Raw genomic sequence first — 57,671 nt, 5'->3', positions numbered from 1 at the left:
GCTGCTGGATCGGCTTGATCTTGAACCACTCTCGGCCGCTGCGACGCGCGAGGTCATCGAGAGCCAGCTGGACGGTCCGGTCGATGCGCGCAGTGCCGCCCGCTTCCAGAAGCTGACCGGCGGGAACGCCCTTTTCCTGCGGCAGCTGCTGGCCGATCAGGTGGCCGCCGGGCGGATGCGCAAGACCGCCGGGGTGTGGATGTGGGACGGCGATGTCGCGGTCTCGGCGAGCCTGTCCGACACGCTGGGACGCCAGATGGGCCGGCTGAGCCCGGGGATGGCGATGGTGGTCGACATGCTGTCGCAATGTGAGCCGCTGGCCGTGGGCGTGCTATGCGACTTGGTGGAACGCGGCGATGTGGCTGCCGCCGAGCGGATGGGCCTGGTGAACATCGAGCGCACCGCCGCCGGATTGACGGCCAGGCTCGCCCACCCGCTGTTCGGTGAGCTGCGCCGCGCGAGCGCCGGCGAGTTGTATCTCTCGGAAATCCGGGGCAGGTTGGCGACGCGGTTGGGTGACGACGGGGACGCCGACATGCAGGGCACCGTGCGCCGCGCGCTGCTGCGTCTGGAGTCGGATCTCGATCCCGACCCCGCGCTGTACCTGGAATCGGCGCGCCACGCCATGACGCTGCTCGATCTGGAATTGGCCGACCGGTTCGCCGCTGCCGCCACGCAAGCCGGCGCCCCCGGGGCCGCCGAGGTGCGGGCGATGAACCTGGTGTTGCTTGGGCGCGGCGAGCTCGCCGAGGTGGCGTTGCGTGAGATGGCCTGCGACGGACTGCCCGGCTGCCATCACTGGGCGACCGTGCGGGCGGCCAATCTGATCTGGTGGCTGTTCAGGCCGCACGACGCCGCTTCGATCCTGGATGGACTTGCGGCCGCGCCCGAGACGCCTGCGCAGCGGGCCGAGCGGTTGGCGGTGCAGGCGTGTCTGGACGCGGTGTCGGCGCGCTGCCAGGTCGCGGCCGAAAATGCCCGGATCGCATTGGATTTCCCGGAGCTACCGGGCTTTCACGCGATGATGGCCTCGCTGGCGTTGATCATGGCGATGGGGGCGTTGGGTCAGGTCGACGAGCTCTCGAGCATCGCAGAGCAGGCGCTGCGGCGCGCGACGACGTCATTTCAGGCATCCCATATGCGGTACTGGTTCGCCGCCGTCTACGGCCGCGCCTGTCGGCTGGTAGGACGGATCGGCGAATTCGTCGACACGGCACGGCAACTGGCCGAGTCGGCTCGCGAGATTCCCGGCCTGGCGTATGCGAACCTCTCCTTCCTGTTGGGCAACGCCGAGCTGGCCCGCGGCGCCGTCGCTGAATCGGCCCGGTTGGTGCACGAAGCGGTTGCCGGGGTGCAAATACACGCCGTCACAACGGGATTGCGGCCGGCGACTTACTTCGCCCTCGCGGAGGCACACGCGAAGCTCGGACAGGCCGTCGAAGCGAATGATGCTGTCACCGCCGCACGGTCGTGCGTGCCGCCGGACTTTCTGTTCATGCACACCGCATTGGCGCTGGCCGACGGCTGGGCGATGGCCGCAAACGGCCACCTGACCGAGGCCGTGGCAACCGCACGGGAGGCGGCACGCCTGGCACGCGATCGCGGCCAGCCGACTCATGAACTCGCCTGCATTCAGGCCGCGGCGCAATGGGGCGATGCCTCGCAGGCGGCACGGGCGCGCGAGCTGGCCGGTACGTTGTCGCTGCCGCTGGCCGACGCTATCGCGTCACACGCGGCGGCCCTGCTCGCCGGCGACGGCGAGGGCCTGCTGGCGGCCTCGGCGGCGTACCGGGAGATCGGTGATCGGGCCACCGCCGCCGACGCGGCGGCGCAGGCGTCCGTTGCGTTCGACGAATGTCAGCACCACCGGCGCGGGATGTATGCCGCGGCGCTGGCGAGGGAATTAGCCGATGAATGCGGCGGGTTGCACACGCCCGCGCTGCGGACTCCGACCGGCATAAAGCTATCCGGCCGCCAGCGCGATGTCGTCGAACTCGTCGTGGCGGGGCTGTCCAACCGCGACATCGCCGAGCAGCTGGTGATGTCGGTGCGAACCGTCGAGGGACACGTGTACCGGGCCTGCCAGCGGGTAGGGGCCCAGTCGCGCGAGGAACTGGCGTCGATCATCCGATCGGGACCCTGCGGCGGACGAAGCTGACGCGGCGCGTCCGTGCGGCAAGTGGAGTAGTCGGCTACGCATGTGCGCGAGCACAACGCGGCCATACCGTGCCTTCAGCACACGAAGGAGTGCGGCATGGTCGAGATCCTGGAGACACCCGCCGTCGAGGCGTTGGACCTGGCGCCGAAGAATCCGCTCCCGTACTGGCGGCAACTCAAGGCGGTACGGTCCTACGTCGACGGGCTGCAAGCATTGCTGGACGCCGGGGGCCGGGTCACCCGGCTGAGGCTCGCCCCGGCGTGGCTGTTGCCGGATGTGGTGGTGATCGCGACGCCGCAGGGCGCCCGAGACCTGTTGGGCCGCAACGACGAGATCTCGGACCGCGGCCGCGTCCGCTCGATGGCCGAGATGCGCGCGCTGATGGGCGGCAACTTGCTCAACCTCCCGCACGAACGCTGGCTACCGCGGCGGCGCGCGCTGCAACCGATGTTCACCAAGCGGCAGGTGTCCGGCTATGCCGGGCACATGGGCGCGGCCGCCCAGGGGATCGTCGACGGATGGCGGGCGGGCGACATTGTGGACCTGGACCGCGAATGCCGGCTGCTCACCCTGCGGGCACTTGGGCGTTCGGTGCTCGGCGTGGATCTCGACGAGCGGGCCGAGCAGGTCGGGCATGCGTTGCGGGCCTCGTTGTCATGGGTGGCGGACCGCGCGGCGCGGCCGGTGAATCCGCCGCGATGGCTGCCCACCCGAGGTCAGCGCGCGGCTCGCCGGGCCAACGACATCCTGCACGGGCTGGCCGCCGAAATTCTGCATGCGGTGCGCGCCGATCCCGACCGGGACGCGCCGCTGGTGCGGGCACTGATCGAGGCGATCGATCCGGAGACCGGTCTGCCCTTGACCGACGACGAGATCTGCGCCGAGTTGGTGCTTTTCATGCTCGCGGGCCACGACACCACGTCGACCACGCTGACCTATGCGTTGTGGGCGTTGGGACATCATCCCGGCATTCAGGACCGGGTGCGAGCAGAGGTCGCGACGCTGGGCGACCGACCGCTCACCCCGGACGACGTGACCCAACTCGGTTTGACCGTGCGGGTGCTGCACGAGGCGCTGCGGTTGTGTCCACCCGCGTCGGGGACGGCCCGAACGCCCACCCGCGACATCGTGGTGGACGGCTACCGCGTCCCTGCCAAAACCATTGCGCTGGTGAGCTTCTACGCACTGCACCGCGACCCCGATCTGTGGGAGGATCCGCTGCGTTTCGATCCGGACCGCTTCCTGCCGGAACGGTCGAAGGGCCGCAGCCGTTGGCAGTATCTGCCGTTCGGCGGCGGGCCGCGCTCGTGTATCGGCGACCACTTCGCGATGCTGGAGGCCACCATCGCGCTGGCCACGATCATCCGCACCGCTGAGATCGCTTCCCTCGACGACGATTTCCCGCTGGCCACACCGTTCACGGTCGTCGCCGCGAAGCCCATTCACGCGCACATTTACCTGCGGGCGAAGACGGCGGCCTTCGTCTGACTACAGGCCCAGCAGCCGCGCCGACCCCCACAGTGCGACGACCGCCACCACCAGGGCCGGGGGCACGGTGCACAGCCCCAGGCGCGTGTACTCGCCGACGCCCGCCTCGACGTCGTGCTGGCGAAGTACGCGTCGCCACAACAGGTTTGACAGCGAACCGACGTAGGTCAGGTTGGGTCCGATGTTGACCCCGATCAGCACCGCCAGGATCGCGACCGGCCCGTAGGGCGCGACAAGTGGCAACAGCACCAGGGTGGCCGGCAGATTGTTCACGACATTGGCCAGCAGGGCGGCCACCCCGGCAATGGCAAGCAACGCCGGCAGCCCCGACCCGTGCGGCAGCACCGCGGACATCGCGCGGTCCATTCCGCTGCGCGTGACCGCTTGCACGACGACGCCCAGCGCCAGCACGAACACCAGAAACGAAACCTGGGCCGAGCGCAGGATTTCCACCACGGTGGTGTGCCGGCGGCGCAGGCTGCGTACCGCCAGCACCGAGGCGCCGGCCAGCGCCACCCACGCCGGCGCTACTCCCAGCGGTTCGCAGAACGCGAACCCGGCCAGCGTCAGCGCCACGAGCACCAACACGAACACCGGAGGCCGCGGCGCGGGCCCGAGTTCTGCCGGGTTGGGCTCGACCCGCAGATCGCGGGCGAAAAAGCCGCGGAAAACCAGGTACAGCGTGGTGACCGTGGCCAGCCACGGCAAGGCCATGACCAAAGTGAACTGGGTGAAGGAGACGTTCGCGACGTGAAATGCGAGCAGGTTGGTCAGGTTGGACACGGGGAGCAGCAGCGAGGCGCCGTTGGCGAGGTGGGCCGTGGCATAGGCATAGGGGCGCACGGGTGTTCGCAGTCGGCGCACCGCGGCCAGCACCACCGGCGTCAGCAACACGACCGTGGCGTCCAGGCTCAATACGGCGGTGATGGTGGCGGCTATGACGAACACGTGGCGCAGCAGCGAATGCGAGCCGCGCGGTGTCCGGGCGATCGCCGCTCCGGCGGCCTCGAACAGGCCTTCGTCGTCGCACAGCTTGGCCAGCACCAGCACCGCGCCCAGGAACGCGACCACCCCGGACAAGTCGGCGACCTGGCGGGCCGCCTGGTGAACCGAGATCGCGCCGATTGCCACCACGACGAGCGCAGCCGGAACCGCGGCCAGCGCCTCCGGCCAGCCCCGCGGGCGCGCGACAGCGAAACCCAGGACCACGGCAAGCAGCAGCAGCGAAACGGTCAAGGCCAAGGTCTAGACCATCCAAGGGTTTTCCCGACGCCACACCGTCGGCATGTGCAGCGCGACACCGTCACGCGCGGCCAGCTCGTCAAGCACCCGGACGGACACGTCCAGGTCATCGCCCGCATACGGCAAGGCCCGCAACGGCTTTGACAATGGGCGGAAGAAGTCGTCCCAGTGGATCAGGATCACCCGGCGCGCGCCCACCGCTCGCACGGTCTCGGTCCAGTAGTCGAGCAGGTAGGAGCGCGGCTGCAAACCTAGTTGACCGACCGACAGGTAGACCGCGTCGGCGCGCCGCCCGGCCAGCGCGCCCTTGACGAAGCCGGCGCTGCCCTGAATCAGCAACCGCCGATCCGACGGCAGGTGGTGAATCAGCGTCGACCACGACTCGCCGCAGCGATAGGCCGACGCCTTCACCGGCGGCACCAGTGGTGCGTCGATCACGCCGGGGAACCGGTCGGGCGGACAGTGGTGCGATTCCACCAGCGTTACGTCGAAGGCGCCCAACCGAATTGGTTCGCCCGGAACCGCGACGGTCAGGAGGTTCTCCGGCAAGCCGTATCCGCGCCCGACGTTGGCGGCCGACTCGCCCCCGACCAGTTGGGCGCCGGTGCGGTCGGCGACCAGTGCGGAATCCATCGCGTGGTCGACGTGGGTGTGCACCGGGATGACCGCCGCCAGCCGCGACACCTTGGCCCGGGCCAGGCAGCCGTCCACGCGCGCCTCCGACGGCGACAGCTTGCCCGCGGCGATTCTCGCCAGACTGGGGCGGGAGAAATAGCCATCGGTCATCAGTGCCGACGAGCCGTCGTCGATCAGCACGGTCGCTACACCCATCCAGGTCGCCGAGAGCCCGCCGGGTTCGGCGGCGGGAGCGTCGAACCGATCCGCATACCGCGCGATATCGGGGCGCCCGAGTTTCAGCCGCATCAGCAGAACGCCCTGATCTCGATACCCGCGGCCTCGAGCTGATCACGCACCGCGCTGGCGATCTGTACCGCACCCGGCGAATCACCGTGTACACAAACAGATTCCACGCTCACTGCGATCTGGGTGCCGTCGACCGCGGCGACCTGTCCCGAGGTCGCCAGCCTCACCACGCGCCGGGCGATCTCCGCCGGGTCGTGCAGCACCGCGTTCGGTTCGCGGCGTGAGACCAGCTGGCCGTCGGGCCGGTAGGCGCGATCGGCGAAAGCCTCTGCGACGGTGTGTAATCCGACATGCGCAGCCTCGTCGAAGAAGGCCGAACCCGCCATGCCGAGCACCGGCAGCGAGGCGTCGGCCAGCTGTACCGCCGCCGCCACCGCCGCGGCCTGTTCATGATTGGTGACGATCGTGTTGTAGAGCGCGCCATGGGGTTTGACGTAGGTGACGGCCGAGCCCGCCGCGTGCGCGATCGCCTGCAGTGCGCCGATCTGATACACCACGTCGGCGACCAGATCGTCGACGGCGACATCGATGAAGCGCCGGCCAAATCCGGCCAGGTCGCGATAGCTGACTTGAGCTCCGATGCGCACGCCACGCTCGGCGGCCAACCGGCACACCCGCAACAGGCCGGCCGGATCACCCGCGTGGAACCCGCACGCCACGTTCGCGCTCGTGACGATTCCGAGCATGGCGTCGTCGTCGCCCAGGCTCCAGACGCCGAAGCCTTCGCCCAAGTCGGCGTTCAGGTCGATACCGGCCACCTGCCTAGCTTATTGCGCAATCTTGGCAATGATCTGGTCGAGGAGGTTGTTGGCCGCCGGATCGGGGTCCTTGTTGAGCAGGCAGACCCTGCCCTCGACGACGACGAAGTCCCGCACGGCCATCGCGTGCGAGCAGCCCCAGCGGGGATCTTCCTCCTGGCGCATCGACAACTCTATGCGCGAGCCGGTCACTCGCAAGTCGAGGGTCGAGAAGTAGCTGTGATTGCCGTTCGAGGAGTGAAATCCGTAACGTCGCCGGGCGCATCGTTGCCAGTCCTGTTGCGCGCGTTGCAATAACGCCTGGGCGTCGCCTCCGGTGGTGAACGACGTCACGAGCTGGGTGACATCGGCTTGGACGGCGTTGGGCGTGCTGAATTGGTTGCCCCGCATCGCGACATATCCGCTGTCGGCGTAGACCGTCACGTCGCCCACTGAGGCGAGTCCCAGGCAGGTGCGATCGTCGATGATCTGCGAGGAATCCGAGGTGCCGTTGGCGGTGCCGACCAGCGCCATGTTCGTTCCCCCGGCAAGGGCGACAAGCTGGTCCTGACTCAGCAGCAGGCCCTCCAGGGTGGTGGTCGGCATTGCGCGCGGGGCGGGGCTGGCCGATGAGCTGGTGGTGGGGCGGCTACCGGGTTCGGCGGCCACCGCGGTTCCGTCGACCGCCCTGGTGCAGCCCGCCGTCAACGCGCAAGCGGCGAGTAAGGCGATCGTCCATCGAAGTACCCGATACATCGCTTACTGATTAGCCACCTTCGCCGCGAGCTGGAACGCCCGACAAGCTTAAGTGCTGGCCTCCCGCCGCCGTCCCAGCAGCCAGCAAGATAGATAGATCAGAAACGAGATCGTTGCAACGAACACCGACACCGGGACACCGGGCGCCAGCGACAGCACGATCCCGCCCACCGCGGCGACCTCGGCGAAGATCACCGAGGCCGCGATGGCCGCCGCGGGCGTGGCGACCACCCGCGCGGCCGCGGCCGCCGGAGTGATCAGCAGCGACATCACCAGCAGGGCGCCGACGATCTGTACGGCCTGAGCGGCCACCACGCCGACCAGCGCCGCGAACACGATGCCCAATGCCTTGACCGGAACGCCACGGGCCGCCGCGACATCGGGATCGACGGTGGCAAACAGCAACGGTCGGTAGCACAGCGCCAGCACGCCGAGGACCAGCAGGCACACCAGTGCCAGCATCGCCAGTCCGGTGTAGCCCACGCCGACGATCTGGCCGGTGAGCAACGCGAAGCTCGTCGTGGTGCGTCCGGGGTAGAGGTAGATGAACAGCACCGCCAGACCCAGCCCGAACGCCAGCACCACCCCGGTCACCGAATCGCGCTCCCGGGCGCGCTGACCGAGCAGGCCGAACAGCGCGGCCGCCACCGCGCTGCCGATCAGGGCGCCCAGGCCCACCTGGAATCCGACCAGCAACGCGAATGCCGCTCCGGTCAAGGACAATTCGCTGGATCCGTGCACGGCGAACGACATCTGGCGCATCACGATGAACGGGCCGATCAGCCCGGCCACCAGCCCCAGCAGAGCGGCCGCCAGCAGTGCCTGCTGGACGAAGTCGTGGTTCAGCAGGGCGGCGGTGATGTCGAACGAGAGCAGATGATCCAGCACGTCGGCGAGCTGGCTGTTCATAGCGCGTGTCCGCTGTCTTCGCCGATCACCACGTAGCGGTCGTTGACCTGCACCACCTGAATGTCGGCCCGGTACAACGTGGACAGCGTCTCGGTGTTCATCACCTGCTCGACCGTGCCGATGCGGAAGCGGCCGTCGACCAGATACAGCACCCGGTCGACATACGGCAGGATCGTGTTGATCTCGTGGGTCACCACCATGACCGTGGTGTTGGCTTCGCGGCGGCGGCGGTCGATCAGCGCCGCGACCAGTTTGGCGTTGGCCGGGTCCAGCGCCAGTAGCGGTTCGTCGCACAGCAGCAGCATCGGATCGCTGGCCAACGCCTGCGCGATGCGCACGCGCTGCAACTCCCCACCCGACATCAGCCCGACCCGGACATCGGCCAGCTGGTCGCCGTTGACCTGTGCCAGCGCCTGCCGCACGGCCAGTCGGCGGCGGCTGCGTTCGGCGGCGCGCAACGGCAGGAAGCCCCAGCGGTGTCCGTCGATGCCGAGGGCGACCAGGTCGCGGCCGAGCAGCATCACGTCCCGGTCGATCGGGCGGTGTTGGGGCACATAGCCGATGGCTCCGCTGCCCGAGGTGACCTCCTTGCCGTCGACGTGGGCGGCTCCCGCACTCAGCAGCAGTTGTCCGAGCAACACCTTCAGTAGCGAGGTCTTGCCGGTGCCGTTGGGGCCGAGCACCGCGATGAACTCCCCCGGCGACACCGACAGGTCGAGACCGTCCCACAGCACGCGATCGCCGAACGCCAGCCGCGCACCGGCGAGCGAGACGACGGGAGGCCGCGGATCGGCGGTCTCGACGGCTTGGTCAATGACGGGCATTGTTCCCGCTCGATCGCAACGCGGACTGCAACGCCTCGACGGTATTGCGCTGCCAGGAAAGGTAATCGGCGCCATCGGGCAACGTCTCGGTCACCTGGGTGACCGGGACACCCGCGCGTCGGGCGGCATCCTGCAGGCCGCTGATCGCCGGCGTGGCGGTCTGCGGGTTGACCAGCAGCGCCGCGATCTGGTGGCGGTTGACCAGGTCGAGGACGTAGGCCATATCGGCCGGCGAAGGGTCGGTTCCGTTCTCGTTGGCCGACATGAACGCCGGGGGAGTGCGATTGGTCAGGCCCGTGGCTTTGAGCAGGTAGTACGCAACCGGTTCGGTCGCGACGACCGCGGTGTTGGGATAGGTGTCGGCGATGGAGCGTTCGGAAGCCGCGACCGCGTCGGCGTTGCGGCCGAACCCGGCGGCGTTGGTCCGATAGTCGTTCGCGTTGTCCGCATCGATGGCGGCGAGTCGGTCGGCGATGGTGGCGGCGACGGCCTTGGCGATGCCCAGGTCGTAGAAGACGTGCTCGTTGGGCTTCCCGTTATCCGCCTTACCGGCGAACGAATAGGCGTCCACCGACTTGATGTCCGGGTGGCCGTTGAGCACCTGCGTAACCCAGGGGTCGTAGCCACCGCCGTTGTAGACCACCAATCCGGAGTCCATCAGCGACGCGGCGTCCGAGGCGCTGGCCTGATAGGTGTGCGGATCGATCGTGACGCCGGACAGGATCGATCTGACCTTGACATGCCGTCCGGCGACGAAATGGGCAACGCTTCCCCACACATCGGTCGAGGCCACCACGCCGGCCTCCGGTTGGTGCGCGGAACCGGCGACGCCGCAGCCGGTGACCGCCGCGGCCCCGACCACGCATGCGGCCAACGCCGTCAGAAAGCGCGAACCCCCGTGTACTTGTGTCATTTCGTCCCATCAGCGCTGCCCGCGGGCGTGATATTCCGGTGGCTGTCCGGCCCGCCGACCCATAATACTAATGAAAATCGTTTCCATTAGAAAGTGCCAGATCGCGGTGGCTTAGGCGCCGGCGAGGACGCGCGGTAGCGTCGGCGAACGTGAGTCCCACACCGCGCCGACGTGCGACTCTGGCGTCGTTGGCGGCCGAACTCAAGGTTTCCCGCACCACCATCTCGAACGCCTTCAACCGGCCGGACCAACTCTCACCCGACCTTCGCGAACGCGTACTCGCCACCGCCAAGCGGCTGGGATATGCCGGCCCCGACCCGGTGGCGCGCTCGTTGCGCACCCGCAAGGCCGGTGCGATCGGCTTGTTGATGGCCGAGCCGCTGACGTATTTCTTCAGCGACCCGGCGGCGCGCGACTTCGTCACGGGAGTGGCGCAGTCGTGCGAAGAACAGGGCCAGGGCATGTTGCTGGTCGCCGTCGGGCCCAGCCGCAGCCGGGAGGACGGCGAAGCCGCGGTGCTGGCCGCCGGGGTGGACGGTTTTGTGGTCTATTCGGTTCGCGACGATGATCCCTACCTTCAGGTGGTGCTGCAGCGGCGGGTGCCGGTGGTGGTGGTCGACCAGCCCAAGGGCCTGTCCGGGGTGTCGCGGGTGGGCATCGACGACCGGGCCGCGATGCGCGAGATCGCCGAATACGTGCTGGGGCTGGGGCATCGCGAGATCGGCCTGCTGACAATGCGACTGGGCCAGGACCGCCGCCAGGGCGTGGCCGACTCAGATCGGTTGCGCTCGTTGACTTTTGACGTGCAGCGCGAACGCATCACCGGCGTATGGGACGCCATGCAGGCCGCGAGTGTTGACCCGGACACGCTGACGGTGGTGGAAAGCTACGAACACCTTCCGGAGTCGGGCGGCGAGGCCGCCAAGGCGGCACTGGAGGCCAATCCGCGGATCACCGCATTGATGTGCACCGCGGACATCTTGGCGCTGTCGGCGATGGATTACCTTCGCGCACATGGCATTTACGTGCCCGGTCAGATCAGCGTCACCGGATTCGACGGGGTTCCCGAGGCGATCAGCCGCGGTTTGACGACGGTGGCCCAGCCCAGCCTGCGCAAGGGCCACCGGGCCGGGGAACTGCTGCTCAACCCGCCACGGTCCGGCCTGCCGGTCGTCGAACTGCTGGACACCGAGCTGATCCGGGGCCGGACCTCGGGTCCGCCGGTCTAGGCGCCTACTGGCTGGAGTCCTGATCGCCGATCAGCAACCGCACGGCCAGGTCGAGCCGCTTGCTGACGTCGGTCGCCGACGCGCGCCGGGTGAGCCAGGCCAGCAGGTTCGACAACCACACGTCGGAGATCACCCGGGCGATGTGGTACTGGTCCTCGGTCGGTTCGCCGTCACTCATCGCGCGCGCGAACATGCTGTCGATCAGCTTTTCCACCTGGTCGACCTCGCTGGCCGCCGACGCGTCGGCGAACACGTAGGCGCGCGTCATCGCCTCGGTGAGCAGCGGATTGCGCTGCATTGCCCGGTTGAGCTTGCCGACCATGAAATTCAGCCGCTGGAACGGAGTGCCACCCGTCATCGCGGAGCGGTCGGTTTTCGCGTCGATGCGGCTGAATTCCCGGCCCAGGGCCGACACCAGCAAGTGCACCTTGGACGGGAAGTAGCGGTACAGCGTCCCGACCGCCACATCCGCGCGATCCGCTACCGCGCGCATTTGAACTGCCTCGTAGCCGCCCTTGGACGCGATGGCCATGGTGGCGTCCAAGATGCGTTTGCGACGCTCGCGTTGTGCCTCCGAACCCAGCTCGGATTCAGCCAGTACAGCCACGTTCACGACCTCGCGCGGCTGCGAGTCGGAGACGTGGCCCGAGTTAGCGTTCGCTGACGACATCTGACGGATTGCTCCTCTTTCGGGCGGTTCGTTCGCAAACGATAACCAAGTCGTATGTGAATTTCCCACCTCCATCCCGCCGGGGCAGCGAGCTGTCCTGCTGTAACGGCGTTCGACTTGACGGTCGATCGCTGGCACTATTAGAACACGTTCTAGTGGGCGATAGCGCCCCTAACGGTCACCTTGATCAAGCACACGGAGGGCGCCACGTGGTAGCGACCGTCACCGACGAACAGTTCGCGGCGCGTGAGTTGGTGCGCGACTGGGCCCGTAACACGACTTCCGGGCCGGGCGGGACCGCCGCCATCCGCGAGGTCGAGCAGGGCAACGCGGACGCCTGGCGGCCGGTTTTCGCTCGCCTGGCCGACCTCGGCCTGTTCGGAGTGGCCATCGCCGAGGACGCCGGCGGGGCCGGCGGCAGCATCGAGGATCTGTGCGCGATGGTCGAGGAGGCGGCCAAGGCCTTGGTCCCCGGGCCGATCGCCACCACCGCGCTGGCCACCCTGGTTGTCACCGATCCCGAAGTGCTGTCCGCGCTCGCCTCGGGTGAGCGTTTCGCCGGTTTGGCGCTCGAGGGTGAGGTGCGGTTCGACGGCGGGGCAGCCTCGGGCACGGTCGACTTCGTGCTGGGCGGCGCCGACGGCGCGCTGTTGCTGTTGCCCGCGGGTGACACGTTCGTCCTCGTCGACGCCGGCGGCGACGGCGTGCGGGTGGAGCCGTTGCAGGCCGCCGACTTTTCCCGGCCGCTGGCGCGCGTGGTGTTGACGTCGGCGCCGGCGACCCCGATCGCGGAGTCGCGGCAGCGGGTCGAGGAGCTGGCCGCGACCGTGCTGGCCGCCGAAGCGGCCGGCGTCACCCGCTGGTCGCTGACCACCGCGGTCGACTACGCGAAGGTGCGCGAGCAGTTCGGCAAGCCGATCGGCAGCTTCCAGGCCGTCAAGCACCTGTGCGCGGAGATGCTGTGTCGCGCCGAGCAGGCCGAGGTGGCCGCCGCCGACGCGGCCCGCGCCGCCGGCGAGTCCGATGATCGTCAATTCTCCATCGCCGCCGCGCTGGCCGCCGGCGTCGCGATTCCCGCGGTGAAGGCCAACGTCAGGGACTGCATTCAGGTGCTGGGCGGCATCGGTTGCACCTGGGAGCACGACGCGCATCTGTATCTGCGCCGGGCGCACGCGATCGGCCGGTACCTCGGTGGAGCCGAGCGCTGGCTGCGCCGCATCACCGAGCTGACCCAGGACGGGGTGCGCCGACGGCTGAGCATCGACCTAGCGGAGGTCGAGGGTCAGCGCGCCGAGCTCGCCGCGACCGTCGCCGAGATCGCCGCGTTGCCCGCCGAGAAGCGGCAGGTGGCCCTGGCCGACGCGGGGCTGCAGGCACCGCACTGGCCCAAGCCGTACGGCCGCGCCGCGTCGCCGGCCGAGCAGCTGCTGATCGACCAGGAGCTGGCCGCGGCCGGCGTGGACCGGCCCGACCTGGTGATCGGCTGGTGGGCGGCACCGACGATCCTCGAGCACGGCACACCGGAGCAGATCGAACAATTCGTGCCGGCCACCATGCGTGGCGAATTCCTTTGGTGCCAGCTGTTTTCCGAGCCGGGAGCCGGGTCGGACCTGGCGTCGTTGCGCACCAAAGCCGTGCGCACGGAAGATCCATCCGGCGGCTGGTTGCTGACCGGGCAGAAGGTGTGGACGTCCGCGGCGCACAAAGCGCGCTGGGGCGTGTGCCTGGCGCGCACCGATCCCGACGCCCCGAAGCACAAGGGCATCACCTACTTCCTGGTCGACATGAAATCGCCCGGCATCGACATCCGGCCGCTGCGCGAGATCACCGGCGACTCGCTGTTCAACGAGGTGTTCCTGGACAACGTCTTCGTGCCCGACGAGATGGTCGTCGGCGCGGTCAACGACGGCTGGCGGCTGGCCCGCACCACGCTGGCCAACGAGCGGGTCGCGATGGCCAACGGGACCGCGCTGGGCAACCCGATGGAAGAGCTGCTCAAGCTGCTGGCGAAGCGGGACCTGGACGTTGCCGAGCAGGACCGGCTGGGGCGGCTGATCATCTTGGCCCAGACGGGCGCGTTGCTGGACCAGCGCATCGCCCAGCTGGCCGTCGGCGGGCAGGACCCGGGCGCGCAATCCAGCGTGCGCAAGCTGATCGGCGTCCGCTACCGGCAGGCGCTGGCCGAATTCACGATGGACGTCGCCGAGGGCGGCGGGCTCGTCGACCGCCGGGCGGAGCACGACCGGGCGGTGTTCGACTTCCTGAACACCCGCTGCCTCACGATCGCCGGCGGCACCGAGCAGATTCTGCTGACCGTGGCCGCCGAGCGGCTACTCGGCCTGCCCCGCTAGTTCGTTTCTTCGCCGAGCCCGTAATTTTGCAGGCCCTCACTCGCACTTTGGCTGCGGATTTACCGGCTAGGCGCCAAGCGCCTAAGAGAACGTCGTCACCGCGCAGGTGCTCGGCGAGGTGATGTTGACCCCGCTGTACACCACCTGAATGTGGGTGCAGGTGTAGACGGTTTCGTCGGTCTTGGGCTGGCCGGTGCCCCAGTCGGTGGAGTCGATGCGCCCGGTGGTCTGGTACTTGTCCGGGGGTCCTTCGCCGAAGTAGACCGTGGTGATCTCGTCGGTGCCCATCGATTTCATGACGCGCTCGTATTGCCCGTTGGCGTGCGCGTCCAGGTAGGCCATCCGGTTGTTCGACCGGATCTCGGTGGTTTGCCGCGCCCACAGCCCGGGCGGGAAGCCGATCACGCCGCCGTCGGGGGTGCGGGTGTCGGCCCCGGCGACGAAGTCGCAGTGGCCGTCGGATTTGAAGCAGTTGAGGGACATATGCGTTTCCAGCTGATTCGGGCCGTCAAGCGGGAACAGCGTGGTGGCGGTGTTGCTCGCCGCGCCGGCCCCCGGCACGGGCAGGAAAGCCAACGCCAGTCCGACGGCTGCCACGCCCGTTACCGATCGCATCATCGGCGCTTCCTTCCGTCGAACCCCCGCGACTAATCGTCGTAGGTGACTTCTACCGAATCAGATTCCGGGTGAGATTGACAGGCCAAAATTAGCCCGTCGTCGAGGTCCTGCTGTTCGAGCACGTCGTTGACCTCCATGCTGACTTTGCCGCTTTTCAGCGTGCAGGCACATGCCCCGCAGTGGCCTTCCCGACAGGAGAACGGCGCGTCGAGGCCTTTGGCCAGCAGAACGTCGAGCAGTTTCGCGCTGCGCGGCCACGACACCGTGTGGGTCTCGCCGTCCAGTTCGACGATCGCGGTGGCCGGCGGCTGGTCGCCGTCGTCGGTGTCCTCGATCGTGACCGCGGCGAACGGGTCGGAATCCAGCGACTTGAACACCTCGATATGCACCTGTGCCGCAGGCACTTCCAGCGACTCAAGCGCTTGGCGGGCCGCATCCATGAATGGGCCGGGCCCGCAGATGAAGGCGTGCCGGTCGGTGAACGGCGTGGCCAGCCTCGCCAGCGCCGCCGCACTGGGCAGCCCCTGCAGCGATTCCAGCCAGTGCAGCACCGTGAGCCGGTCGGGATACTTGGCGGCCAGCTCGCGCAGCGCATCGGCGAAGATCACCGAGCTTTCGTCGCGGTTGGCGTAGACCAGCGTCACCTGCCCGCCGCCTTCGGAGAGCGCCGACTTGCAGATCGACATGATCGGGGTGACGCCGCTGCCGGCGGCCAGCAGCAGGAAGTCCTGGTCGAGCGTCTTGGGGACGAAGTTGCCCGACGGCGCCAGCACGTGGATCCGCATGCCCGCCTGGGCGTTGTCGCACAGCCAGTTGGACGCGTATCCGTCGGCGGTCCGTTTCACCGTGACCGTGAGCGCGTCGTCGGTGAACGGCGAGCTGCACAGCGAGTAGCAGCGCGCCACCGAACCGGTACGGTCGCTGGGCACCCGCAACGTCAGGAACTGGCCTGGTGCGTAGCGCAGCCGCTCCGCCGGGATCTCGGGATCGCCCGACGCGTCCGGCACCGCGAACACCAGCGAGCGTGCATCGTCGGTCTCGTCGACGACCTCGGCGATCTGCAGTTCGAGGACGTGGTCGCCGAGTGGCTCGTCCAGATCTGCTTCCGTCAAGACCCGCCCTCCCTTTCATGACAACTAGAACATGTTACAGAAAACCCGATTTATATCGCTACCAGGCGCAGGAATACCCTGCTCGACACAAATCAGAACATGTTCTAGTCTGCTGTGTAAGTCCACTGAGTAGTAAGTCTGGCCCAGGAGGCAAACCTAAGTGACGTCCATTCAACAGCGTGATGCGCAGTCGGTCTTGGCGGGGATCGACGATCTGCTTCCGAAGATCCGGGAGCGCGCTCAGGCGACAGAGGACCTGCGCCGGCTGCCCGATGAGACCGTTGCCGAGCTCGACGAGGTCGGATTCTTCAGGTTGCTGCAGCCCGAGCAGTGGGGTGGTCTGCAATGCGACCCCACGCTGTTCTACGAGGCGGTGCGGCGGCTGGCCAGTGCGTGTGGGTCCACCGGCTGGGTCAGCTCGATCATCGGCGTGCACAACTGGCACCTGGCGCTGTTCGACCAGCAGGCTCAGGAGGAGGTCTGGGGCGAGGACCCCAAGACCCGGGTCTCGTCGTCGTATGCCCCGATGGGTGCGGGCGTGGTGACCGACGGCGGTTATCTGGTCAACGGATCGTGGAACTGGTCGTCGGGCTGCGACCACGCCACCTGGGCGTTTCTCGGCGGGCCCGTCATCAAGGACGGCCGGCCCGTCGACTTCGGCAGCTTCCTGATCCCGCGCAGCGAGTACCGCATCGACGACGTGTGGCATGTCGTCGGCCTGCGCGGCACCGGCAGCAACACCGTCGTCGTCAAGGACGTCTTCGTGCCCCGGCACCGGTTTCTGTCCTACAAGGCCATGAACGACGGCACCGCCGGCGGGTATCAGACCAACACCGCGCCGGTCTACAAGATGCCTTGGGGCACAATGCATCCCACCACCATTTCGGCTCCGATCGTCGGCATGGCTTACGGCGCGTATGACGCACACGTCGAGCACCAGGGCAAGCGGGTGCGGGCGGCGTTCGCCGGGGAGAAGGCCAAGGACGACCCGTTCGCCAAGGTCCGCATCGCCGAGGCGGCCAGCGACATCGACGCCGCATGGCGCCAGCTGAGCGGAAACGTCGCCGACGAGTTCGCGTTATTGAGTGCCGGCAAGGAGATCCCGTTCGACCTGCGCGCCCGCGCTCGCCGCGACCAGGTGCGCGCCACCGGGCGTGCGATCGCTTCCATCGACCGGCTGTTCGAGGCGTCCGGTGCCACGGCGCTGGGCAATGATCAACCGGTGCAACGGTTCTGGCGCGACGCGCACGCTGGCCGGGTGCACGCGGCCAACGACCCGGAGCGGGCCTACCAGATCTTCGGGAACAACGAGTTCGGGTTGCCGCCCGGCGACACCATGGTCTGATGACGGCGACGGAAGAAATAACCTTCGAATCGACTTCGCGATTCGCCGAGGTGGACGTCGACGGCCCGCTGAAGCTGCACTACCACGAGGCGGGCTTAGGCAACGAGCAGACAATAGTGCTGCTGCACGGCGGTGGCCCCGGCGCGGCGAGTTGGACCAACTTCTCGCGCAACATCCCGGTCCTCGCCGAGCGGTTCCACGTGCTGGCGGTCGACCAACCCGGCTACGGGCACTCCGACAAGCGCGCCGAGCACGGGCAGTTCAACCACTACGCGGCGCGGGCGCTGAAGGGTCTCTTCGACCAGCTGGGCCTGGGACGTGTTCCGCTGGTGGGCAATTCGCTGGGCGGTGGCACCGCGGTGCGCTTCGCGCTGGACTACCCGGACAAGGCCGGGCGTCTGGTGCTGATGGGCCCCGGCGGGGTCAGCGTGAATCTGTTCGCGCCCGATCCGACCGAGGGCGTCAAGCGGTTGGGCAAGTTCTCCGCCGAGCCGACCCGGGAGAACCTCGAGGCGTTTCTGCGGGTGATGGTTTACGACCAGAAGCTGATCACCCCCGCGTTGGTCGAGCAGCGCTTCGCGTTGGCCAGCACGCCGGAATCGCTGACGGCGACCCGCGCGATGGGAATGTCGTTCGCCGGAGCGGATTTCGAGCTCGGCATGATGTGGCGCGAGGTGCATCGGCTGCGTCAGCCGGTGTTGCTGATCTGGGGCCGCGAGGATCGGGTCAACCCGCTCGACGGCGCGCTGGTCGCACTGAAGACCATCCCGCGTGCGCAGTTACACGTTTTCGGGCAGTGTGGGCACTGGGCACAGGTGGAGAAGTTCGACGAGTTCAACAAGCTCACCATCGATTTCCTGGGAGGCGCGTGATGAGCATCCGCTCTCTGGGCTATCTGCGCATCGAGGCCACCGACATGGCGGCCTGGCGTGAATTCGGGCTCAAGGTTCTCGGCATGGTCGAGGGCAAGGGGATCACCGAGGGCGCGCTGTATCTGCGGATGGACGATTTTCCGGCCCGGCTGGTGATCGTGCCCGGCGAGGCAGACCGGCTCATCGAAGCGGGCTGGGAATGCGCGAACGCCGCTGGCCTGCAGGAGATTCGGAACCGGCTCGACGTCGAGGGCACACCCTACAAGGAGGCCACCGCCGCCGAACTGGCCGATCGCCGGGTGGACGAGATGATCCGGTTCTCCGACCCGTCGGGTAACTGTCTCGAGGTCTTCCACGGCGCCGCCCTCGAGCACCGCCGCGTGGTCAGCCCGTACGGGCACAAGTTCGTCACCGAGGAACAGGGCCTGGGCCACGTGGTCCTGACGACCCGTGACGACGAGGAGACGCTGCACTTCTACCGGGATGTACTGGACTTCAAGCTGCGTGACTCGATGCGGCTGCCGCCCCAGGTGGTCGGTCGGCCCGCCGACGGGCCGCCGGCCTGGCTGCGCTTCCTGGGCTGCAACCCGCGTCATCACAGCCTGGCCTTCATGCCTGGGCAGACCCCCAGCGGCATCGTGCACCTGATGGTCGAGGTCGGAGAGGCCGACGACGTCGGCCTCTGCCTGGATCGGGCGCTGCGCAAGAAGGTGCCGATGTCGGCCACGCTCGGCCGCCACGTCAACGACCTGATGCTGTCCTTCTACATGAAGAGCCCCGGCGGATTCGACGTCGAATTCGGTTGTGAGGGACGACAAGTCGAAGACGACGACTGGATCGCCCGGGAGAGCACCGCGATCAGCCTGTGGGGCCACGACTTCAGCGTCGGCTTCAAGGGTTAACTCGACTGTGTCCGCCGCGCCGATCGACCCGCGCACGTTTCGCAACGTGCTCGGTCAGTTCTGCACCGGGATCACGATCATCACCACCGTGCACGACGACGCGCCGATCGGCTTCGCCTGCCAGTCCTTCGCGGCGCTGTCGCTCGACCCTCCGCTGGTGCTGTTCTGCCCGACCAAGGTGTCGCGGTCGTGGCAGGCCATCGAGGCCAGCGGCCGGTTCTGCGTCAACATGCTCACCGAGAGCCAAAAGCACGTCTCGGCCCGATTCGGATCCAAGGAGGCCGACAAGTTCGCCGGGATCGACTGGCATCCATCAGAACTCGGCTCGCCGATCATCGACGGCTCGCTGGCCCACATCGACTGCACCGTGGCATCCGTACACGACGGCGGAGATCACTTCGTGGTGTTCGGCGCGGTGCAGTCACTGTCGGAGGCGCCCAAGATCAAGCCGCGGCCACTGCTGTTCTACCGCGGCGAATACACCGGGATCGAGCCGGATAAGACGACGCCGGCCCAGTGGCGCGACGACCTGGAAGCGTTCCTGACCACGACGACGCAAGACACCTGGCTGTAGCGCCGGGACGGCCCCAGGGACGCGTCCCGCGACGCCGCTGATTTGTATGCGGCGGGACAAATGTTTGGCTTAGGCGAATTTTGGCAATCTATTCCGCCATGCAAGCACCGGCTGCCCGGGTATCGAATTCTTTGGTGTCCGCGCAGCTCCGGTGATGGGTTCCCGGTGGCCCGTTGAGGGGGCGGGCCACCGGGCCGATCCGTTGGTACGGATCCCCATATTTGACATATATCAAACAAGCGCCGAAAAGCGCTCGCGGCCGGGCCGAGCGCCGAAAGCTCCCGCCGCCGCAATCACATGAAGTCCAGGGCCTCGACCGTCGCGATCGGGCCCTCATGCGTCGGCCGGTTCGCCCCACCGATCACATAGACCGTGTTGCCCACCGTGGCCACCACCTCGGCATGCCGCGGCGTCGGCATCGGCGGCAACGTGCTCCACTTCCCTTCGGCGATGTCGTACATCTCGACGACGTTGAGCACCCGGGTCGGTTCTTCGCCGCCGACCGCCAAGATCCGGCCGTCGATGTATGTCGCGCCGTAGCTGCCCCGCGGCGTCGGCATGCCCACCAACTTGGTCCATTGACCGGATTGCGGGTCGAACCGCTCCAGGGCCGCGGAGTTCTTGTCCGAGGACAGGAAACGTCCGCCGACCGTGTACACGTAGGTGCCATCGGAGACCGCCGCCAGGTGTTCGCGCGGGGTGGGCATGTCGGCGGCGTCCTTCCACGAGCTGCCGTCGAAGACCTCGGTCTGCGGAACAAGCTGCTTGGCGTTCTGCCCGCCCACCGCGACGAGTTTGTCGCCGACGACCGCCGCGGCCGGCGCCGCGCGGGCGTGCGTCATCGGCGGTAGCTCCACCCAGTTGCCGCCGCGCAGGGCGAACACCTTGTTGGACCCGTCGGCGATGTTGTCGCTCGCGCCGCCGAGGATGACCACCTCGCCGCGGAAGGTCGCCGCCGCGGCATGATGCAGCGGGATCGGCAGCGGCGGTCCGGTTTCCCAGGCTCCGGTCTTCGGGTCGAAACTCTCGACCGTCTGCAGGGCGGTGCCGTTGCGCAGCCCACCCATGATCCAGATCTTGTTGTTGAGCACCGCCCACGCCATCATCAGCCGGGCGGTCGGCGCGTCCGGCAGCGAGCGCCACTGCGCGACCGGCTGGATCTTGCGGGCCGGCAGTTTCAGCACTTCCGCCGTCGAGATCGGCTGGTTGTCGCCGATGGTGCTCGACCCGCCGATCGCGTACACGGACTTCTCGACCGCCGCGACCGCCATGCCGTGCCGCGGGGTCGACATGTCGGGCAGACCGGACCACGTTCTGCTCATCAGATCGAACACCGAAACGCTCTTGAGAACTTGCCCGCCGGACACCCCTCCGACGGTCACCAGCCGGCCGTCGGTGATGGCGACGCCGAGATCACTGCGGGCCTGGGGAAGTGCGGGCAACGTCGTCCAGGTCTTGGCGACCGGGTCATACGCCTCGACGTTCACCTGGTCGGAGTCCCCGGTGGTGCCACCGACGGTATAGACGAGCTTTCCGTCCGACGCCGCGGCCAGTTGTTGGCGCGGAGTCGGTATCGGCGCGCCGAGGCTCCAGGACGTGCCATCGAAGACCTCGGTGGTATTCAGCAGTGCGCCGTTGGCGTCGACACCAGCCGTGACGACCAGGTGGTCGCCCACGACCGCGGCCGCCGCTCCCGCGCGGGGCTGCAGCAGGCGAGGCATCTCGACCCAGCGACTGTTGACGACCCGCCAAACCTGATCGGTCGCAACGGGTTTGCCGCCGACGGTCTTGAAGCCGCCGAGCACGACCGGGTTGCCCTGCCAGTTGACCGCCATCGCGTCCTGCACGGCAACGGGTAGGTCGTCGCCGCCCTTCCAGCTGTCGATGACGGGGTCATAGCCCTCTTGCAGTGCCGTGACAGCGCCGTCGCTGCGGATCCCGCCGAAGACCCAAATGGTTCCGTCGACCTGCGTCGTCGCCGTCTCTACGCGCGACACCCGATCGTTGGTGATCGGCTTCCACGCCACGGGTGCCTGCGTTGTCGGCCGGCCCGCGACGGGCTTCTGGTCCTTGTTGTCCGGTGTCAAGAAGAACAGGCCGCCGACGACCAACAGCACCACGACGACCAGGGCGCCGGCGACGAGCGCGACGCGATTGCGCTTCCTGCCCGGCTCGGCGAACCACTCCCGGACCTTGACCAAGAGCGGCTTGCGCCAGGACGGCGGCACCGAACCGGACGACGGCGGTTGGCCCGGACCGCCGGGCGGGCTCATTCCGGGGCCGCCGCTCGCCGGTGCCGAAGCACCAAGGTGCGCTTGGGTTTCCGCGGTGTATGCGCCGCGCAACATGCTGGCCGCTTCGGAGAACTCCTCCTGACCGGGAGGTCCGGGCTGCAGGCGGGGCGAAGCGCCCCCGATGACGCCGCCGATCGCCTGGGTGGGGCCCGGGTCCGCCGGCCGGCCTGCTCCCGGAACGGTCGACGTCGTCCGGTCCGGTGCCGGCGCGACCGCATCACCGGAAACGATCGAAGTTTGTCCGTCGACGCCCGGCTGCGGTGTGCGTCCCGATTCGGGTGCGACGCTGGTGATCGCCATCGAATCGGGTCGTAAACCGCTGAGCTTCTGGGCCGCCTGCAACTCGCGGCCGAACTCCGCCGCGGACGCAGGCCGTTGCGCCGGATCGATCGCCATCGCATGCTCGATCGCCGCGCAGACCGCCTCCGGGATTCCTTCCGGACGCATATCGGGGATCCGTGTCGTGCTGATTCGCAGATACTGGGCGACGAGGTCCTCGTCGTTCTTGCGTTCGTGCGCCGCGGCACCGGCGATCAGCGCATAGATCGTGGCGCCGAGCGAGTAGAGGTCGGACGCGACCGTGGCCGGCTTACCGGTCATGACCTCCGGTGCGGTGTAGTCGATTGTGCCGGAGAAGAATCCGGTCGCCGTTTCGTAGCCACCCTCGATGTGGGCGATCCCGAAGTCGCTCAGCAGCGGCTCGCCGTAGTCGCTGACGAGCACGTTGGCGGGCTTGATGTCGCGGTGCAACGTGCCGCTTCGGTGTGCGGTTTCCAGTGCGCCGCAGAGCTTTACGGCGATCCGCAGTGCCTCGGGCCAGGCGATCGGCCCTTCGCGACGCAGCCGGACCGCCAGGGAATCCGAGGACATGTACGGCATCACGATGTAGGGCCGGCCACTTTCGGTCACGCCGACCCGCAGGATGTTGACGATGTTCGGGTGGCCCGAGAGCCCGCCCATCGCATAGCCTTCGCGCAGAAATCGCTCGCGGCTCTCGTCGTCGATATGCGACGGCAGCACCTTGATCGCGACATTGCGCCCCAGCGCCGTCTCGTAGGCGCAATAGATCACCCCGGCGCCGCCCCTGGCGACTTGGCGCGCGTCCTCGAATCCAGCGTCGGACAATTCAGCGATGATGCCGCTGGGCGGCGGCGCGTCTTTGGGGAACCCCTCACCCATATTGTTGGCGCTCAACTTCCCCGCGATTGTCGAATTCGCGAGCTCAAGAGTATCGCTCCGTGCCTGCTCGGGGACATGATTCGAGCATGATCAATCGGGCGGAACTCCACGATTGCCCTGTTCGTGGACGTGAGAAGACCGGCAAAGGTGTTCTGAGCAGCCGCCTTAGCTGAAATCGAGGGCCTCGACCGTCGCGACGGGACCCTCTTGGCCGGGGCGGTTAGCGCCGCCGATGACGTAGACGGTGTTGCCGACCGCGGCCACCACCTCGTCATGACGAGGGGTCGGCAGCGGCGGCAGCACATTCCATTTTCCGGCGGTGATGTCGTACATCTCGCCCACATTCAGCACCGTCGACGGCTCTTCGCCGCCGACCGCGACGATCCGGCCGTCGATGTAGGTGGCGCCGTAGCTGCCTCGCGGTGTCGGCATGCCCGCCAACTTGGCCCACGTTCCCGACCCGAGGTCGAAGCGTTCCACCGCCGCGGAGTTCTGGTCGGGCGAAAGCATCCTGCCGCCGAGCGCGTAGACGTAGGTGCCATCCGACACCGCGGCAAGGTCGTCGCGCGGGGTCGGCAGGTCGGCGGCGTCCTTCCAGGAGGTGCCGTCGAAAACCTCGGTCTGCCCGACGAGTTGCTTGCCGTTCTGGCCGCCGACGACCACCAGTTTGTCGCCGACGACCGCCGAGGCCGCCGCCGCACGGGCGTGCGTGAGCGGCGGTAGCTCCACCCAGTTGCCACCGCGCAGGGCGAACACTTTGGCGGACCCGCCGTCGATGTTGGCGCCTGCGCCGCCGAGCACAACGACCTCGCCGCGGTACGCCGCCGCGGTCGCGTGGTGCAGCGGGATCGGCAACGCGGGCGCGGTTTCCCAGATGCCGGCGTGCGGCTCGTAGCTCTCAACCGTTTGCAGCGCAACGCCGTTGCGCAGGCCACCCACGACCCACACCTTGTTGTTCAGCACGGCCGAGGCCGCCGCCAGCCGGGCCGTCGGCGCGTCCGGTAATGAACGCCACGACGGTGCCGGCTGGGTCTTGCGGGCCGGCAGCTTGAGCGTCTCGGCCGACGTGACGGCTTGTTCATCCCCGATGGTCGTCGAGCCGCCGATCGCGTACACCGATCGCTCCACCGAGGCGACCGCCATGCCGTGCCGTGCGGTCGCCATGTCCGGCAGACCGGACCAGGTTTTGGTCACCAGATCGAAGGTCGAAACGCTCTTGAGGACCTGGCCCGACGACACGCCCCCGAGGGCCACCAGACGCCCGTCCGCGACGGTGGCGCCGAGTCCGCTGCGAGCTTTTGGCAACGCGGGCAACGCCGTCCACGTTTTGTCGGCGGGGTCATAGGCCTCGACCGTCGTCAGGTCGGCCCCGTTCGTTCCGCCGACCGCGTACACCAGCCTTCCGTCCGAGGCCGCGGCCAGCATTTGTCGTGGAGTCGGCAGCGGGGCGCCCAGCGTCCACGCCTTGCCGTCGAACACCTCGGTGGTATTCAGCAGGGCGCCGTTCGCGTCGACACCGCCGGTGACCACGATTCGGTCGCCCGCGACCGCCGCCGCGGCCGCCGCTCTGGGCTGAAGCAGATGCGGCAACTCGACCCAGTGTCCGTTAACCATCCGCCAAACCTGGTCTGCTGCAACGTTCTTACCGTCATCAGTCATCCAGCCGCCGAGTACCACCGAGCTGCCCTGCCAGGTGACCGCCATCGCATGCGAAACCGCGACCGGGAGATCGTCGCCGCGTTTCCATTCGTCGATGGCCGGATCGTAGCCCTCCTGTCGTGCGGTGATGGTGCCGTCGCTGCGAATTCCGCCGAAAACCCAAACGGCGCCGTCGACTTGTGTCGTTGCCGCCGCATAACGCGCCACCCGCGCCTCCGAGATCGGCGTCCACTGAACCGCCTGCTGCGCGGGGTGTGTCGCGGGCTGTTGGGTACTCGCGGTGTTCTTCTTGGTGTCCCCACCGAACGGCAGTACGGCGTAGACGATGCCGGCGACCAGTACGGCGACCAGGGCGGCCGCGCCGGCGGCCAACCCGATGCGGTGGCGCTTGCGTCCCGGCTCCGAGAACCACCCGGCCGCCCGCGCCCACAGCGGTGGTTTTTTGCCGGGCGGACCGGGATCGGACGATGCCGCGTCGACAGCGGCGTCACCATCGCGATGTGCAGGCTCGATTTCCGGTTGCACCTCGGCGTCGTAGACGGCGCGCAATACCGGTGCCGCGTCCGAAAACTCGCGCTGGATAACGGATTCCGACGCACCGGTGAGCTGGTTCGCGGATTCCCGGACCAGGGTGGCCGGGGCGGTCGACGTTAGCCGCGCGCTGTCGTCCCCGGTCGTCAATTGGGCGATCTCCGCGGCTGCCTCCCGTACCGACTGCCGCCCCGAGTCGGTGATCGCCATCGCATCCGCCGGCAGGCCGTTGCTGCGCTGCGCGGCTTGGAACTCGCGGCCCAATTCCGCCGCGGATGCGGGCCGGTCCGCGGGATCCACCGCCATCGCACTCTCGATTGCCGCGCACACCGAGTCGGGGACCCCGCTGGCACGCAGATCGGGGACCTTGGTGGTGCTCATGCGCAGGTACTGGGCGACGAGGTCTTCGCTCGCCAGCCGCTCGTAGGGGGCGGTTCCGGCGATCAGGGTGTAAATCGTGGCGCCGAGTGAATAGACGTCCGAGGCCACCGTCGCCGGATTGCCGGCCAGCGACTCCGGCGGTGTGTAGTCGATTGTGCCGGAGAAGAACCCGCTGGTCGTTTCGTACCCGCCCTGGATATGCGCGATTCCGAAGTCGGCCAATTGTGGTTCGCCGTAATCGTTGACGAGCACGTTCGCGGGCTTGATGTCGCGGTGCAAAATGCCGGTCTTGTGCGCGGTTTCCAGTGCCCCACACAGCTTCACACCGATGCGCATCGCTTCCGGCCAAGGGATGCGGCCCTCGCGGCGCAGCCGCACCGCCAGGGAATCCTCGGCGCAGTAAGGCATCACGATGTAGGGCCGGCCACTCGGGGTGATGCCGACCCGCAAGATGTTGAGGATGTTCGGATGCCCCGAGAGCCCGCCCATCGCGTAGCCCTCACGCAGAAAGCGTTCCCGGCTCTCTTCGTCGAAACTCGCCGGCATCACCTTGATCGCGACCATGCGGCCCAACGCGGTCTCGCGGCAGCGGTACACCACCCCGGCACCGCCCTTGCCGACCTGGCGAGCATTGTCGAATCCGGCTTCGGCCAACTCCTCCGGCAGCCCCCTCACTGCCGATGCCTGGCCTTCGGTCTTGGGTGCATCCGCCACAGCGGCCAACCTCCTGCATGAGTGCGACTCGCGGGGCTCAAGCGTAACTAAACTCCCACCCTGCGCGCGCAGTTGGCGGAACGCTCTGGACGAGCCATGAATTTGATCCAAACTCCTTCTGTCACCTTGGGTTTCCTGTTGGTTAACCCTCGGTCAGAATGGAGCCATGACACTGGACCTGAGCGCGTACTTCGACCGCATCAATTATCGCGGCTCCGTCGAGCCGACCCTCGATGTGCTGCAAGCTCTGATGACCGCGCACACCCAGACCATCCCGTTCGAGAATCTCGATCCGATGATGGGTGTGCCGGTCGACGACCTGGGGCCGGCCGCCCTGATCGACAAGTTGGTCCACCGGCGCCGCGGCGGCTACTGCTACGAGCACAACGGCCTGATGGGTTACGTACTGGCCGAACTCGGCTTTCGGGTGCGCCGATTGACCGGCCGGGTGATCTGGATGCTGCCGCCCGACGCACCGGTGCCGGCACAGACCCACACCGCGCTGGCGGTCACGTTCCCCGGTTCGCAGGGCTCCTATCTGGTCGACGTCGGCTTCGGCGGACAGACCCTGACGTCTCCGATTCGCTTCGAGATCGGCAACGCCCAGCAGACCACGCATGAGCCCTACCGGCTCGAGGACCGCGGCGACGGCCTGGTGCTGCAGGCCCAGGTCCGCGATGAGTGGCATTCGCTCTACGAATTCACCACCCATAGCCGACCGCAGATCGATCTGCGGATGGGCAGCTGGTACGTCTCGACAAACCCCGCCTCGCACTTCGTGACCGGCCTGATGGTGGCCCTGGTGAGCGACGACGCCCGGATCAACCTGTCCGGGCGCAACCTTGCCATCCACCGCGCCGGCGGGACCGAAAAGATCGTTCTCGACGACGCGGCCGCGGTGGTCGACACCCTGAGCGATCGGTTCGGAATCAATATCGACGACGTCGGCGAGCGCGGCCGGCTCGAGGCGCGCATCGCTAATATCTGCGGCAATTGAGCGGCCAAATCTCCGGCGCGCGCGGTTTGCAAGGAACCTTTTCACCGGCGGTCCCGGCGACCGAAAAGCGGGTGCTCGAAATGGTCGTCCGGCAAATGAGACCGCGCAGTCCTGGCGGTATCACCCGGCCGCGAGCAGTGACAATGCGCCGATAGCGGCCTGATCGTGATCTCCGCCATAGCGAACCGGTGCGGCGATTAGCACATGCGGCTATTAATCTGTCCTACCGTGAGTCGGGATCTTTGTTTGGACGATGTTGTGCCCAGTTCGGGCGATGCGGACCCTTTCGCTTCCCACGAGCTCGCAATCGTCGTACCCGAGGGCCTGACGCTGACGTCGTACTTCGACAAGAACCGGGCCGAGCACGGGGACCGTCCTGCGTACCGCTTCCTTGACTACTCGCAGGAACCAGACGGGCGGCCCGTGGTGCTCAGCTGGAACGAGTTGTGGGCCCGGGTGTGCTCGATCGGCGCCCGCCTGCAGCAGGTCACCAAACCGGGGGACCGGGTGGCGATTCTCGCGCCGCAGGGCCTCGACTATGTAGCGGCTTTCTTCGGCAGTGTCTATGCAGGCAATATCGCGGTGCCGCTGTTCGCGCCGACCATGTCCGGGCACGCCGAGCGGCTGGCCGCGGTGCTGGCCGATGCCCGGCCCGCTGCGGTGTTGACAACGACCGCTGTTTCGGAGTCTGTGCGCACGTTCATCCGGACGCTGGCGCCCAAGGAGCGCCCACGGATGATCGCGGTGGACGCGTTGCCGGACACCCTCGGGTCGATGTTCGCCGGGGCGAACCTGAACACCGACGACATCGCTTACCTGCAATACACGTCGGGCTCGACGCGCTCACCGGCCGGGGTGGAGATCACCCATCGGTCCGTCTACACCAACGCGATGCAGATGGTCATGAGCGGTGGCCTGGACGTGGATGTGCGGACGGTGAGCTGGCTGCCCCTGTTTCACGACATGGGGCTGATGATGATCATGTTCACGGCCTTCTTCGGCGCGCATGTCACGATCATGGATCCGATGGCGTTTCTGCGCCGGCCGTACCGCTGGATCAAGCAATTGGGCATCGAGTCGACCTACGGCCGCACCTTCGCGGCGGCGCCGAACTTCGCCTTCGAACTGACGTCCGAACGCGGCCTGCCGCCCGCGGGTGAAACTCTCGATCTCAGCAACGTCGTCTGCATTCTGAACGGCTCCGAGCCCGTCACGATGACAGCGATCGAGAAGTTCACCAGAGCGTTTGCTCCCTACGGCCTGCCGGCGAACGCGGTCAAGCCGTCCTACGGGATGGCGGAAGCGACCTTGTCGGTGGCCAGCATCTCCCAGGAGGCCGCGGCCAGCGTCGTCTACCTCGACCGCGAACAGCTCGGCGCCGGCCACGCGGTGATCGTCTCGCCCGAGGATCCCAACGCCGTCGCCCAGGTTTCGTGCGGGCAGCCGATCCCAGATCAGTGGGCGGTGATCGCCGACCCCGACGGTGCCGAGGTGCCGGACGGCACCGTGGGCGAAATCTGGTTGCACGGCGTCAACATCGGCCGCGGCTACTTCGGACGCGAGGACGAGACCCGACGCGTGTTCGGCAACAAGCTGCAGTCCCGGCTCGCGCGCGGCAGCCACGCCGCGGGTGCCGCCGACAATGGATGCTGGTTGGCGACCGGCGATCTCGGCGTCTACCTGGACGGCGAGCTGTACCTGACCGGCCGGATCAAGGACTTGATCATCATCGACGGCCGCAACCACTATCCGTTCGACATCGAGACGACGGTCAGCGACTCTTCGCCCGCCATCCGTACCGGCTATGTCGCCGCCTTCTCCGTCCCCGCCGACGTGCTCGGATCTTCCGACGGTGGCTCCGGCGAGCAGCTGGTCGTCGTGGCCGAGCGGGCCGCCGGCGCCGGCCGGACCGATCTGGGTTCGGTCGCCGACATCGTGCGGGCGGCCATTTCGCGTAACCACCAGGTCCGCGTCGCCGATGTGCGACTCGTCGCCGCGGGCACCATTCCCCGCACCACCAGCGGCAAGCTCGCCCGCAATGCCGCGCGGGCCGAGTACCTCGCGGGCAAGTTCAACCGCTGAGCGACATATTCGTCGAGGTCGACGCTACCGCGGAAAAGTTCGAGTAGATGTCACGCTGACGTCGATCTCGACGAGGCTTCACAGCGACAGCCACGGCCCGATGCGGCGCAGGGCTTCTTCGATGTCGCTCGTCGGCCCGGCGAACGAGAGTCGGACGAACCTGTTGCCTCGTGTGGTGTCGAAGTCGACCCCGGGAGCGATCGCAACGCCGGTGTCGGCCAACAACTTCGAACAGAAACCCAGCGAGTCGTCGGTGAAGTCCGAGACGTCGGCGTAGACGTAGAACGCCCCGTCGGTCGGCGCCAGCCGGTCGATGCCTATTGCGCGCAGCCCGTCCAGCAGCAGCGAGCGGTTGAGGTTGTAGTGGCTCACATTGCCTTCGGCTTCGGCGGTTGCCTTAGGAGTGAACGCGGCCACCGCGGCGATCTGCGACAGCACCGGCGGGCAGATGGTGAAGTTGCCGGTGAGGCAATCCACCGTGCGGCGCAGCTCGGGCGGCACCAGCAACCAGCCCAGCCGCCAGCCCGTCATAGCGTAATACTTGGAAAAGCTGTTGACCACCAGCGCATTTCGTGACGTCTGCCAGGCGCTACTGGTTTGCGGAGCGCCGTCGTAGACCAGCCCGTGGTAGACCTCGTCGCTGATCAGCCGTACACCGGAGGCGTCACACCAGGACGCGATCGCCGCCAGTTCTTCGGGCGGTATGACGGTGCCGGTGGGATTGGCCGGGCTGGCTACGATGACGCCGCGCAGGTCGAGTTCGGCGAGCATCTGCGCGGTGGGCTGGAATCGGGTCTCCGGCCCGCACGCGATCTCCACCACCTCACATCCCAACGCCGACAGGATGTTTCGATAGCACGGGTAGCCGGGGCTGGCCACCGCCACCCGGTCCCCGACGTCAAAGCAGGCCAGAAAGGCGAGCAGGAATCCGCCCGACGAACCGGTGGTGACCACCACCGCGTCGGATTCGACTGAGATTCCATGCAGGCGTTGGTAATTCGCCGCGATCGCTTCACGTAGCTCGGGAATGCCCAACGCCACTGTGTAGCCCAGCTGGTTTGCCTGCACGGCCGACGCCGCCGCTGCCCGGATCGGCTCGGGAGCGCCCACGCTGGGCTGTCCTGCCGAGAGGTTGACCAGATCGCCATGACTGCGCTGGCGCTCCGCGGCCGCCAGCCAGACATCCATCACGTGGAATGGCGGGATGCCGGCGCGCAGTGCGACGGAGCCGTTCACGACGTCTCGAGCACCTCGGATTCCAGTCGGCGCAACACCTCTCGCGGCGGGTCGAGCAATTGGGCGCTGCCGTGTGCGCGCTTGAAGTACAAGTGCATGTCGTGTTCCCAGGTGATCGCGATGCCTCCGTGCAGCTGGATGCCCTCGCTCGTCACAGTACACAGCGCCTCGGTGGCGGCCAGCCGAGCCGCCGCGGCGTTGGTGGGCGTGGGGTCATTGCATGCGTCGTTCACCACGGCCTTGGCCGCGGCGATCGCGACATACAGATCGGCCATCCGATGCTTGAGTGCCTGGAAGCTGCCGATCGGCCGGCCGAACTGCACTCGGCTCTTGGCGTATTCGACGGTCAGCTCCAGGCAGCGTTCGGCCGCCCCGATCTGTTCGGCCGCCAGCAGGATGGCCGCGGTGTCGGCCAGGCCGGGGTCGGGGCCCAGCGCGGCGGTGTCTTCGGGCCGGACGCGGGCCAGCCGCCGGGTGGGGTCCATCGTGGCCACGGGCTGTGCGCTGAATCGCGTCCACCTGCTCAACTCACCGTCGGCCGCGGCGACGACGACGTCCGCGATGTCGCCGTTGACCACGTAGTCGGCATCGAGCACCAGCGCTCCGATAGCTTCGCCCGCCGCCAGGGCTTCCAACGTTTCGGCGTCCGGCTCGGGCGCGGCCAGCAGTGCGAGTTCGGCCAGCGTGGTGCCCAGCAGTGGCGAAGGCACCAATGTGCGGCCAAGTTCCCGTAAAACCGTTGCGGCATCGGCCAATTCACCGCCAGCCCCGCCCAGCTCCTCGGGGATCACCAGCGCAGCGGCGCCGACCTGTTCGCACAGCAGCTGCCATAGGGATTCGTCGTAGCCGCGTTCGGATTCGATCGCGGCGCGCACCGCCGCGGGGTTGGCGTGTTTGGTGACCAGCGCCGCGACGGTTTCGGCCAGTAACTCCCGCTCTTCAGTCACAATGCCTCCAACACCCGGCGCCGGTGCACCGCCGGCGTGCCCCACGCCGACCGCAGGGCTTGCACTCGCAGCAGCCATAGCGACAGGTCGTGTTCCTGAGTGAACCCGATTGCGCCGTGGGTCTGCAATGCCGAGCGAGCGGCCAGCAGACCGGCGTCGGAGGCCGCCGCCTTCGCCGCGCTCACGTCGCGCGCGGCCGTGATCGTGTCATCGGCCAGCGCCAGCGCGGCGCCGTACACCAGCGGGCGCGCCAGTTCGATTGCGATGTGCACGTCGGCCAGCTTGTGCTTGATCGCCTGATACGAGCCGATCACCCGGCCGAACTGGCTGCGCTGCTTGGCGTATTCGACCGTGTCGTTCAGCAGCGCCTCGGCGGCGCCGACCAGCTGCGCGGCGGTGGCCAGTGCGCCGAATTCGCAGGCGCGCTGGATGTCTGCCTGCCAGGTCGCCCCGCTGGCCGTCACGTCATACAGGCGGCGGCTGGGGTCGACGGACCGGTGGCACTCACCCGCGGCGGCCTCGCTGACACCCTCGTCGGCGGCCAGCAACACCAGTCCGGCGGCTTCGGCGTCCACCGCGCGCGGGGCGTGCGGCGGCAGCGCGACCGTGACGATCAGTTCACCGGAAGACAACTCGGCGCCTCGCTCGTCGTCGGCAAGCAAAATCGGTGCCACGGCGATGGATTCGGCGACCGGGCCGGGCACACACCACCGCCCGAGGCGTTCGAGCGCGACCACCAGGTCCACCGGGTGGGCGTCGAGCCCGTCGTACTTCTCCGGCACGATCAGCGCGGTGACACCGAGGTTCGCCAGCTGCCCCCATACCTTGCGGCCGGGCGCGACGTCGCCGTCGGACCAGGCGCGCACCGCCCCGGGCAGGTCGGCCGCACCCAGGGCCGCGTCGATGCTCGCGGCGAAGTCGCGCTGCTGGTCGTCGAGCGCAAATTTCACTTCTTGCCTCCGGAGGATTCGCGCGGCAGGCCGAGCAGCCGCTCGGAGATGATGTTGCGCTGAATCTCGTTGGTACCGGCGTAGATCGGGCCGCCCAGCGCGAACAGCAAGCCATCGGTCCACGGCCCGGCAAGCTCCCCGTCGGCTCCCAGAATGTCGAGTGCAGTCTGGTGGATCGCCACGTCGAGGTCGGACCAGAACACCTTGGTCACCGACGACTCGGCGCCCAGCTCGCCGCCCGCGGCCAGTCGGGTCACCGTGCCGAAGGTCTGCAGTCGGTAGGCCTGCGCCTTGATCCAGGCGTCGGCGACGTGCTCGGCGAATTCGGTGGGGGAGCCGTAGTCCTTCCACAGCTGCACCAGCCGCTGCGCCGCCGCCACGAAACGGGCCGGGCTGCGCAGTGACATTCCGCGCTCGTTGCTCGACGTGCTCATCGCCGCGCGCCAGCCGTCGTTCGGGTTGCCGATGACGTCCTGGTCGGGCACGAAGACGTCGTCGAGGAAGATCTCGCCGAAACCCGTGTCGCCGCCCAGCTGCACGATGGGCCGCACCGTGACGCCCTTGGCCTTCAGGTCGAACATGAAATACGTCAACCCGTTGTGCCGCTCCGCGGAGGGGTCGGAGCGGAACAACCCGAAACCCATCTCCGCGAACGGCGCCCGCGAGCTCCAGATCTTCTGGCCGTTCAGCAGCCAGCCGCCGTCGGTCTTCGTGGCCGTCGACCGCAACGACGCCAGGTCGCTGCCGGACTCGGGCTCCGACCAGGCTTGTGCCCAGATCTGCTCGCCGCTGGCCATTTTGGGCAATATGCGATCAAGCTGCTCGTCGGTGCCATGCGCGAACAGCGTGGGAGCCAGCATCGAGATGCCGTTGGCGCTGGCCCGGCCCGGGGCTCCGGCGCGGAAATACTCCTCCTCGTAGACCACCCAGTGCAGCAGCGACGCGTCGCGCCCGCCGTATTTCTTCGGCCAATTGATCACCGACAGACCGGCGTCGAATAGCACCTTGTCCCAACGGCGGTGCTGGGCAAAGCCTTCGGCGTTGTCATATGACTCCGTCGGGATCCACTCGGCGTTGGCCGCCAGGAAATCCCGCACTTCGGCCGCGAACGCCAGTGTTTCGTCGTCTAGTGCTAAGTCCATTTCGAGTCCAATTTCAGGTCCATTCTCGCAGTTGTGGTTTGACCACCTTGCCGCCGGCATTGCGCGGCAACGCGTCGACGAACCGCACCGACCGTGGTGCCTTGAAGTTCGCCAAATGTTCTCGGGTATAAGCGATCACCGACTCTTCGTCGAGGTTCGCACCGGGCCGGGTCACCAGGAACGCGCGGCCCACCTCGCCCAGGCGCTCGTCGGGCACCCCGATCACCGCGGCGTCGGCCACCCCTTCCAGGCGGGCCAGCACCTGTTCGATCTCGGCGGGGTAGACGTTGAATCCGCCGCAGATGTACATGTCCTTGAGCCGGTCGGTGATGCGCAGATTGCCGTTCGCGTCGAGCACGCCGATGTCGCCGGTGTGCAGCCACCCGTCGGCGTCGATGGCCGCCGCGGTGGCCTCCGGGTCGTCGAGGTAGCCCAGCATCACATTCGGCCCGCGCAACAGCACCTCCCCTTCATCCGAGCCGGATTCTGATCCGGGAGTCGCCCCGTCGATGCGCAATTCGAAGTCGGCGAACGGGCGTCCGCAGGTCGTCGCGACGGTCACCGCGTCGTCGTCGGCGCGGCAGCTGGTGCCCATGCCGTTGGCCTCGGTCAGGCCGTAGGCGGTCAGCACGATGTCGATGTCGAGCTCGGACTGCATGCGTTCCACCAGCACGACCGGAACGGTGGCCGCGCCGGTGACGGCGAACCGCAGCGAGCTCAGGTCGTAGTCGCCGCGCGCCGGGTGATCGAGCAGGGTCTGGTAAATCGTTGGCGGCCCGGGCAATACGGTGATGCGGTGCTGCTCGATCGCCTGCAGCGCGCGCAGCGGATCGAAGGTCAGGTGCGGGATCAGCGTCGCGCCGGTTTGCAGGCAGGCCAGGATGCCGGCCTTGTAGCCGAAGTTATGGAAGAACGGGTTGATGCACAGGTAGCGGTCGGCGCTGGTGATCTTGCCGTTGGCGGCCCACGACGCCGAGGCCGACAGCGATTGCCGGTGCGCGCACAGCACGCCTTTGCTGCGGCCGGTGGTTCCGGACGTGAACAGGATGTCGCTGAGGTCGTCGGGCTTGACGGCGGCCGCACGGGCGATCACCGCATCGGTGTCGGTGCCGCGCTCGATGAATTCGTCCCAGGTGCCGTCGTTCGCGTCGATCGGTATCCGGACGACGTGCCGCAGCGCGGGCAGCGCGGCGCGGTCCAGGTCGGCAACGCGATCGTTGCCGAGGAATCGACCCATCCCGAACAGCACCGGCGCACCGGTACGCGCCAGGATGTCGCTGGCCTCCGAGGCCGTGTACCGGGTGTTCAGCGGGACCATCGCGGCGCCGGCGTGGTGAATCGCCAGACAGGCGATCACCCAGTGCCAGGTGTTGGGCGACCACACGGCCACCCGGTCGCCGTGCTGCACGCCGAGCGCGATCAGGGCCGCGGCCGCGCGGTGTACCTCGGCGCGCAGTTCGCTGGCGGTGAAGGACCGGTCGTCGGTGATCAGCGCGGCCTGGTCGGGGAATTGGTCGACGAAACGATCCAACGCCGCGGGCACGGTGCGCGGATCGCCAGTCATCGGGATACTCCTAACAAAGCAAGTGCTTGGTAGGTTAGCCTACAGGGCATGCAGGACGTCGAGGAGTTCCGGGCGGAGGTCCGCGGTTGGCTCGCCGACAATCTGGTCGGCGAATTCGCAGCGCTCAAGGGTCTCGGCGGTCCCGGGCGCGAACACGAGGCATTCGAAGAGCGCCGGGCATGGAATCAGCATCTCGCCGCGGCGGGACTGACCTGCCTGGGGTGGCCGGTCGAGCACGGCGGCCGGGGGCTGTCGACCGCGCACCGGGTGGCGTTCTACGAGGAGTACGCCAAGGCCGACGCACCGGACAAGGTCAACCACTTCGGCGAGGAACTGCTCGGCCCGACGCTGATCGCGTTCGGCACACCCGAGCAGCAGCAGCGCTTCTTACCCCGCATCCTCGACGTCACCGAGCTGTGGTGTCAGGGCTATTCGGAACCGGGCGCCGGCAGCGACCTGGCCAACGTGGCGACCACCGCCGAACTCGATGGCTCAGGAGGTGGGGAGTGGGTGATCAACGGCCAGAAGGTGTGGACGTCGCTGGCGCACTGGGCGCAGTGGTGCTTTGTGGTTGCCCGCACCGAGAAGGGCTCCAAGCGACATTCCGGGCTGTCGTATCTGCTGGTGCCGCTGGAGCAGCCCGGGGTGGTGATCCGCCCGATCGTCCAGCTGACCGGCGACTCGGAATTCAACGAGGTCTTCTTCGACGACGCCCGCACCGAGGCTCACCTGGTAGTAGGCGAGCCGGGTGACGGCTGGCGGGTCGCGATGGGAACGCTGACCTTCGAGCGTGGTGTCTCGACATTGGGGCAGCAGATCCGTTACGCCCGTGAGCTTTCCAATCTGGTCGAGGTCGCACAGCGCAACGGCGCCGCCGACGACCCGTTCATCCGGGAACGGCTGACCCGGGCCTGGACCGGCCTGCGGGCCATGCGCAGCTACGCGCTGGCCACGATGGACGTCGAGCAGCCGGGTCAGGACAATGTGTCGAAGTTGTTGTGGGCCAACTGGCATCGCGATCTGGGCGAGCTGGCGATGGACGTCATCGGCAAGCCCGGCCTGACGCTGGCCGGCGGCGAATTCGACGAGTGGCAGCGGCTGTTCCTGTTCAGCCGCGCCGACACCATCTACGGCGGATCCAACGAGATCCAGCGCAACATCATCGCCGAGCGGGTACTCGGCTTACCCCGGGAGGTTAAGGGATGAGTTTGGCCGAAGTGCCGAAAGAGATTGCCGGACATGGGCTCTTGACCGGCAAGGTGGTCGTCGTGACCGCCGCCGCGGGCACCGGCATCGGCTCGGCGACCGCGCGCCGGGCCCTGGCCGAGGGTGCCGATGTGGTGATCTCCGACCACCACGAGCGACGACTGGGGGAGACGGCCGAGGAACTGTCTGCGCTGGGCCAGGGGCGCGTCGAGCACGTGGTGTGTGACGTGACGTCGACCGCCCAGGTGGATGCCCTGATCGACTCGGCCACCGCGCGGCTGGGGCGCATCGACGTATTGGTCAACAACGCCGGGCTGGGCGGGCAGACGCCGGTGGTCGACATGACCGACGACGAGTGGGACCGCGTCCTGGACGTGACCCTGACCTCGGTGTTTCGCGCCACCCGTGCGGCGCTGCGGTACTTCCGCGACGCGCCGCACGGCGGGGTGATCGTCAACAACGCCAGCGTGCTGGGCTGGCGGGCGCAGCACTCGCAGTCGCACTACGCGGCCGCCAAGGCGGGCGTGATGGCGTTAACCCGTTGCAGCGCAATCGAAGCCGCCGAGTACGACGTGCGGATCAACGCGGTGTCGCCGAGCATCGCGCGGCACAAGTTTCTGGAGAAGACCTCGTCGTCCGATCTGCTCGACCGGCTCTCGGCCGGAGAGGCGTTCGGGCGCGCCGCCGAGCCGTGGGAGGTCGCGGCCACCATCGCGTTCTTGGCCAGCGATTACTCGAGCTACCTCACCGGCGAGGTCATCTCGGTGTCCAGCCAGCACCCGTGATGCCAACTGGCCAAGCAAGCGCTTGGTTGATATCCTGACCGGGTGGATCGAGTGACCGGCCAGGCGAACAGCCGGCGAGACGAGCTCCTGGAGCTCGCCGCCACCATGTTCGCCGAGCGGGGTCTGCGTGCCACGACCGTGCGCGACATCGCCGACGGCGCCGGCATCTTGTCCGGCAGCCTGTACCACCATTTCTCCTCCAAAGAGGAGATGGTCGACGAGTTGCTGCGCAGCTTCCTGGACTGGCTGTTCGCCCGCTACCGAGAGATCGTCGACAGCGAAACCAACCCACTGGAGCGGCTCAAGGGGCTGTTCATGGCCTCGTTCGAGGCGATCGAGCACCGGCACGCGCAGGTCGTGATCTACCAGGACGAAGCCCAGCGGCTGCTCGCGCAGCCCCGCTTCTCCTACATCGAGGACATGAATCGCCAGCAGCGCAAGATGTGGATCGAGTTGCTGAATCAGGGCGTCGACGAGGGCTGCTTCCGGGCCGACCTGGACGTCGACCTCATCTACCGATTTATCCGTGACACCACCTGGGTGTCGGTGCGCTGGTATCGACCCGGCGGACCGCTCACTGCGGAGCAGGTGGGCCAGCAATATCTCGCCATCGTGCTTGGCGGGATCACCAGAGAAGGAGCGACACAATGACTGAGGCGTACGTCATCGACGCTGTGCGTACCGCGGTCGGCAAGCGCAACGGCGCACTGGCCGGAATCCATCCCGTCGACCTGGGTGCGCACGCGTGGCGTGGTCTGCTCGACCGGGTCGACGTCGACCCCGCCGCCGTCGACGACGTGATCGCCGGCTGCGTCGACGCGATCGGCGGGCAGGCGGGCAACATCGCCCGGCTGTCGTGGCTGGCCGCCGGCTATCCCGAAGAGGTCCCCGGGGTCACGGTGGACCGGCAGTGTGGCTCCAGCCAGCAAGCGGTTTCCTTTGGCGCGCAGGCGATCATGGCAGGCACGGCCGATCTGATCGTGGCCGGCGGCATGCAGAACATGAGCTGGATCCCGATCTCGTCGGCGATGACGGTCGGCGAGCAGTTCGGGTTCACCTCGCCGACCAACGAGTCCAAGCAGTGGCTGCACCGTTACGGCGATCAGGAGATCTCCCAGTTCCGCGGCGCCGAGCTTATCGCCGAGAAGTGGAACATCTCGCGGGAGGAGATGGAGCAGTACTCGCTGACCAGCCACGAGCGCGCATTCGCGGCGATTCGCAGCGGCCACTTCGACAACGAAATCATCACCGTGGAAACCGAATCCGGCCCGTTCCGGGTCGACGAGGGCCCGCGCGAGTCGTCGCTGGAGAAGATGGCCGGACTCAAGACGCTGGTCGACGGCGGCCGGCTGACCGCGGCGATGGCCAGCCAGATCTCCGACGGCGCGAGTGCGGTGCTGCTGGCTTCCGAGCAGGCGGTCAAGGACCACAGGCTGAAGCCGCGCGCCCGCATCCACCACGTCAGCGCCCGCGCGGCCGACCCGGTGTTCATGCTGACCGGACCCATTCCCGCTACCCGGTACGCGCTGGAGAAGACCGGGCTGTCGATCGGCGACATCGACACCGTCGAAATCAACGAGGCCTTCGCGCCGGTGGTGATGGCGTGGCTCAAGGAGGTCAAGGCCGACCCGGAGAAGGTCAACCCGAACGGCGGCGCGATCGCCCTGGGGCATCCGCTGGGTGCGACCGGCGCAAAGCTGTTCACCACCATGCTCAACGAGCTCGAACGCATCGGCGGTCGCTACGGGCTGCAGACGATGTGCGAGGGCGGCGGCACAGCCAACGTCACGATCATCGAGCGCTTGTAGCCGATGGTGCGGTGCAACGCTCACTCGAGTGTTGCACCGCGGCTTTGGGTGTGCGTCCCGGGCGGTGACACGCCGACGGACCACGCCGTGGCGTGACGGTCAAAGCCGGAGCGCAACACTCGGTGCCGTTGCGTCAGTCCTCGATCAGCGCGGAGGCCGCACGAAGGTGGTCGATCGCGTCACGCACGATCGACTCGATCAGCTCGGCGCACGACGGCAGGTCTTCGAGAATGCCGGCGACCTGTCCGGACGCCAGCACGCCGGCGTCGGTGTTGCCCTCGACGAGCCCGGCCTTCAACAACATCGGGGTGTTGGCCGCCATCACCACCTGCGCCATGGTCATTTCCTTGCCGTGGCGCATCGCCAGTCCGTCGGAGATCATCGACTTCCAGGTCATGCCGGACATGTGCTTGAACTTCGCGGCGTTGCGTACCGCTGCCGTCAAACCCCTTATCGGCGAACCGTTTTCCAGCTTCTCGACCAGCCCGGTGCGCAGCACCCGATGCGGCATGCCGTCGACGCGCGTTGTGACCACCGTCCCGTCCAGCGCCGATTCGAGGTAGCGGCGTTTCACCGCGTCGGGCACCGTGGAATCCGACGTCAGCAGAAAGCGGGTGCCCATCGCCACACCGGCCGCGCCGTACGACAGCGCCGCCGCCAAACCGCGTCCGTCGAAGAATCCGCCCGCCGCGATGACCGGGATCCCGCTGTCTTTCACGGCGTCCAGCACCGACGGCAACAGCAGTGTGGTGGCGACGGGCCCGGTGTGCCCACCGCCCTCGCCGCCCTGCACGATCATCGCGTCCGCGCCCCAGCTTGCGACCTTGCGCGCGTGCTTGGCCGCGCCGATCGACGGGATAACCACCGCGCCGGCCTCTTTGAGCCGGGCGATCAGCTCCTGCTTGGGCGCCAGCGCGAACGACGCCACCTTCACGCCCTCGCGGATCATCAACTCGACCCGGTCGCCCGCGTCCGCGGCATCGGCGCGCATGTTCACGCCGAAGGGCTTGTCGGTGGCGGCCTTGACCTTGCCGATGGCCGTCGCCAGTTCGTCCAGCGTCATCGTGGCCGACGCCAGGATGCCCAGGCCGCCGGCATTGGCGGTGGCCGACACCAGCCGCGCTCCGGCCACCCAGCCCATCCCGGTTTGCACCACCGGGTGCTCCACGCCGACCAGCTCGGTCAGCGGCGTACGCAATCTCATGATCGTATCTCGCGGTCGCGCAACGACTTCGGGTCGATCGTTTCGCGGATCAGGCGCAGTTCGTCGTCGGTCGGCAGCCGGGTCTCCGCGGCGCCGTCCAGCCCGTGGATCTCGAACGACGTATTCTCTCGCACCTCGTCGGCCGAAACTCCGGGGTGCAGGCTGACGGCCCGCATGGTGCGATCCGGGCCGCCGAAGTCGAACACGCCGAGATTCGACACCACCCGATACGTGTTGGCGAAACGGAATGCCGGGTTGGCGGCGTCCACGTTGTCCCAGCCGATTCCGCAGACGATGTCGACCTTCTCGCAGAACACCCGCTTGGAGTGGTTGCCGACCCAATAGCTGGTCGCGTGGTTGATCGCGTTGCCCGGCGCACCGCGGACGCCGAACATCTGTCGGGTCGGATGCTGCAGTGGCCCGAACGCCGACAGGTTCTGATTGCCGTAGCGGTCAACCTGATTCGCGCCCATCACCACATGGCGCCGGCCCCAGGCCAGCGTCTCGAACACGCGGCCGAACGGCATCCAGCCCTCGACCGGCCCGGTCTTGCCCAGGGCTGGGGTATCCGCGAGCAGCTGCGCCTCGCCGTCGGTCAGCAGGATGTCGGGGGAGAACGTCAACCGTGCCAACCGCGCTCCGACCGACGCCATGTTCGTCATTGGGCTGACCATGATTTCGCCTGCATCCCTGAACAATTCGGCGCAGGCAATCGCGCAGATCTCGGCCCTGGTGCTGCTCACTGCCGAGGTCATTTCGAAGCCTCCTGTGCGAACTTGGCCACGGCCGCCTGGTATTCGGCTTCCCCGCCGGACAGGTAGGTCGCGACGAACTGCCGCCAGCCCTCCTCGGTTGAGGCGGCTTCGGCGTAGTGGCGCTGAAACTTCTCGTCGCGGCCGTAATCGGGTGCGGCAGTGGTGAAGTGGGCACCGTTCGGCGCTTCCACGACCGCGTCGACCATCATTCGGTTCACCAGCAGTGCCTGCGGCGGCACCGCCTTGACCAACTCTTGGGTCGACACGATCCGCTCCACCGACACGAAGCGCTTTTCGGCGGCCATCAAGAACAGGTCGTCGAAGTACGGGTCGATGCCGGTGTAGGCCGCATTGCCTTGGTTGTCACCGAGATTGAGGTGCGCGAACGCGGCGTCCAGTCGCAGCGCCGGCATCGCGATCAGCCTCTCGTGGCCGCCGCCGGGCGCGGGGTACGGGCTGGTCACGGTCTGCAGCTCGCCCTCCCAGAAGTCCAGCACCGAGCTGCCCAGCCCGGCGCGAATCGGCAGGAACGGCAGGCGTTGTGCCGCGGCCTGTAGGCCACAGCGCAGCATGCCCTCGTCCATCTCCCGGGCCTCGATCGAACCGGTGGTGCGGGCCTTGGCGAACCACGGGTCGTAGAACGGCGGCGAGTCCAGCGAGACGAAGCCGTAGTAGACCCGCTTCACCTTGCCTGCCGAGCACAGCAGGCCCAGATCGGGTCCGCCGTAGGTGACAATGGTCAGGTCCTTGACGTCGGTGCGCAGCAGGGCGCGCACGAACGCCATCGGCTTGCGCCGCGATCCCCAGCCGCCAATGCCGATGGTCATGCCGCTGCGCAGCTGCGCGACAGCCTCGTCGAGAGTGGTTCGTTTGTCGCTCAAGACTTCTCACCCTTCGTCGTACCGGCGAACGCGTCGCGGTGTTCGTCGGACACCCCGGCGAGGTTGAGCTCGAAGGTAAAGCCTTGTTCCATCCGATAACTCGAGTTGACCCGTTGCACGTCGATCAGGTTCAGCGCCTCTTTGGCCGCGCGGATCACGCGGGTGTCCTTGGCGGCGATGTCGCGGGCCACGCGCAGGGCGGCCTCGTCGAGTTCGTCGCGCGAGACCACCTCGTGCACCGAGCCGAAGTGGTGCAGGGTGGCGGCGTCGACGGTGGCCGCGGTGAAGAACAGCCGCCGCATCATGTGCTGCGGCACCAGCCGGGACAGGTGGGTGGCCGCACCCAGCGCGCCGCGCTCCACCTCGGGCAGTCCGAAGGTGGCGTCGTCGGAGGCCACGATGACATCGGCGTTGCCGACCAGGCCGATGCCACCGCCCACGCAGAATCCGTTCACCGCGGCAATCACCGGAACGGCGCATTCGTACACGGCGCGGAATGCGTGGAAGCAGCCGCGGTTGGCGTCGATCAGCGCGGTGAAGCCCTCGGTGCGCTGCATCTCCTTGATGTCGACGCCGGCGTTGAATCCGCGTCCCTCGGCGCGCAGGATCACGGCGTGGGTCTCGGGGTCAGCGCCGGCGGCCGTGATCGCGTCGCCGAGCTCGAACCAGCCTCGCGATGGGATGGCGTTGACGGGCGGGTAGTTAACGGTGACCGCGACTATGCCCGGTTCGGTGCTGGTGGATGTAATGGTCAATTGGCACTTCCTCGTGAAATTGAGGCCGACTACCTAAGCAAGCACTTGCTTGGTACGCTAGCACAGTGACTCGCGCCGAAGCATCCGCCATCAATTTGGGATTGGCCGGCCGCGTGGTCCTGGTCACGGGTGGCGTTCGCGGAGTGGGCGCCGGAATCAGCGCGGTATTCGCCGAGCAGGGTGCGACCGTGATCACTTGCGCCCGCCGTGCCGTCGAGGGCCTGCCGTACGAGTTTCATCCGTGCGACATCCGCGACGAGGAAGCGGTCCAGGCGTTGATCGATACCATCGTGCAGCAGCACGGACAGCTCGACGTTGTGGTCAACAACGCCGGTGGATCGCCCTACGTGCTGACCGCGCAGTCCAGCCCCAAATTCAACCGCAAGATCATCGAGCTCAATCTCATTGGTGCACTGCTTGTTTCGCAGTTTGCCAACGAGAAGATGCAGGCCCAGTCGGGCGGCGGCGCCATCGTCAACATCTGCAGCCTGAGTGGTCGGCGGCCATCGCCGGGCACCGGTGCGTACGGCGCGGCCAAGGCCGGTCTGGAAAGTCTCACGCAGACGCTGGCGGTGGAATGGGGGCCCAAGGTCCGGGTGAACGCCTGCGTGGTCGGCATGGTCGAGACCGAACAGGCCGACCTGTTCTACGGCGATGCCGAGTCGATCGCGGCGATCTCCAAGAATGTGCCATTGGGCCGGATGGCCAAGCCCGAGGACGTCGGTTGGGCCGCAGCCTTTTTGGCGTCCGAGGCGGCGTCCTACATCAGCGGTGCCTCGCTGGAGGTGCACGGCGGTGGCGAGCCGCCGCACTATCTGGCCACAACGAACGCCAGCGCGATCAAGTAGAGGAGAGAGGGAAATATGGGCGTGGTCGACGGCCGTGTCGTCATTGTCACCGGAGCGGGCGGCGGGATCGGCCGCGCGCATGCGCTGGCCTTCGCGGCCGAAGGCGCGCGCGTGGTAGTCAATGACATCGGCGTGGGGCTGGACGGATCACCGGCAAGCGGCGGCAGTGCCGCGCAGACCGTGGTCGACGAGATCACTGCTGCCGGTGGCGAAGCCGTCGCCGACGGATCCGACATCTCGGACTGGGACCAAGCGGCCGCGCTGATTCAGACCGCGGTCGACACGTTTGGCGGACTGGACGTCCTGGTCAACAATGCCGGCATCGTGCGCGACCGGATGATGGCCAACACCAGCGAGGAAGAGTTCGACGCCGTCATCGCCGTGCACCTCAAGGGTCATTTCGCCACGATGCGCCACGCCGCGTCGTATTGGCGCGGGCTGTCCAAAGAGGGCAAAACCGTTGATGCGCGGATCATTAACACCAGCTCGGGTGCGGGCCTGCAGGGCAGCGTCGGGCAGGGTAACTACAGCGCCGCCAAGGCCGGCATCGCGGCGATGACGCTGGTCGCCGCCGCCGAGATGGGCCGCTACGGGGTCACGGTCAACGCGATCGCGCCGTCCGCCCGGACCCGGATGACCGAGACGGTGTTCGCCGAGATGATGGCGACGCAGGACCAGGCTTTCGACGCGATGGCACCGGAAAACGTGTCGCCCCTGGTGGTTTGGCTGGGCAGCGTCGAATCCCGCGATGTCACCGGCAAGGTGTTCGAGGTCGAAGGCGGCAAGATCCGCGTCGCCGAGGGCTGGGCGCACGGCCCGCAGATCGATAAGGGTGCGCGGTGGGATCCCGCCGAGCTGGGTCCCGTCGTCGCCGAACTGCTGGCCAAGTCGCGGCCGCCGGTCCCGGTGTACGGGTCTTAATCGGCTGACGCCGAACGTGCTCTGGTGGCGGGATTTTCGCCGATTCATCGCCACCAGAGCACGTTCGGCGAAAGCGCGGCTTAAGGGTCGCAGATGACGACCGGGATCACCCGGTCGGTCCAGGATTGGTAGTCGTCGAAGTTCGGATACATCGCCACCAGCTTGGGCCAATACGTGTTTTTCTCCTCGGCGGTTGCGTCACGCGCCCGCAGCGCCAGCACCTCGTCCTTGATCTGCACGGTCACTTTGGGATTGGCCTTGAGGTTCAGGTACCACATCGGGTGCTTGTCGCGGCCGCCCTGGGAGGCGACCAGTATGACGCGGTTGCCGTCGCGCAGGTAGAGCAGCGGACTCACGCGCGGCTCACCGGTTTTGCGGCCCGTCGTCGTCAGCAGCGCGACCGGGCTCTTCTGGAACACGCCGCCGAGCTTTCCGTTGCTGCGCTTGTAGATCCACGCGTTGCCCTTCGACATCCACTTGATAAAGAAGCCGACCACCGGCGAATTGAGAGATTTTGGCTTTTCCATGTTTTCCTAGCGCTGAATGAAGGGGTGAAACCGAACCTTGATGTGGTGGATTTCGGCTTGCCCGCTTGGACTTTCGGCGGGGATGACGAACGTCTCGTCCACCCGTGCGCCCACCCGGCGGCCGCCGAACGCCGCCTTGGTCAGCACCTCGTAGCGGGCACGCACCTCGTCGCCGGTGATGGAAAAGTCCGGCGGCGTCGTCTCGGCGAGGAGCCGGTACTGCGGTCCGCGATTGAGGCTGCGCCGCAGGTGGTTTCCGGAGAAGCCGTTCTTGAACCCCTGCTCGATGCGGGTGCATCCGGGCGCGAACGGAACCGCATCGCCGGTATGGCTGACAAGCGCATCGATGTATGCCCGCGCCGCGGCGATGCGGTTCTGCTCGGAGACGATCAATGCGTTAGATGCGCTCGATGATGGTGCCGGTGGACAGCGCGCCGCCGGCGCACATCGTGATCAGCGCGGTGGTCTGATCGGTGCGCTCCAGTTCGTGCAGCGCGGTGGTGATCAGCCGGCTGCCGGTGCTGCCCACCGGGTGGCCCAACGCGATCGCCCCGCCGTTGACGTTGACCTTGTCCATGTCGGGGTTGTGCACGCGCGCCCAGGACAGCACGACCGACGCAAAGGCCTCGTTGATCTCGGTGATGTCGATGTCGCCCATCTTCATGCCGGCCTTCTCCAGCACCTTGGCGGTCGACTGCACGGGGCCGTCCAGGTGGTAGTACGGCTCGGCGCCGACCAGCGCTTGGCTGACGATGCGCGCCCGGGGCTTCAGGCCCAGCGCCTTGGCCTTGTCCTCGTCCATCCACAGCACGGCCGCCGCGCCGTCGGAGATCTGCGACGAGGTGCCGGCGGTGTGGATGCCGCCCTCGAGCACCGGCTTCAGCGAGGCCAGGCCCTCCAGCGTGGTCTCGCGCAGGCCCTGGTCCTTGGTCACGACGTGACGGTCGCTGGTCGGCTGCTTGTTCTCGTCGAGCACCGGCGCCTCGATGCCGCTGATCTCGCGGTCGAACCGGCCCTCGGCCCAGGCCCGCTGCGCCTTGCGCTGCGAGTCGAAGCCGAACTGGTCGATCTCCTCGCGGGAGATGCCGCGGCGCTTGGCGATGCGCTCGGCGGCGGTGAACTGATCGGGCAGGTCGATGTCCCACGACGCGGGTCGCAGGATCCCCCGATCGGGGCCGGCGTTGGCGCCCAGCCCGACGCGGCTCATGGCCTCGATGCCGCACGCGATGCCGATGTCGATGGCACCGGCGGCGATCAGGCCCGCGATCAGACCGTTGGCCTGCTGGCTGCTGCCGCACTGGCAATCCACGGTCGCCGCACCGACGTGCTCGGGCAGGCCGGCGACCAGCCAGCTGACGCGGGTGATGTTGTTGGACTGCTCGCCGAACTGCGTGACGCAGCCGCCGATGATCTGCTCGACATCGCCGGCGTCAATACCGGCCTTCTCCACAAGAGCCTTTTGCGTGGCCCCCAGTAACTCGGTGGCGTGCAGACCGGACAGCCATCCGTTCCGCTTACCGATGGGGCTACGCGTGGCTTCAACGATGACAGGGTTACCCATTCCGTCAGGCTAGAACACGTTTCATTAGTCTGACAAGCGAGGATGGTGACCTGCCTTTTATCTGCGCAGAGGTCGTGTTTTACTGGCACTAGAACACGTTGCAATTGAGGAGCGCACGCACATGGCACCCCCCAACATTCCCGCAGACTTCGATTTCCTTGACCCCGACGTCAACCTCGCCGGGCTGCCCGTCAAGGAGCTCGCCGAGCTACGCAAGGCCGAGCCGATCCACTGGGTCGACATCCCGGGCGGTTCGGGCGGCTTCGAGGACCACGGCTACTGGATCGTCACCAAGCACGCCGACGTCAAAGAGGTGTCGCGCCGCAGCGACGTCTTCTCGAGCTGGTTGAACGGCGCGATTCCGACCTGGCCGCCCGAGATGAAGCGCGAGCAGGTCGAACTGCAGCGCAGCGTGATGCTCAACATGGACGCCCCCCACCACACCCGGTTGCGCAAGATCATCTCCCGCGGGTTCACCCCACGGGCCATCGGTCGCCTGGAGGCCGAACTGGCCCAGCGCGCCGAGAACATCGCCAAGAGTGCCGCTGCGGAGGGTGGCGGCGACTTCGTCGAACAGGTCTCGTGCGAGCTGCCGCTGCAGGCCATTGCGGGCCTGCTCGGTGTCCCGCAGGAGGACCGCGACAAGCTGTTCCGCTGGTCCAACGAAATGACCGGTGGCACCGACCCCGAGTACGCCACCGTTGACCCCGCGCAGTCGTCGATGGAACTGATCGCCTACGCCATGGCCATGGCCGAGGAGCGCGGCAAAAACCCCACCGACGACATCGTCACCACGCTCATCCAGGCCGACATCGAGGGCGAGAAGCTCTCCGACGACGAGTTCGGGTTTTTCGTGGTGATGCTCGCGGTGGCCGGCAACGAGACCACCCGCAACTCGATCACGCACGGCATGATCGCATTCGCCAACAACCCCGATCAGTGGGAGCTGTTCAAAAAGGAACGGCCCGCCACCGCGGCCGACGAGATCATCCGGTGGGCCACCCCGGTGTCGGCGTTCCAGCGCACCGCCAACGAGGACGTCAAGTTGGGTGGCGTGCTGATCAAGAAGGGGCAGCGGGTGGTGATGTCCTACCGGTCGGCCAACTTCGACGAAGACGTCTTCGAGGACCCGCACTCGTTCAACATCTTGCGCGATCCGAATCCGCACGTCGGCTTTGGCGGCACCGGCGCGCACTACTGCATCGGCGCGAACTTGGCCCGCATGACGATCAACCTGATCTTCAACGCGGTTGCCGATCAGATGCCGGACATCACGTCGGTCGGCGAACCCGAGCGGCTACGGTCAGGGTGGCTCAACGGCATCAAGCACTGGCAGGTCGACTACACGGGAAAGAGTGCGGTGACGTCTTAATGGACTTCGATCTCACTGCGACGCAACAAGCCGTCGCGGATGTGGCTACGTCGGTACTCGAAAGGGATTTGGGCTGGGACGCTTTGGTCAGTGGGGGTGTGACGGCGCTTCCGGTGCCCGAGCGCCTCGGCGGCGACGGCGTCGGGCTGCCCGAGGTCGCCACGGTGCTGACCGAGGTGGGCCGCCACGGCGCCGTCACGCCGGCGCTGGCCACACTGGGCTTCGGTGTGCTGCCGCTGCTGGATCTGGCATCCGATGAACAGCAGGACCGGTTCCTGGCCGGCTTGACTAAAGGGGCCAAGGGCGGGGTGCTGACCGCAGCACTCAACGAGCCCGGCTCGGCGCTGCCCGACCGGCCCGGCACAACCTTCGCCGATGGCCGGCTGTCGGGCACCAAAGTCGCTGTCGCCTATGCCGAGCAAGCCGATTGGATCATCGTGACGGCCGATACCGCGGTCGTCGTGGTATCGCCGAAGGCCGAGGGCGTGGAGCTGGTTGGAACCCCGACATCGACCGGCGCCGAGGAGTACACGGTGACGTTCGCCGCGGTCGCGGTTCCCGACACGGACGTGCTGGCCGGCGCCACCGCGCGCCGCGTCAACGAGCTGGCGTTGGCGGCGATCGGCGCCTTCACCGACGGGCTGGTGGCCGGCGCGCTGCGGTTGACGGCGGACTACGTGGCCGCGCGCAAGCAGTTCGGCAAGCCGCTGTCGACCTTCCAGACGGTGGCCGCGCAGCTGGCTCAGGTCTACATCGCTTCGCGCACCATCGATTTGGCGGCTAAGTCAGTGGTCTGGCGGCTGTCCGAAGGTCGGGACGCCAACGAAGATCTGGACGTGCTCGGCTACTGGATCACCTCGCAGGCCCCGCCGGTGATGCAGATCTGCCACCACCTGCACGGCGGCATGGGGATGGACATCACCTACCCCATGCACCGGTACTACTCCACGATCAAGGACCTCGCTCGTCTGCTGGGCGGGCCGTCTCATCGTCTCGACCTGGTGGGAGCGCAATGTTCATAGATCTGACTCCCGAGCAGCGCCAGCTGCAAGCGGAGCTTCGCGAATACTTCTCGAACCTGATTTCGCCCGAAGAGGCGAAAGCCATGGAGTCCGACCGTCACAACGACGCCTATCGCGCCGTGATCCGCCGCATGGGCCAGGACCGCAAGCTCGGCGTCGGATGGCCAAAAGAGTTCGGCGGCTTGGGTTTCGGCCCGATCGAGCAGTCGATCTTCGTCAACGAGGCGCACCGGGCCGACGTGCCGCTGCCCGCGGTGACGCTGCAGACCGTCGGCCCGACCCTGCAGCAGTACGGCAGCGAGCTGCAGAAGAAGAAGTTCCTGCCCGCCATCCTGGCCGGCGAGGTGCACTTCGCCATCGGCTACACCGAGCCGGAGGCCGGCACCGACTTGGCATCGCTGCGTACCACCGCGGTGCGCCAGGGCGACGAGTACATCGTCAACGGCCAGAAGGTCTTCACCACCGGCGCCCACGACGCCGACTACATCTGGCTGGCCTGCCGAACCGACCCGGAAGCCGTTAAGCACAAGGGCATTTCGATCCTGATCGTCGACACCAAGGATCCCGGCTACTCCTGGACGCCGATCATCCTGTCCGACGGCGCCCACCACACCAACGCCACGTACTACAACGACGTGCGGGTGCCGGCCGACATGCTGGTCGGCGAGGAAAACGGCGGATGGCGGCTGATCACCACCCAGCTCAACAACGAGCGCGTGATGCTCGGCCCGGCCGGGCGTACCGCCGGCATCTACGACCGGTTGCACGCCTGGGCATCCAAGCCCGGCGGCGACGGTGTAACCCCGATCGACCACTCCGACGTCAAGCGGGCGCTCGGAGAGATCTACTCGATGTGGCGAATCAACGAGCTGCTCAACTGGCAGGTCGCAGCCGCGGGCGAGGAGATCAACGTGGCCGATGCCGCGTCGACGAAAGTCTTTGGGACCGAGAGCATTCAGTACATCGGCCGGCTCGCCGAGGAGATCGTCGGCAAATACGGCAACCCCGCCGAGTCGGACACCGCCGAACTGCTTCGGTGGCTCGACTCGCAGACCAAGCGCAATCTGGTGATCACCTTCGGTGGAGGCGTGAACGAAGTGATGCGGGAAATGATCGCGGCGGCCGGCCTTAAAGTGCCGAGGGTGCCTCGATGACCGATATCAAGGAAGCGGTCGCGGAGATCACCGCCACCGTTGTCGCCGCGCCGCGCGACGCCCGGGATCCGGTGAACCAGCCGATCATCAACAACTGGGTCGAGGCCCTGGGCGACCGCAACCCGATCTATGTGGACGAGGCCGCCGCCAAGGCCGCCGGTCACCCCGGGATCGTCGCCCCGCCGGCCATGATCCAGGTGTGGACGATGTTCGGGCAGGGCGGCGAGCGCCCGACTGACGACCCCATGGGCCCGATCATGCAGTTGTTCGACGACGCCGGCTACATCGGCGTGGTCGCCACCAACTGCGAGCAGACCTACCACCGGTATCTGCGTCCCGGTGAGCGGGTCACCATCCATTCCGAGATGCGCGACGTCGTCGGCCCCAAGCAGACCGGGCTCGGTGAGGGCTGGTTCATCAACCAGCACATCACCTGGCGGGTCGGCGACGAGGATGTCGCCGAGATGGCTTGGCGCATTCTGAAATTCAAGCCGCGCGAGGATGCTTCGGCGTCGTCGGTGCCGGAAGACCTGGACGCCGACGCCATGATGCGTCCGGCGCTGTCGCGTGACACCGCCTTCTTCTGGGAGGGCGTCAAGGCGCACGAGTTGCGCATCCAGCGGCGGCCCGACGGCAGCCTGCAGCACCCGCCGGTTCCGGCGGTGTGGCAGGACAAGGCTGATCCCATCGACTACGTGGTGGCCAGCGGTCGGGGCACGCTGTACAGCTACGTCGTGCACCATGCGCCGAAGGTGCCCGGGCGCACGTTGCCCTTCGTGATCGCCCTGGTCGAACTCGAAGAGGGCGTTCGTATGCTCGGCGAACTGCGCGGCGTCGACCATGCCGAAATCAAAATCGGAATGCCGGTTCGCGCAACCTATATCGACTTCCCGGCCGGTGAATCCGGCCCGGAGTGGAGCCTTTACGCCTGGGAGCCGGACGCATGAGCGCACCTGTCGTGGAAGTGGGCACCATCCTGCCCGAACTCCAGCTGGAGGGTTCGCCGACTTTCATCATCTCAACAGCCTTGGCCACCAGAGACTTTCAGGATGTGCATCATGATCGGGACCTGGCGCAAGCCAAGGGTTCCAAGGATATCTTCGTCAACATCCTGACCGACACCGGATTGGTGCAGCGGTACGTCACCGACTGGGCGGGGCCTACGGCGTTGATCAAATCGATCGGGCTGCGGCTCGGCGTGCCGTGGTATGCCTACGACACCGTCACTTTCTCCGGCGAGGTGACTGCCGTCGACGACGGCCTGATCACGTTGAAGGTGTTCGGCCGCAACAGCCTTGGCGACCACGTCATCGCGAACGTGACGCTGACGATCGGGGGTGCCTGATGTTGTCGGGTAAGGCTGCGATCGTCGGCATCGGTGCCACCGACTTCTCCAAGGACTCCGGCCGCAGCGAGCTGCGGCTCGCGGCCGAAGCGGTTCTGGATGCGCTGGACGACGCCGGGTTGAGCCCGTCGGACGTCGACGGCCTGACCACGTTCACGATGGACTCCAACAAGGAGATCGCTGTAGCTCGTGCCACGGGCATTGGGGACTTGAAGTTCTTTTCCCAGGTCCACTACGGCGGCGGTGCGGCGTGCGGGACGATCTTGCACGCGGCGATGGCCGTTGCGACCGGTGTGGCCGACGTCGTGGTGGCGTACCGCGCGTTCAACGAACGTTCCGGCATGCGATTCGGCCAGGTGCAGACCCGGTTGGTGGGAAATGCTGCGGTTGAAGCGGATTCGACGGCGGCCGACAATTCCTTCTCGTATCCGCATGGGTTGTCGACGCCGGCGGCGCAGGTCGCGATGATCGCTCAGCGGTACATGCACTGGTCCGGCGCGACCAGCAGGGACTTCGGCGCCATTTCGGTGGCAGACCGCAGGCACGCGGCCAAGAACCCCAAGGCTTACTTCTACGAGAAGCCGATAACCATTGAGGACCACCAGAATTCGCGGTGGATCGCCGAGCCGCTGCGGTTGCTGGACTGCTGCCAGGAGACCGACGGAGCGGTCGCAATCGTGGTGACGTCGCCGGAGCGCGCGAAGGACCTCAAGCAGCGACCGGCGATCATCGAAGCCGCTGCCCAGGGTTCCAGCCCGGACCAGTACACGATGGTCAGCTACTACCGCCCCGAGTTGGGTCTGCCCGAGATGGGGCTAGTCGGTCAGCAGATGTGGCAGCAATCCGGTCTGAAGCCGACCGACATCCAGACCGCGATTCTTTACGACCACTTCACGCCCTTCACGCTGATTCAGTTGGAGGAGTTGGGTTTCTGCCGCCGCGGCGAGGCCAAGGACTTCATCGCCAACGGTGCGGTCGAGATCGGCGGGCGGCTGCCCATCAACACCCACGGCGGTCAGCTGGGCGAGGCCTACATCCACGGGATGAACGGCATCGCGGAGGGTGTGCGGCAACTGCGGGGGACATCGGTGAACCCGGTGCCCGACGTCGAGCACGTACTCGTCACCGCCGGAACCGGTGTACCGACGTCGGGGTTGATCCTGGGGTAAGTGTTGTACGGCTGGCCGCCTGCTCGCCGAACGTGACGGGGCAGTCACGCTGGAGCTCGAACGTGACGGTGCCGTCACGTTCGGGGCTGTGTCGGTGGCCGCTGGCACACTGCCGCCATGGGGGAACCATTTATCGGCAGTGAGGCGGTCACTGCCGGCATACAGTCACACAGCCAGTTGCGACGACGATTCACGCGAGTGTTTCGCGATGTCTATGTCGACCAAGGCACCGAGCTGACGCCTGCGCTGCGGGCGCGCAGCGCATGGCTGTGGTCTCGACGTCGCGGCGTCATCGCCGGATTCACCGCTGCGGCGCTGCATGGCAGCAAGTGGATCGATACTGCGCGGCCTGTCGACATCATTCATGACAACCGGCATTCGTTACCAGGATTGCAGATCTGGGGCGACCGGCTTGATAGCGACGAGTTCGATCTGATGGACGGCGTACCGGTGACTACTGCCGCCCGCACCGCGCTCGACTTGGCCTGCTGGTATCCGACCACGACAGCAGTGGCCGCGGTCGACTCTCTGGCGCGCGCGAGCGATTTGAAGATGCCTGACGTGGAATTGCTCGCGGCTCGATATCGCGGACGTCGGGGACTTGAGCGCGCTCGCAGGTCACTCGATCTCGTCGACGCCGGCGCTCAGTCTCCGAAGGAGACGTGGTTGCGGCTTGTGCTTGTGCAGGCTGGGCTGCCGCGGCCGCAAACGCAGATTCCGGTCATCGATGAATTTGGCAGTGCAATCGCATATCTAGACATGGGCTGGGAGGACATCAAAGTCGCGGTTGAGTACGACGGTGATCATCACCGCAGCGATCGTTCGCAATTCGGCTGGGATATCAGACGACTGGAGCGGTTGCAGCATCGCGGATGGATCGTGATCAGGGTTGTCGCGGGAGATCGACCGGCTGACATTGTGCGTCGGGTCCGCTCAGCCCGCGCCCGGCGAGCGTGACGCTGCAGTCACGCTGGAGCTCGATCGTGACTGCAGCGTCACATTCGAGGCTGGCCGGGTGCTTGGCCCCCGCGAAAGGGCCCTAGGCCGGAACCAGTTCGACGCCGCTGAGCACCACTGCGTTGTCGCGCGACGGCGCGACAACGCCAGCTACAAAACGGCCGTCCTCTTTCCAGACGTTGACGCGCAACGTCTCGCCGGGATACGCGACTCCGGCAAAGCGTGCGCCATAGGCAGAAACCGCGGAAGTGTCGCCGTCCAGCAGTGCATCGGTGATGGCCTTGCATGTCATGCCATAGGTGCACAGCCCATGCAGAATCGGCTGGGAAAACCCTGCGGCAGCAGCGAATTGGGGGTCTGAGTGGAGCGGATTGCGGTCGCCGCACAGCCGGTAGAGCAGCGCCTGCTGCGGTAGGATCGGCACATCTACCTCGAGATCCGGAGCCCGATCGGGCGCCCCGTCCGACGACGAAGGCCCGCGCTCACCGCCGAATCCGCCCTCACCGCGGGCGAAGATCGACCGTCGCTGCGTCCACAGCACGGTGCCGTCCGGCGCGGACGCCGTCGTCTCGCTCCAGATCACCGCGGCCTTGCCCTTGTCCCAGATATCGGTGAAGCGGGTGACGGCCGTGGCGGAGCCCGACGGCGGTAGCGGCCCGGGCACCTCGATCCGCTCGCTGGCGTGCAGCACCTTGCTCAGCTCGATGTCGATGCCGGGGAACTGCACCGTCGGCGGCTTGGTCATGTGAAAGGACGCCGCGACATTGCCGAACGTCGGCAGCACCTGCGGAGTGTCATCGATCAGGTAGCGCAGCTCGCGGGGGTCCATCGGGTCGGCGCCCGCACCGAGCCCAAGGTGATACAGCTGGATATCGCTGCTGGACCAAGAGAATTCGAGCGGCTCCAGCTCGGCGGCCAGCGCGACCTCTACGTCGATCGGCATGTCAGTTCTCTCCCGCGATGTGCAGCGCGGCGAGGTACCCGAAGGTCATCGCCGGGCCAATGGTGCCGCCCGGACCCGGATAGGTGTGTCCCATCACCGGCGCGCTGACGTTGCCGGCAGCGTACAGGCCGTCGATGATGCTGCCGTCGTCGCGCAGCGCCCGGCCGTGGACATCGGTACGGATGCCGCCCTTGGTCCCCAGATCTCCGGGCACCATCTTGGCGGCGTAATACGGCGCGTGGGTGAGCTCACCGAGATTCGGGTTGGGCTTGTTGGTGGGATCGCCGTAGTACTTGTCGTACGCGCTCTCGCCGCGGTGGAAGTCCTCGTCGACACCGGTACGGGCGAAGCCGTTGAATCGCGCGACGGTGGCGGTGAACTCGGCGACCGGCAGGCCCGCCTTCTCGGCCAGCTCCTCAAGCGTGTCGGCCTTGATGATGACGCCGGATTCCATCCATTTGTTCGGAATGCGTTGTCCGGGCTGTAATCCCGCGAAGATGTAACGGTCGCGGTACTGCTGGTCGAACACCAGCCAGGCGGGAATGTTCTCGCCCGGACCCGGTCCCTGTCCGAATTCTCCGCCGTACATGTGGTGGCAGGCTTCGACGTAGGGCATCGACTCGTTCATGAACCGCTTGCCGGACATGTTGACGATGATGGAGCCCGGTGAGTTGCGCTCCGACAACGCGAACCACGGCGCACCCACCAGCGGCACGGTCGGGCCCCACCAGGCGTCTTCCATGATATCCAGTGCGGCGCCCAGCTTTTCACCGGCAATGATGCCGTCACCGGTGTTCGCCTTGGCGCCGACGGTCCATTCGGTGGTGATCGGTGCGCGCTGGTATTTCACCCGCATCTGCTCGTTGTGCTCGAAGCCGCCACTGGCCAGGATCACGCCGCGCCGGGCCCGGATCAGCTGCGGCTCGGCCGATTCGGACTCGCCGGCGGAACGCACGTAGACACCCCGAACGACGCCGTCCTCGACGTACAGATCGGTCAAAGCGGTGTTCAGCCGGACCGGGACCCCGGCCCGCTGCAAGCCAATACGCAACGGGCCGATCAGGGCCCGGCCCATACCGACCAGGTTTTTGCCGGTCGCCTTCGCCCACATGGTGCGGGCGCCGACCTTCAAACTGCGCAGCACTCCTCGCGGGTGTCGCTTCAGCATGTTCAGTCGCACGTAGTCCTGCTGCATCACAACCACATTGAGTGGCACCTTGCCATAAGCGGGTTCAAGTCCGGCTTCATCTGGACCGAGCTTGCGCGCGTTGAACGGTTTGGGCTCGATCGAGCGGCCCTCCGCGCGACCGCCGGGAGCCTCCGGGTAGTAGTCGGAGTAACGCGGCACCCAGCACATCTTCAGCGGCGTGTTCTTCAGCACGAACGACAGCATCTCGGGGCCGCGCTGCAAGTAGGTGTCGATGCGCTCCGGCTCGACGACATCACCGACGATGCCGTGCAGGTAGGTGCGCGCGGCCTCGGGTGTGTCTTTCACCCCGTCGCGTTTGAGGACCTCGTTGTTCGGGATCCACACGCCACCCCCTGAGCGTGCGGTGGAGCCGCCGAAATGCGGGGCCTTCTCGATGACTAAGGTCGAAAGGCCTCGGTGTGCGGCGGCGAGGGCAGCGACCATACCGGCTCCGCCGCTCCCGACCACGACGACGTCGTACTCCTGCGCTGTCATGTAGAACACGTTATAGAATTGCCCGGGCTGGCCGCTACCGGCCCGGTCAAACGGACGAGGGGACTTCGGTAAATGCTCAGTGTTGCGACCCGCGACGAGCTGGCTGCCGACCTGGCGCAAGCCGAGCGCAGCCGCGAGCCGATCGCTCCGTTGACGTCCGCCCACCCCGACATCGACGTCGTCGACGCCTACGAAATCCAGCTGATCAACATCCGGCAGCGGGTCGCCGAGGGCGCTCGGGTGCTGGGTCACAAGGTCGGCCTGTCCAGCAAGGCGATGCAGCAGATGATGGGCGTCGACGAGCCCGACTACGGCCACTTGCTCGACGAGATGCAGGTGTTCGAGGACATCCCAGTCAGGGCGGACAGATACCTGTACCCACGGGTGGAGGTCGAGGTCGGATTCATCCTGGCCGACGACCTGCCGGGCGCCGGGTGCACCGAAGAGGACGTGCTGGCGGCCACCGAAGCCCTGGTGCCCTCGATCGAGTTGATCGACACCCGGATCACCGACTGGAAGATCGCGTTGTGCGACACCATCGCCGACAACGCCTCATCGGCGGGGTACGTGCTGGGTAAGACCCGGGTATCGCCGGCCGACATCGATGTCAAGACGATCGATGCGGTGCTCACCCGCAATGGCGAGGTGATCGCCGAGGGCCGCAGCGACGCCGTGTTGGGCAATCCGGTGACCGCGGTGGCGTGGCTGGCCCGCAAAGTGGAAAGCTTTGGGGTGAGGCTGCGTAAAGGTGACGTAGTGCTGCCCGGATCGTGCACTCGAGCGATCGACGCCCGCGCCGGTGACGACTTTGTCGCGGAGTTCACGGGCCTTGGTTCGGTCCATTTGTCGTTCGAATAGGCTCGGATTAGTTTTGAATTAGTCAAATTTTCGAAAGGCAGCATCATGCCGTCAAAGGCGAGTGTGGCGATCGTCGGGTCGGGAAATATCAGCACCGACTTGCTATACAAGCTCCTGCGATCCGACTGGCTGGAACCGCGCTGGATGGTGGGCATCGACCCGGACAGCGAAGGCTTGGCGCGGGCGCGCAAGCTGGGCCTGGAGACCACCCACGAAGGGGTCGACTGGCTGCTCGCCCAGTCCGAGAAACCCGACCTGGTGTTCGAGGCCACCAGCGCCTACGTGCACCGGGACGCCGCGCCGAAATACGCGGCCGCCGGGATCCGGGCCATTGACCTGACGCCGGCCGCGGTGGGCCCGGCGGTCATCCCGCCGGCGAACCTGCGCCAGCACCTGGACGCGCCGAACGTCAACATGATCACCTGCGGCGGGCAGGCGACCATTCCGATCGTCTACGCGGTCAGTCGGGCGTTGGTCGACAAAGGGGGAGTGCCGTACGCCGAGATCGTGGCGTCGGTGGCGTCGGTGTCCGCCGGGCCGGGCACCCGGGCCAACATCGACGAGTTCACCAAGACCACCAGCAAGGGCGTCGAGACCATCGGTGGAGCTCAGCGGG

General features: G+C 67.2%; 51 protein-coding genes (2 of these 51 cut by a window edge). 25 read left to right on the top strand and 26 right to left on the bottom strand.

Annotation, left to right across the window (positions count from 1 at the left end; all coding sequences use genetic code 11):
• A protein-coding gene (locus tag BN973_RS27070; RefSeq protein WP_036471796.1) for a helix-turn-helix transcriptional regulator crosses the window boundary here: on the top strand, positions 1–2,158 show its 3' portion. 464 nt of this gene lie to the left of the window's left edge; the window shows 2,158 of its 2,622 coding nt (coding positions 465–2,622); its start codon lies off the left edge, out of view; it ends in the stop codon at positions 2,156–2,158.
• 96 nt (positions 2,159–2,254) lie between these two features.
• Positions 2,255–3,646, top strand: a complete 1,392-nt coding sequence (locus BN973_RS27065) for a cytochrome P450 (protein ID WP_036473155.1) — start codon at positions 2,255–2,257, stop codon at positions 3,644–3,646.
• On the opposite strand, the gene BN973_RS27060 is transcribed toward BN973_RS27065, so the two are convergent.
• From BN973_RS27060 to BN973_RS27030, 7 genes are read right to left on the bottom strand one after another with little or no spacing between them, the layout of a single operon-like run.
• Positions 3,647–4,888: an SLC13 family permease gene (locus tag BN973_RS27060; protein WP_036471795.1), complete on the bottom strand. Its 1,242-nt coding sequence runs from the start codon at positions 4,886–4,888 to the stop codon at positions 3,647–3,649.
• 3 nt (positions 4,889–4,891) lie between these two features.
• A complete protein-coding gene (locus BN973_RS27055; protein WP_036471794.1) occupies positions 4,892–5,812 on the bottom strand; it encodes an MBL fold metallo-hydrolase in 921 nt (306 codons plus the stop codon).
• On the bottom strand, positions 5,812–6,570 hold the full coding sequence (locus BN973_RS27050; RefSeq protein WP_036471793.1) for a LamB/YcsF family protein: 759 nt from the start codon (positions 6,568–6,570) through the stop codon (positions 5,812–5,814). Before BN973_RS27050 ends, BN973_RS27055 begins: the two co-directional genes overlap by 1 nt.
• A gap of 9 nt (positions 6,571–6,579) precedes the next feature.
• Complete coding sequence (locus BN973_RS27045; RefSeq protein ID WP_036471791.1) at positions 6,580–7,305, bottom strand: sensor domain-containing protein; 726 nt, start codon at positions 7,303–7,305, stop codon at positions 6,580–6,582.
• A 48-nt stretch (positions 7,306–7,353) separates the two neighbouring features.
• Positions 7,354–8,214 (bottom strand): metal ABC transporter permease, encoded by an 861-nt coding sequence (locus tag BN973_RS27040; RefSeq protein WP_036471790.1) that lies wholly within the window; start codon positions 8,212–8,214, stop codon positions 7,354–7,356.
• Positions 8,211–9,038: a metal ABC transporter ATP-binding protein gene (locus BN973_RS27035; protein WP_036471789.1), complete on the bottom strand. Its 828-nt coding sequence runs from the start codon at positions 9,036–9,038 to the stop codon at positions 8,211–8,213. The genes BN973_RS27040 and BN973_RS27035 overlap by 4 nt, the downstream gene beginning before the upstream one ends.
• Positions 9,025–9,951 carry a metal ABC transporter solute-binding protein, Zn/Mn family gene (locus BN973_RS27030; RefSeq protein ID WP_036471788.1) on the bottom strand — a complete coding sequence of 309 codons (927 nt, stop codon included), beginning with the start codon at positions 9,949–9,951 and terminating at the stop codon, positions 9,025–9,027. Before BN973_RS27030 ends, BN973_RS27035 begins: the two co-directional genes overlap by 14 nt.
• A gap of 149 nt (positions 9,952–10,100) precedes the next feature.
• On the opposite strand from BN973_RS27030, the gene BN973_RS27025 reads away from it, so the two are divergent.
• On the top strand, positions 10,101–11,180 hold the full coding sequence (locus tag BN973_RS27025; RefSeq protein WP_036471787.1) for a LacI family DNA-binding transcriptional regulator: 1,080 nt from the start codon (positions 10,101–10,103) through the stop codon (positions 11,178–11,180).
• 4 nt (positions 11,181–11,184) lie between these two features.
• Here the strand turns inward: BN973_RS27025 and kstR are convergent, their stop codons facing one another.
• Positions 11,185–11,787 (bottom strand): cholesterol catabolism transcriptional regulator KstR, encoded by a 603-nt coding sequence (gene kstR, locus BN973_RS27020; RefSeq protein ID WP_036473153.1) that lies wholly within the window; start codon positions 11,785–11,787, stop codon positions 11,185–11,187.
• 272 nt (positions 11,788–12,059) lie between these two features.
• On the opposite strand from kstR, the gene BN973_RS27015 reads away from it, so the two are divergent.
• The gene (locus BN973_RS27015) at positions 12,060–14,201 is read left to right on the top strand and encodes an acyl-CoA dehydrogenase (RefSeq protein ID WP_036471786.1); all 2,142 of its coding nucleotides are present in this window, start codon (positions 12,060–12,062) and stop codon (positions 14,199–14,201) included.
• A gap of 81 nt (positions 14,202–14,282) precedes the next feature.
• Here BN973_RS27015 and BN973_RS27010 read toward each other — a convergent pair whose 3' ends face one another.
• Together BN973_RS27010 and BN973_RS27005 are read right to left on the bottom strand one after the other, a co-directional pair.
• Positions 14,283–14,819 (bottom strand): hypothetical protein, encoded by a 537-nt coding sequence (locus tag BN973_RS27010; RefSeq protein ID WP_036471785.1) that lies wholly within the window; start codon positions 14,817–14,819, stop codon positions 14,283–14,285.
• A gap of 29 nt (positions 14,820–14,848) precedes the next feature.
• Positions 14,849–15,931 (bottom strand): ferredoxin--NADP reductase, encoded by a 1,083-nt coding sequence (locus BN973_RS27005; protein ID WP_036471784.1) that lies wholly within the window; start codon positions 15,929–15,931, stop codon positions 14,849–14,851.
• A gap of 160 nt (positions 15,932–16,091) precedes the next feature.
• Here BN973_RS27005 and hsaA point away from each other — a divergent pair, with 160 nt between their 5' ends.
• From hsaA to hsaB, 4 genes are read left to right on the top strand one after another with little or no spacing between them, the layout of a single operon-like run.
• Positions 16,092–17,276 carry a 3-hydroxy-9,10-secoandrosta-1,3,5(10)-triene-9,17-dione monooxygenase oxygenase subunit gene (hsaA, locus tag BN973_RS27000; protein ID WP_036471783.1) on the top strand — a complete coding sequence of 395 codons (1,185 nt, stop codon included), beginning with the start codon at positions 16,092–16,094 and terminating at the stop codon, positions 17,274–17,276.
• A complete protein-coding gene (hsaD, locus tag BN973_RS26995; RefSeq protein ID WP_036471782.1) occupies positions 17,276–18,148 on the top strand; it encodes a 4,5:9,10-diseco-3-hydroxy-5,9,17-trioxoandrosta-1(10),2-diene-4-oate hydrolase in 873 nt (290 codons plus the stop codon). The genes hsaA and hsaD overlap by 1 nt, the downstream gene beginning before the upstream one ends.
• On the top strand, positions 18,148–19,050 hold the full coding sequence (gene hsaC / locus BN973_RS26990) for an iron-dependent extradiol dioxygenase HsaC (protein ID WP_036471781.1): 903 nt from the start codon (positions 18,148–18,150) through the stop codon (positions 19,048–19,050). Before hsaD ends, hsaC begins: the two co-directional genes overlap by 1 nt.
• A 7-nt stretch (positions 19,051–19,057) precedes the next feature.
• Positions 19,058–19,624: a 3-hydroxy-9,10-secoandrosta-1,3,5(10)-triene-9,17-dione monooxygenase reductase subunit gene (hsaB, locus tag BN973_RS26985; RefSeq protein WP_036471780.1), complete on the top strand. Its 567-nt coding sequence runs from the start codon at positions 19,058–19,060 to the stop codon at positions 19,622–19,624.
• 293 nt (positions 19,625–19,917) lie between these two features.
• Here hsaB and BN973_RS26980 read toward each other — a convergent pair whose 3' ends face one another.
• Together BN973_RS26980 and BN973_RS26975 are read right to left on the bottom strand one after the other, a co-directional pair.
• Positions 19,918–23,097, bottom strand: a complete 3,180-nt coding sequence (locus BN973_RS26980) for a serine/threonine-protein kinase (RefSeq protein WP_036471779.1) — start codon at positions 23,095–23,097, stop codon at positions 19,918–19,920.
• Positions 23,098–23,262: 165 nt separating this feature from the next.
• Entirely contained in the window at positions 23,263–26,382 is a 3,120-nt protein-coding gene (locus BN973_RS26975; RefSeq protein ID WP_036471778.1) for a Kelch repeat-containing protein, read from the bottom strand.
• Positions 26,383–26,548: 166 nt separating this feature from the next.
• Here BN973_RS26975 and BN973_RS26970 point away from each other — a divergent pair, with 166 nt between their 5' ends.
• Positions 26,549–27,379, top strand: coding sequence for an arylamine N-acetyltransferase family protein (locus BN973_RS26970; protein ID WP_036471777.1), 831 nt, complete (start codon positions 26,549–26,551; stop codon positions 27,377–27,379).
• Between the two features lie 204 nt (positions 27,380–27,583).
• A complete protein-coding gene (locus BN973_RS26965; RefSeq protein WP_084163557.1) occupies positions 27,584–29,461 on the top strand; it encodes a fatty acyl-AMP ligase in 1,878 nt (625 codons plus the stop codon).
• A gap of 78 nt (positions 29,462–29,539) precedes the next feature.
• Here the strand turns inward: BN973_RS26965 and BN973_RS26960 are convergent, their stop codons facing one another.
• From BN973_RS26960 to fadD3, 5 genes are read right to left on the bottom strand one after another with little or no spacing between them, the layout of a single operon-like run.
• Entirely contained in the window at positions 29,540–30,697 is a 1,158-nt protein-coding gene (locus BN973_RS26960; protein ID WP_036471775.1) for a pyridoxal phosphate-dependent aminotransferase, read from the bottom strand.
• A complete protein-coding gene (ipdE2, locus tag BN973_RS26955; protein WP_036473151.1) occupies positions 30,694–31,644 on the bottom strand; it encodes an acyl-CoA dehydrogenase IpdE2 in 951 nt (316 codons plus the stop codon). Before ipdE2 ends, BN973_RS26960 begins: the two co-directional genes overlap by 4 nt.
• On the bottom strand, positions 31,641–32,594 hold the full coding sequence (locus BN973_RS26950; protein WP_036471774.1) for an acyl-CoA dehydrogenase family protein: 954 nt from the start codon (positions 32,592–32,594) through the stop codon (positions 31,641–31,643). Before BN973_RS26950 ends, ipdE2 begins: the two co-directional genes overlap by 4 nt.
• Positions 32,591–33,736 (bottom strand): acyl-CoA dehydrogenase family protein, encoded by a 1,146-nt coding sequence (locus BN973_RS26945; protein WP_036471773.1) that lies wholly within the window; start codon positions 33,734–33,736, stop codon positions 32,591–32,593. Before BN973_RS26945 ends, BN973_RS26950 begins: the two co-directional genes overlap by 4 nt.
• A gap of 13 nt (positions 33,737–33,749) precedes the next feature.
• The gene (gene fadD3, locus BN973_RS26940; RefSeq protein ID WP_036471772.1) at positions 33,750–35,300 is read right to left on the bottom strand and encodes a 3-((3aS,4S,7aS)-7a-methyl-1,5-dioxo-octahydro-1H-inden-4-yl)propanoate--CoA ligase FadD3; all 1,551 of its coding nucleotides are present in this window, start codon (positions 35,298–35,300) and stop codon (positions 33,750–33,752) included.
• Positions 35,301–35,348: 48 nt separating this feature from the next.
• On the opposite strand from fadD3, the gene ipdE1 reads away from it, so the two are divergent.
• From ipdE1 to fadA6, 4 genes are read left to right on the top strand one after another with little or no spacing between them, the layout of a single operon-like run.
• Positions 35,349–36,506, top strand: coding sequence for an acyl-CoA dehydrogenase IpdE1 (gene ipdE1 / locus BN973_RS26935; protein ID WP_036471771.1), 1,158 nt, complete (start codon positions 35,349–35,351; stop codon positions 36,504–36,506).
• Complete coding sequence (ipdF, locus tag BN973_RS26930) at positions 36,503–37,291, top strand: (5R,7aS)-5-hydroxy-7a-methyl-1-oxo-2,3,5,6,7,7a-hexahydro-1H-indene-carboxyl-CoA reductase (protein ID WP_036471770.1); 789 nt, start codon at positions 36,503–36,505, stop codon at positions 37,289–37,291. The genes ipdE1 and ipdF overlap by 4 nt, the downstream gene beginning before the upstream one ends.
• A 42-nt stretch (positions 37,292–37,333) precedes the next feature.
• Positions 37,334–37,942 (top strand): TetR family transcriptional regulator KstR2, encoded by a 609-nt coding sequence (gene kstR2, locus BN973_RS26925; protein ID WP_036471769.1) that lies wholly within the window; start codon positions 37,334–37,336, stop codon positions 37,940–37,942.
• Complete coding sequence (gene fadA6, locus BN973_RS26920) at positions 37,939–39,099, top strand: steroid 3-ketoacyl-CoA thiolase FadA6 (RefSeq protein WP_036471768.1); 1,161 nt, start codon at positions 37,939–37,941, stop codon at positions 39,097–39,099. The genes kstR2 and fadA6 overlap by 4 nt, the downstream gene beginning before the upstream one ends.
• A 133-nt stretch (positions 39,100–39,232) precedes the next feature.
• On the opposite strand, the gene ipdC is transcribed toward fadA6, so the two are convergent.
• Genes ipdC through echA20 form a run of 4 tightly spaced genes read right to left on the bottom strand, consistent with a single transcriptional unit; the run spans position 39,233 to position 42,694 of the window.
• Entirely contained in the window at positions 39,233–40,303 is a 1,071-nt protein-coding gene (gene ipdC / locus BN973_RS26915; RefSeq protein WP_036471767.1) for a (3aS,4S,5R,7aS)-5-hydroxy-7a-methyl-1-oxo-octahydro-1H-indene-4-carboxyl-CoA dehydrogenase, read from the bottom strand.
• Positions 40,300–41,058: a cholesterol ring-cleaving hydrolase subunit IpdB gene (gene ipdB, locus BN973_RS26910; RefSeq protein ID WP_169718192.1), complete on the bottom strand. Its 759-nt coding sequence runs from the start codon at positions 41,056–41,058 to the stop codon at positions 40,300–40,302. The genes ipdC and ipdB overlap by 4 nt, the downstream gene beginning before the upstream one ends.
• Positions 41,055–41,939 (bottom strand): cholesterol ring-cleaving hydrolase subunit IpdA, encoded by an 885-nt coding sequence (ipdA, locus tag BN973_RS26905; RefSeq protein ID WP_036471766.1) that lies wholly within the window; start codon positions 41,937–41,939, stop codon positions 41,055–41,057. The genes ipdB and ipdA overlap by 4 nt, the downstream gene beginning before the upstream one ends.
• Positions 41,936–42,694 carry a (7aS)-7a-methyl-1,5-dioxo-2,3,5,6,7,7a-hexahydro-1H-indene-carboxyl-CoA hydrolase gene (gene echA20 / locus BN973_RS26900; protein ID WP_036471765.1) on the bottom strand — a complete coding sequence of 253 codons (759 nt, stop codon included), beginning with the start codon at positions 42,692–42,694 and terminating at the stop codon, positions 41,936–41,938. Before echA20 ends, ipdA begins: the two co-directional genes overlap by 4 nt.
• An 89-nt stretch (positions 42,695–42,783) precedes the next feature.
• Between echA20 and BN973_RS26895 the strand changes: the two genes are divergently transcribed.
• On the top strand, positions 42,784–43,542 hold the full coding sequence (locus tag BN973_RS26895) for an SDR family oxidoreductase (protein WP_036473146.1): 759 nt from the start codon (positions 42,784–42,786) through the stop codon (positions 43,540–43,542).
• A 15-nt stretch (positions 43,543–43,557) separates the two neighbouring features.
• The gene (locus BN973_RS26890) at positions 43,558–44,463 is read left to right on the top strand and encodes an SDR family oxidoreductase (protein WP_036471764.1); all 906 of its coding nucleotides are present in this window, start codon (positions 43,558–43,560) and stop codon (positions 44,461–44,463) included.
• 80 nt (positions 44,464–44,543) lie between these two features.
• Here BN973_RS26890 and BN973_RS26885 read toward each other — a convergent pair whose 3' ends face one another.
• Genes BN973_RS26885 through BN973_RS26875 form a run of 3 tightly spaced genes read right to left on the bottom strand, consistent with a single transcriptional unit; the run spans position 44,544 to position 46,551 of the window.
• The gene (locus tag BN973_RS26885) at positions 44,544–44,990 is read right to left on the bottom strand and encodes a nitroreductase family deazaflavin-dependent oxidoreductase (RefSeq protein ID WP_036471763.1); all 447 of its coding nucleotides are present in this window, start codon (positions 44,988–44,990) and stop codon (positions 44,544–44,546) included.
• A gap of 6 nt (positions 44,991–44,996) precedes the next feature.
• Positions 44,997–45,383: a hypothetical protein gene (locus BN973_RS26880; protein ID WP_036471762.1), complete on the bottom strand. Its 387-nt coding sequence runs from the start codon at positions 45,381–45,383 to the stop codon at positions 44,997–44,999.
• A 4-nt stretch (positions 45,384–45,387) separates the two neighbouring features.
• Positions 45,388–46,551 (bottom strand): steroid 3-ketoacyl-CoA thiolase, encoded by a 1,164-nt coding sequence (locus tag BN973_RS26875; RefSeq protein ID WP_036471761.1) that lies wholly within the window; start codon positions 46,549–46,551, stop codon positions 45,388–45,390.
• A gap of 121 nt (positions 46,552–46,672) precedes the next feature.
• Between BN973_RS26875 and BN973_RS26870 the strand changes: the two genes are divergently transcribed.
• From BN973_RS26870 to BN973_RS26840, 7 genes are all read left to right on the top strand, one after another.
• A complete protein-coding gene (locus tag BN973_RS26870; RefSeq protein WP_036471760.1) occupies positions 46,673–47,923 on the top strand; it encodes a cytochrome P450 in 1,251 nt (416 codons plus the stop codon).
• Positions 47,923–48,945 carry an acyl-CoA dehydrogenase family protein gene (locus BN973_RS26865; RefSeq protein WP_036471759.1) on the top strand — a complete coding sequence of 341 codons (1,023 nt, stop codon included), beginning with the start codon at positions 47,923–47,925 and terminating at the stop codon, positions 48,943–48,945. The genes BN973_RS26870 and BN973_RS26865 overlap by 1 nt, the downstream gene beginning before the upstream one ends.
• A complete protein-coding gene (gene fadE29, locus BN973_RS26860) occupies positions 48,936–50,099 on the top strand; it encodes an acyl-CoA dehydrogenase FadE29 (protein ID WP_036471758.1) in 1,164 nt (387 codons plus the stop codon). The genes BN973_RS26865 and fadE29 overlap by 10 nt, the downstream gene beginning before the upstream one ends.
• The gene (locus tag BN973_RS26855) at positions 50,096–51,046 is read left to right on the top strand and encodes a bifunctional MaoC family dehydratase N-terminal/OB-fold nucleic acid binding domain-containing protein (RefSeq protein WP_036471757.1); all 951 of its coding nucleotides are present in this window, start codon (positions 50,096–50,098) and stop codon (positions 51,044–51,046) included. Before fadE29 ends, BN973_RS26855 begins: the two co-directional genes overlap by 4 nt.
• A complete protein-coding gene (locus BN973_RS26850; RefSeq protein ID WP_036471756.1) occupies positions 51,043–51,444 on the top strand; it encodes a MaoC family dehydratase in 402 nt (133 codons plus the stop codon). The genes BN973_RS26855 and BN973_RS26850 overlap by 4 nt, the downstream gene beginning before the upstream one ends.
• Positions 51,444–52,613 carry a lipid-transfer protein gene (locus BN973_RS26845; protein WP_036471755.1) on the top strand — a complete coding sequence of 390 codons (1,170 nt, stop codon included), beginning with the start codon at positions 51,444–51,446 and terminating at the stop codon, positions 52,611–52,613. Before BN973_RS26850 ends, BN973_RS26845 begins: the two co-directional genes overlap by 1 nt.
• Positions 52,614–52,730: 117 nt before the next feature.
• The gene (locus BN973_RS26840) at positions 52,731–53,570 is read left to right on the top strand and encodes a hypothetical protein (protein WP_036471754.1); all 840 of its coding nucleotides are present in this window, start codon (positions 52,731–52,733) and stop codon (positions 53,568–53,570) included.
• 82 nt (positions 53,571–53,652) lie between these two features.
• Here the strand turns inward: BN973_RS26840 and BN973_RS26835 are convergent, their stop codons facing one another.
• On the bottom strand, positions 53,653–54,513 hold the full coding sequence (locus BN973_RS26835; protein ID WP_036471753.1) for a MaoC/PaaZ C-terminal domain-containing protein: 861 nt from the start codon (positions 54,511–54,513) through the stop codon (positions 53,653–53,655).
• A gap of 1 nt (position 54,514) precedes the next feature.
• Positions 54,515–56,197, bottom strand: coding sequence for a 3-oxosteroid 1-dehydrogenase (kstD, locus tag BN973_RS26830; protein ID WP_036473142.1), 1,683 nt, complete (start codon positions 56,195–56,197; stop codon positions 54,515–54,517).
• Between the two features lie 72 nt (positions 56,198–56,269).
• On the opposite strand from kstD, the gene BN973_RS26825 reads away from it, so the two are divergent.
• Positions 56,270–57,055 carry a 2-keto-4-pentenoate hydratase gene (locus tag BN973_RS26825; RefSeq protein ID WP_036471752.1) on the top strand — a complete coding sequence of 262 codons (786 nt, stop codon included), beginning with the start codon at positions 56,270–56,272 and terminating at the stop codon, positions 57,053–57,055.
• Between the two features lie 45 nt (positions 57,056–57,100).
• Positions 57,101–57,671, top strand: the 5' portion of a protein-coding gene (locus tag BN973_RS26820; RefSeq protein ID WP_036471751.1) for an acetaldehyde dehydrogenase (acetylating). Its footprint extends 356 nt past the window's final position; the window shows 571 of its 927 coding nt (coding positions 1–571); its start codon is at positions 57,101–57,103; its stop codon lies off the right edge, out of view.

This window comes from Mycobacterium triplex (assembly GCF_000689255.1).
Taxonomy (GTDB): Bacteria; Actinomycetota; Actinomycetes; order Mycobacteriales; family Mycobacteriaceae; genus Mycobacterium; species Mycobacterium triplex.
Note: the sequence above shows the minus strand (reverse complement) of the source record. Positions and strands in the feature narration are given on the sequence as shown.

Excerpts from the sequence above, each read along its gene's own strand:
- BN973_RS27065 (WP_036473155.1), top strand. The coding sequence starts at position 2,255 with ATGGTCGAGATCCTGGAGACACCCGCCGTCGAGGCGTTGGACCTGGCG.
- BN973_RS27055 (WP_036471794.1), bottom strand. The coding sequence starts at position 5,812 with ATGCGGCTGAAACTCGGGCGCCCCGATATCGCGCGGTATGCGGATCGG.
- BN973_RS27045 (WP_036471791.1), bottom strand. The coding sequence starts at position 7,305 with ATGTATCGGGTACTTCGATGGACGATCGCCTTACTCGCCGCTTGCGCG.
- BN973_RS27040 (WP_036471790.1), bottom strand. The coding sequence starts at position 8,214 with ATGAACAGCCAGCTCGCCGACGTGCTGGATCATCTGCTCTCGTTCGAC.
- BN973_RS27035 (WP_036471789.1), bottom strand. The coding sequence starts at position 9,038 with ATGCCCGTCATTGACCAAGCCGTCGAGACCGCCGATCCGCGGCCTCCC.
- BN973_RS27030 (WP_036471788.1), bottom strand. The coding sequence starts at position 9,951 with ATGACACAAGTACACGGGGGTTCGCGCTTTCTGACGGCGTTGGCCGCA.
- BN973_RS27010 (WP_036471785.1), bottom strand. The coding sequence starts at position 14,819 with ATGATGCGATCGGTAACGGGCGTGGCAGCCGTCGGACTGGCGTTGGCT.
- hsaD (WP_036471782.1), top strand. The coding sequence starts at position 17,276 with ATGACGGCGACGGAAGAAATAACCTTCGAATCGACTTCGCGATTCGCC.
- hsaC (WP_036471781.1), top strand. The coding sequence starts at position 18,148 with ATGAGCATCCGCTCTCTGGGCTATCTGCGCATCGAGGCCACCGACATG.
- BN973_RS26980 (WP_036471779.1), bottom strand. The coding sequence starts at position 23,097 with ATGGGTGAGGGGTTCCCCAAAGACGCGCCGCCGCCCAGCGGCATCATC.
- BN973_RS26970 (WP_036471777.1), top strand. The coding sequence starts at position 26,549 with ATGACACTGGACCTGAGCGCGTACTTCGACCGCATCAATTATCGCGGC.
- BN973_RS26965 (WP_084163557.1), top strand. The coding sequence starts at position 27,584 with ATGCGGCTATTAATCTGTCCTACCGTGAGTCGGGATCTTTGTTTGGAC.
- BN973_RS26945 (WP_036471773.1), bottom strand. The coding sequence starts at position 33,736 with ATGGACTTAGCACTAGACGACGAAACACTGGCGTTCGCGGCCGAAGTG.
- fadD3 (WP_036471772.1), bottom strand. The coding sequence starts at position 35,300 with ATGACTGGCGATCCGCGCACCGTGCCCGCGGCGTTGGATCGTTTCGTC.
- ipdE1 (WP_036471771.1), top strand. The coding sequence starts at position 35,349 with ATGCAGGACGTCGAGGAGTTCCGGGCGGAGGTCCGCGGTTGGCTCGCC.
- ipdF (WP_036471770.1), top strand. The coding sequence starts at position 36,503 with ATGAGTTTGGCCGAAGTGCCGAAAGAGATTGCCGGACATGGGCTCTTG.
- fadA6 (WP_036471768.1), top strand. The coding sequence starts at position 37,939 with ATGACTGAGGCGTACGTCATCGACGCTGTGCGTACCGCGGTCGGCAAG.
- ipdC (WP_036471767.1), bottom strand. The coding sequence starts at position 40,303 with ATGAGATTGCGTACGCCGCTGACCGAGCTGGTCGGCGTGGAGCACCCG.
- ipdB (WP_169718192.1), bottom strand. The coding sequence starts at position 41,058 with ATGACCTCGGCAGTGAGCAGCACCAGGGCCGAGATCTGCGCGATTGCC.
- BN973_RS26890 (WP_036471764.1), top strand. The coding sequence starts at position 43,558 with ATGGGCGTGGTCGACGGCCGTGTCGTCATTGTCACCGGAGCGGGCGGC.
- BN973_RS26885 (WP_036471763.1), bottom strand. The coding sequence starts at position 44,990 with ATGGAAAAGCCAAAATCTCTCAATTCGCCGGTGGTCGGCTTCTTTATC.
- BN973_RS26875 (WP_036471761.1), bottom strand. The coding sequence starts at position 46,551 with ATGGGTAACCCTGTCATCGTTGAAGCCACGCGTAGCCCCATCGGTAAG.
- BN973_RS26870 (WP_036471760.1), top strand. The coding sequence starts at position 46,673 with ATGGCACCCCCCAACATTCCCGCAGACTTCGATTTCCTTGACCCCGAC.
- BN973_RS26865 (WP_036471759.1), top strand. The coding sequence starts at position 47,923 with ATGGACTTCGATCTCACTGCGACGCAACAAGCCGTCGCGGATGTGGCT.
- fadE29 (WP_036471758.1), top strand. The coding sequence starts at position 48,936 with ATGTTCATAGATCTGACTCCCGAGCAGCGCCAGCTGCAAGCGGAGCTT.
- BN973_RS26855 (WP_036471757.1), top strand. The coding sequence starts at position 50,096 with ATGACCGATATCAAGGAAGCGGTCGCGGAGATCACCGCCACCGTTGTC.
- BN973_RS26850 (WP_036471756.1), top strand. The coding sequence starts at position 51,043 with ATGAGCGCACCTGTCGTGGAAGTGGGCACCATCCTGCCCGAACTCCAG.
- BN973_RS26845 (WP_036471755.1), top strand. The coding sequence starts at position 51,444 with ATGTTGTCGGGTAAGGCTGCGATCGTCGGCATCGGTGCCACCGACTTC.
- BN973_RS26840 (WP_036471754.1), top strand. The coding sequence starts at position 52,731 with ATGGGGGAACCATTTATCGGCAGTGAGGCGGTCACTGCCGGCATACAG.
- BN973_RS26835 (WP_036471753.1), bottom strand. The coding sequence starts at position 54,513 with ATGCCGATCGACGTAGAGGTCGCGCTGGCCGCCGAGCTGGAGCCGCTC.
- kstD (WP_036473142.1), bottom strand. The coding sequence starts at position 56,197 with ATGACAGCGCAGGAGTACGACGTCGTCGTGGTCGGGAGCGGCGGAGCC.
- BN973_RS26825 (WP_036471752.1), top strand. The coding sequence starts at position 56,270 with ATGCTCAGTGTTGCGACCCGCGACGAGCTGGCTGCCGACCTGGCGCAA.